This is a genomic window from Mycobacterium sp. NGS24 (genome assembly GCF_059813065.1).
Window position 1 is genome coordinate 1 of record NZ_JCALDW010000020.1, and the last position, 56,932, is coordinate 56,932.

54 protein-coding genes are annotated in these 56,932 nt (G+C 65.3%); 34 read left to right on the plus strand and 20 right to left on the minus strand.

Annotation, left to right across the window (positions count from 1 at the left end):
- Positions 1-205: 205 nt before the first annotated feature.
- From AC5Y6Y_RS21160 to AC5Y6Y_RS21175, 4 genes are all read left to right on the plus strand, one after another.
- On the plus strand, positions 206-442 hold the full coding sequence (locus AC5Y6Y_RS21160) for a helix-turn-helix domain-containing protein (RefSeq protein ID WP_499930207.1): 237 nt from the start codon (positions 206-208) through the stop codon (positions 440-442).
- A gap of 107 nt (positions 443-549) precedes the next feature.
- The gene (locus tag AC5Y6Y_RS21165) at positions 550-786 is read left to right on the plus strand and encodes an antitoxin VbhA family protein (protein ID WP_499930208.1); all 237 of its coding nucleotides are present in this window, start codon (positions 550-552) and stop codon (positions 784-786) included.
- Positions 761-1,429, plus strand: coding sequence for a Fic/DOC family protein (locus AC5Y6Y_RS21170; protein WP_499930209.1), 669 nt, complete (start codon positions 761-763; stop codon positions 1,427-1,429). The genes AC5Y6Y_RS21165 and AC5Y6Y_RS21170 overlap by 26 nt, the downstream gene beginning before the upstream one ends.
- 383 nt (positions 1,430-1,812) lie before the next feature.
- A complete protein-coding gene (locus AC5Y6Y_RS21175) occupies positions 1,813-2,508 on the plus strand; it encodes a hypothetical protein (RefSeq protein WP_499930210.1) in 696 nt (231 codons plus the stop codon).
- A gap of 514 nt (positions 2,509-3,022) precedes the next feature.
- Here AC5Y6Y_RS21175 and AC5Y6Y_RS21180 read toward each other — a convergent pair.
- On the minus strand, positions 3,023-4,198 hold the full coding sequence (locus tag AC5Y6Y_RS21180) for a hypothetical protein (RefSeq protein ID WP_499930211.1): 1,176 nt from the start codon (positions 4,196-4,198) through the stop codon (positions 3,023-3,025).
- Positions 4,199-4,480: 282 nt separating this feature from the next.
- Here AC5Y6Y_RS21180 and AC5Y6Y_RS21185 point away from each other — a divergent pair, with 282 nt between their 5' ends.
- A complete protein-coding gene (locus AC5Y6Y_RS21185) occupies positions 4,481-5,065 on the plus strand; it encodes a nucleotidyltransferase domain-containing protein (RefSeq protein ID WP_499930212.1) in 585 nt (194 codons plus the stop codon).
- Positions 5,062-5,523, plus strand: coding sequence for a hypothetical protein (locus AC5Y6Y_RS21190; RefSeq protein WP_499930213.1), 462 nt, complete (start codon positions 5,062-5,064; stop codon positions 5,521-5,523). The genes AC5Y6Y_RS21185 and AC5Y6Y_RS21190 overlap by 4 nt, the downstream gene beginning before the upstream one ends.
- 142 nt (positions 5,524-5,665) lie before the next feature.
- Here the strand turns inward: AC5Y6Y_RS21190 and AC5Y6Y_RS21195 are convergent, their stop codons facing one another.
- Positions 5,666-6,835: a hypothetical protein gene (locus AC5Y6Y_RS21195; RefSeq protein WP_499930214.1), complete on the minus strand. Its 1,170-nt coding sequence runs from the start codon at positions 6,833-6,835 to the stop codon at positions 5,666-5,668.
- A gap of 1,300 nt (positions 6,836-8,135) precedes the next feature.
- Here AC5Y6Y_RS21195 and AC5Y6Y_RS21200 point away from each other — a divergent pair.
- The gene (locus tag AC5Y6Y_RS21200; RefSeq protein ID WP_463820495.1) at positions 8,136-9,680 is read left to right on the plus strand and encodes an Eco57I restriction-modification methylase domain-containing protein; all 1,545 of its coding nucleotides are present in this window, start codon (positions 8,136-8,138) and stop codon (positions 9,678-9,680) included.
- On the plus strand, positions 9,677-10,789 hold the full coding sequence (locus tag AC5Y6Y_RS21205) for a BsuBI/PstI family type II restriction endonuclease (protein ID WP_122447305.1): 1,113 nt from the start codon (positions 9,677-9,679) through the stop codon (positions 10,787-10,789). The genes AC5Y6Y_RS21200 and AC5Y6Y_RS21205 overlap by 4 nt, the downstream gene beginning before the upstream one ends.
- Before the next feature lie 238 nt (positions 10,790-11,027).
- Here the strand turns inward: AC5Y6Y_RS21205 and AC5Y6Y_RS21210 are convergent, their stop codons facing one another.
- Together AC5Y6Y_RS21210 and AC5Y6Y_RS21215 are read right to left on the minus strand one after the other, a co-directional pair.
- Complete coding sequence (locus AC5Y6Y_RS21210) at positions 11,028-11,867, minus strand: pentapeptide repeat-containing protein (protein ID WP_168991013.1); 840 nt, start codon at positions 11,865-11,867, stop codon at positions 11,028-11,030.
- Positions 11,868-12,301: 434 nt separating this feature from the next.
- Positions 12,302-12,733, minus strand: a complete 432-nt coding sequence (locus tag AC5Y6Y_RS21215) for a hypothetical protein (RefSeq protein ID WP_463820593.1) — start codon at positions 12,731-12,733, stop codon at positions 12,302-12,304.
- A gap of 246 nt (positions 12,734-12,979) precedes the next feature.
- Between AC5Y6Y_RS21215 and AC5Y6Y_RS21220 the strand changes: the two genes are divergently transcribed.
- Positions 12,980-13,951 carry an alpha/beta hydrolase gene (locus tag AC5Y6Y_RS21220; RefSeq protein ID WP_499930215.1) on the plus strand — a complete coding sequence of 324 codons (972 nt, stop codon included), beginning with the start codon at positions 12,980-12,982 and terminating at the stop codon, positions 13,949-13,951.
- A gap of 65 nt (positions 13,952-14,016) precedes the next feature.
- Positions 14,017-14,292, plus strand: coding sequence for a hypothetical protein (locus AC5Y6Y_RS21225; RefSeq protein ID WP_122447309.1), 276 nt, complete (start codon positions 14,017-14,019; stop codon positions 14,290-14,292).
- Here the strand turns inward: AC5Y6Y_RS21225 and AC5Y6Y_RS21230 are convergent.
- Entirely contained in the window at positions 14,289-14,756 is a 468-nt protein-coding gene (locus AC5Y6Y_RS21230) for a helix-turn-helix domain-containing protein (RefSeq protein WP_499930216.1), read from the minus strand. The two genes, AC5Y6Y_RS21225 and AC5Y6Y_RS21230, sit on opposite strands and share 4 nt — an antisense overlap.
- Positions 14,757-14,870: 114 nt before the next feature.
- The gene (locus AC5Y6Y_RS21235; RefSeq protein ID WP_499930217.1) at positions 14,871-15,380 is read right to left on the minus strand and encodes a DUF4226 domain-containing protein; all 510 of its coding nucleotides are present in this window, start codon (positions 15,378-15,380) and stop codon (positions 14,871-14,873) included.
- A 219-nt stretch (positions 15,381-15,599) separates the two neighbouring features.
- Between AC5Y6Y_RS21235 and AC5Y6Y_RS21240 the strand changes: the two genes are divergently transcribed.
- Positions 15,600-16,388, plus strand: coding sequence for a DUF4226 domain-containing protein (locus AC5Y6Y_RS21240; protein ID WP_499930218.1), 789 nt, complete (start codon positions 15,600-15,602; stop codon positions 16,386-16,388).
- 6 nt (positions 16,389-16,394) lie between these two features.
- Here AC5Y6Y_RS21240 and AC5Y6Y_RS21245 read toward each other — a convergent pair whose 3' ends face one another.
- The 8 genes from AC5Y6Y_RS21245 to AC5Y6Y_RS21280 all read right to left on the minus strand — a co-directional run bounded on the left by AC5Y6Y_RS21245 (position 16,395) and on the right by AC5Y6Y_RS21280 (position 28,279).
- The gene (locus AC5Y6Y_RS21245) at positions 16,395-21,644 is read right to left on the minus strand and encodes a helicase-like domain-containing protein (protein ID WP_499930219.1); all 5,250 of its coding nucleotides are present in this window, start codon (positions 21,642-21,644) and stop codon (positions 16,395-16,397) included.
- Between the two features lie 203 nt (positions 21,645-21,847).
- Positions 21,848-22,639, minus strand: coding sequence for a hypothetical protein (locus AC5Y6Y_RS21250; RefSeq protein WP_499930220.1), 792 nt, complete (start codon positions 22,637-22,639; stop codon positions 21,848-21,850).
- Between the two features lie 1,419 nt (positions 22,640-24,058).
- Positions 24,059-24,325 (minus strand): hypothetical protein, encoded by a 267-nt coding sequence (locus AC5Y6Y_RS21255; RefSeq protein WP_499930221.1) that lies wholly within the window; start codon positions 24,323-24,325, stop codon positions 24,059-24,061.
- A gap of 902 nt (positions 24,326-25,227) precedes the next feature.
- A complete protein-coding gene (locus tag AC5Y6Y_RS21260; RefSeq protein WP_499930222.1) occupies positions 25,228-25,776 on the minus strand; it encodes a hypothetical protein in 549 nt (182 codons plus the stop codon).
- A 35-nt stretch (positions 25,777-25,811) separates the two neighbouring features.
- The gene (locus tag AC5Y6Y_RS21265; protein WP_499930223.1) at positions 25,812-26,885 is read right to left on the minus strand and encodes an alpha/beta fold hydrolase; all 1,074 of its coding nucleotides are present in this window, start codon (positions 26,883-26,885) and stop codon (positions 25,812-25,814) included.
- Positions 26,882-27,370 (minus strand): transcription elongation factor NusA, encoded by a 489-nt coding sequence (locus AC5Y6Y_RS21270; protein WP_136623047.1) that lies wholly within the window; start codon positions 27,368-27,370, stop codon positions 26,882-26,884. The genes AC5Y6Y_RS21265 and AC5Y6Y_RS21270 overlap by 4 nt, the downstream gene beginning before the upstream one ends.
- A 2-nt stretch (positions 27,371-27,372) precedes the next feature.
- Positions 27,373-27,753 carry a hypothetical protein gene (locus AC5Y6Y_RS21275; RefSeq protein ID WP_122447322.1) on the minus strand — a complete coding sequence of 127 codons (381 nt, stop codon included), beginning with the start codon at positions 27,751-27,753 and terminating at the stop codon, positions 27,373-27,375.
- Positions 27,746-28,279 (minus strand): WhiB family transcriptional regulator, encoded by a 534-nt coding sequence (locus tag AC5Y6Y_RS21280; RefSeq protein WP_499930224.1) that lies wholly within the window; start codon positions 28,277-28,279, stop codon positions 27,746-27,748. The genes AC5Y6Y_RS21275 and AC5Y6Y_RS21280 overlap by 8 nt, the downstream gene beginning before the upstream one ends.
- Before the next feature lie 387 nt (positions 28,280-28,666).
- On the opposite strand from AC5Y6Y_RS21280, the gene AC5Y6Y_RS21285 reads away from it, so the two are divergent.
- Positions 28,667-29,251 (plus strand): helix-turn-helix transcriptional regulator, encoded by a 585-nt coding sequence (locus AC5Y6Y_RS21285; RefSeq protein ID WP_499930225.1) that lies wholly within the window; start codon positions 28,667-28,669, stop codon positions 29,249-29,251.
- Here AC5Y6Y_RS21285 and AC5Y6Y_RS21290 read toward each other — a convergent pair.
- Positions 29,248-30,228: a C40 family peptidase gene (locus tag AC5Y6Y_RS21290; protein ID WP_499930226.1), complete on the minus strand. Its 981-nt coding sequence runs from the start codon at positions 30,226-30,228 to the stop codon at positions 29,248-29,250. The genes AC5Y6Y_RS21285 and AC5Y6Y_RS21290 overlap by 4 nt on opposite strands.
- Before the next feature lie 145 nt (positions 30,229-30,373).
- Positions 30,374-31,432: a transglycosylase SLT domain-containing protein gene (locus tag AC5Y6Y_RS21295; protein WP_499930227.1), complete on the minus strand. Its 1,059-nt coding sequence runs from the start codon at positions 31,430-31,432 to the stop codon at positions 30,374-30,376.
- 1,290 nt (positions 31,433-32,722) lie between these two features.
- Between AC5Y6Y_RS21295 and AC5Y6Y_RS21300 the strand changes: the two genes are divergently transcribed.
- The gene (locus AC5Y6Y_RS21300) at positions 32,723-33,712 is read left to right on the plus strand and encodes a ParA family protein (protein ID WP_499930228.1); all 990 of its coding nucleotides are present in this window, start codon (positions 32,723-32,725) and stop codon (positions 33,710-33,712) included.
- A 2-nt stretch (positions 33,713-33,714) separates the two neighbouring features.
- Positions 33,715-34,428, plus strand: a complete 714-nt coding sequence (locus AC5Y6Y_RS21305; RefSeq protein ID WP_499930229.1) for a hypothetical protein — start codon at positions 33,715-33,717, stop codon at positions 34,426-34,428.
- 129 nt (positions 34,429-34,557) lie between these two features.
- On the opposite strand, the gene AC5Y6Y_RS21310 is transcribed toward AC5Y6Y_RS21305, so the two are convergent.
- From AC5Y6Y_RS21310 to AC5Y6Y_RS21320, 3 genes are all read right to left on the minus strand, one after another.
- Positions 34,558-35,106, minus strand: coding sequence for an HAD family hydrolase (locus tag AC5Y6Y_RS21310; RefSeq protein WP_499930230.1), 549 nt, complete (start codon positions 35,104-35,106; stop codon positions 34,558-34,560).
- Positions 35,107-35,175: 69 nt separating this feature from the next.
- On the minus strand, positions 35,176-35,622 hold the full coding sequence (locus AC5Y6Y_RS21315; protein WP_499930231.1) for a hypothetical protein: 447 nt from the start codon (positions 35,620-35,622) through the stop codon (positions 35,176-35,178).
- Between the two features lie 1,573 nt (positions 35,623-37,195).
- Positions 37,196-37,618, minus strand: a complete 423-nt coding sequence (locus AC5Y6Y_RS21320) for a hypothetical protein (RefSeq protein WP_301149867.1) — start codon at positions 37,616-37,618, stop codon at positions 37,196-37,198.
- A gap of 134 nt (positions 37,619-37,752) precedes the next feature.
- On the opposite strand from AC5Y6Y_RS21320, the gene AC5Y6Y_RS21325 reads away from it, so the two are divergent.
- The 9 genes from AC5Y6Y_RS21325 to AC5Y6Y_RS21365 all read left to right on the plus strand — a co-directional run bounded on the left by AC5Y6Y_RS21325 (position 37,753) and on the right by AC5Y6Y_RS21365 (position 43,992).
- Entirely contained in the window at positions 37,753-37,902 is a 150-nt protein-coding gene (locus AC5Y6Y_RS21325; protein WP_183155450.1) for a hypothetical protein, read from the plus strand.
- Between the two features lie 50 nt (positions 37,903-37,952).
- Positions 37,953-39,548, plus strand: coding sequence for a DUF4226 domain-containing protein (locus AC5Y6Y_RS21330; protein ID WP_499930232.1), 1,596 nt, complete (start codon positions 37,953-37,955; stop codon positions 39,546-39,548).
- A gap of 46 nt (positions 39,549-39,594) precedes the next feature.
- Positions 39,595-39,912, plus strand: coding sequence for a type VII secretion target (locus tag AC5Y6Y_RS21335; RefSeq protein ID WP_122447378.1), 318 nt, complete (start codon positions 39,595-39,597; stop codon positions 39,910-39,912).
- A gap of 20 nt (positions 39,913-39,932) precedes the next feature.
- A complete protein-coding gene (locus AC5Y6Y_RS21340; RefSeq protein ID WP_122447379.1) occupies positions 39,933-40,226 on the plus strand; it encodes a DUF2694 domain-containing protein in 294 nt (97 codons plus the stop codon).
- A gap of 24 nt (positions 40,227-40,250) precedes the next feature.
- Positions 40,251-41,981, plus strand: coding sequence for a hypothetical protein (locus AC5Y6Y_RS21345; protein WP_499930233.1), 1,731 nt, complete (start codon positions 40,251-40,253; stop codon positions 41,979-41,981).
- Positions 41,978-42,370, plus strand: a complete 393-nt coding sequence (locus AC5Y6Y_RS21350) for a YbaB/EbfC family nucleoid-associated protein (protein ID WP_499930234.1) — start codon at positions 41,978-41,980, stop codon at positions 42,368-42,370. The genes AC5Y6Y_RS21345 and AC5Y6Y_RS21350 overlap by 4 nt, the downstream gene beginning before the upstream one ends.
- Positions 42,371-42,554: 184 nt before the next feature.
- On the plus strand, positions 42,555-43,082 hold the full coding sequence (locus tag AC5Y6Y_RS21355; protein WP_499930235.1) for a hypothetical protein: 528 nt from the start codon (positions 42,555-42,557) through the stop codon (positions 43,080-43,082).
- Entirely contained in the window at positions 43,082-43,414 is a 333-nt protein-coding gene (locus AC5Y6Y_RS21360; RefSeq protein WP_122447382.1) for a hypothetical protein, read from the plus strand. Before AC5Y6Y_RS21355 ends, AC5Y6Y_RS21360 begins: the two co-directional genes overlap by 1 nt.
- A gap of 188 nt (positions 43,415-43,602) precedes the next feature.
- Positions 43,603-43,992 (plus strand): hypothetical protein, encoded by a 390-nt coding sequence (locus tag AC5Y6Y_RS21365; protein WP_136623059.1) that lies wholly within the window; start codon positions 43,603-43,605, stop codon positions 43,990-43,992.
- Between the two features lie 169 nt (positions 43,993-44,161).
- Here the strand turns inward: AC5Y6Y_RS21365 and AC5Y6Y_RS21370 are convergent, their stop codons facing one another.
- Positions 44,162-44,509: a hypothetical protein gene (locus AC5Y6Y_RS21370; protein WP_122447384.1), complete on the minus strand. Its 348-nt coding sequence runs from the start codon at positions 44,507-44,509 to the stop codon at positions 44,162-44,164.
- A 1,011-nt stretch (positions 44,510-45,520) separates the two neighbouring features.
- On the opposite strand from AC5Y6Y_RS21370, the gene AC5Y6Y_RS21375 reads away from it, so the two are divergent.
- The 11 genes from AC5Y6Y_RS21375 (at position 45,521) to AC5Y6Y_RS21425 (ending at position 56,506) form a co-directional block, all read left to right on the plus strand.
- On the plus strand, positions 45,521-46,444 hold the full coding sequence (locus tag AC5Y6Y_RS21375) for an EspK C-terminal domain-containing protein (protein WP_499930236.1): 924 nt from the start codon (positions 45,521-45,523) through the stop codon (positions 46,442-46,444).
- 65 nt (positions 46,445-46,509) lie between these two features.
- On the plus strand, positions 46,510-46,773 hold the full coding sequence (locus AC5Y6Y_RS21380; RefSeq protein WP_499930237.1) for a type II toxin-antitoxin system VapB family antitoxin: 264 nt from the start codon (positions 46,510-46,512) through the stop codon (positions 46,771-46,773).
- Positions 46,770-47,195, plus strand: coding sequence for a type II toxin-antitoxin system VapC family toxin (locus AC5Y6Y_RS21385; RefSeq protein ID WP_499930238.1), 426 nt, complete (start codon positions 46,770-46,772; stop codon positions 47,193-47,195). Before AC5Y6Y_RS21380 ends, AC5Y6Y_RS21385 begins: the two co-directional genes overlap by 4 nt.
- 51 nt (positions 47,196-47,246) lie before the next feature.
- Entirely contained in the window at positions 47,247-48,731 is a 1,485-nt protein-coding gene (gene eccB / locus AC5Y6Y_RS21390; protein WP_499930239.1) for a type VII secretion protein EccB, read from the plus strand.
- A 14-nt stretch (positions 48,732-48,745) separates the two neighbouring features.
- The gene (locus AC5Y6Y_RS21395; protein ID WP_499930240.1) at positions 48,746-49,861 is read left to right on the plus strand and encodes a hypothetical protein; all 1,116 of its coding nucleotides are present in this window, start codon (positions 48,746-48,748) and stop codon (positions 49,859-49,861) included.
- A complete protein-coding gene (gene eccCb / locus AC5Y6Y_RS21400; RefSeq protein WP_499930241.1) occupies positions 49,854-52,952 on the plus strand; it encodes a type VII secretion protein EccCb in 3,099 nt (1,032 codons plus the stop codon). Before AC5Y6Y_RS21395 ends, eccCb begins: the two co-directional genes overlap by 8 nt.
- Before the next feature lie 121 nt (positions 52,953-53,073).
- Positions 53,074-53,370 carry a PE domain-containing protein gene (locus AC5Y6Y_RS21405; RefSeq protein ID WP_122447363.1) on the plus strand — a complete coding sequence of 99 codons (297 nt, stop codon included), beginning with the start codon at positions 53,074-53,076 and terminating at the stop codon, positions 53,368-53,370.
- A 12-nt stretch (positions 53,371-53,382) separates the two neighbouring features.
- Positions 53,383-54,849, plus strand: coding sequence for a PPE domain-containing protein (locus AC5Y6Y_RS21410; protein ID WP_499930242.1), 1,467 nt, complete (start codon positions 53,383-53,385; stop codon positions 54,847-54,849).
- A gap of 75 nt (positions 54,850-54,924) precedes the next feature.
- Positions 54,925-55,233 carry a hypothetical protein gene (locus AC5Y6Y_RS21415; protein WP_133437557.1) on the plus strand — a complete coding sequence of 103 codons (309 nt, stop codon included), beginning with the start codon at positions 54,925-54,927 and terminating at the stop codon, positions 55,231-55,233.
- A 50-nt stretch (positions 55,234-55,283) separates the two neighbouring features.
- Entirely contained in the window at positions 55,284-55,577 is a 294-nt protein-coding gene (locus AC5Y6Y_RS21420; RefSeq protein WP_122447360.1) for a hypothetical protein, read from the plus strand.
- A gap of 50 nt (positions 55,578-55,627) precedes the next feature.
- Complete coding sequence (locus tag AC5Y6Y_RS21425) at positions 55,628-56,506, plus strand: ESX secretion-associated protein EspG (RefSeq protein WP_499930243.1); 879 nt, start codon at positions 55,628-55,630, stop codon at positions 56,504-56,506.
- Positions 56,507-56,932: the final 426 nt, after the last annotated feature.

A 56,932-nucleotide genomic window follows, 5' to 3' on the forward strand; every position in this document is an offset into this window, starting at 1 on the left:
AATGGATCCTCTCCGGTCATGGTGACTACTATAGTAGTCAGTCTAACGGAGGGTGCGACTGTCGTCTTCCTGCTAGGCGGATCGGGCCGACACTTGTGGACAGTCGAAAGAGCCTGTGGATAACCATGATTCAGGTGGTCTCGAAGAGGGGTTGACAGGCGCTGACCGGTGGAGGCCATACGCGCCGTGGCTTATAGTAGGCGACATGGATGCCCCGGATGAAAGAAGCCAGCAGCGCCTCGTTGCGCTGGGAGCAGCCATCACCGAGCTGCGCGAAGCGGCCGGGGAGACCAAAAGCGCGACGGCGCTGGCCACTGGGCTCAACCGCTGGTTTCTCACCGGAGTCGAAGCCGGACAACGCAACATCTCGATTGCCCGGCTCTTCGACATCGCTGACCATTTCGGTGTCACGCCCGCTGCACTACTTAAAGACGTGACTTGAGATGGCTTTCCGCACGCCCCAACCGGGTATGGGCGCTGCCCGGACACGAGCCCACCGGGGACGGTTTCTTGCTGCAACGTGTCAGGACGCCCCGGTAGAATGAAAGTGTGAGTAACGTCAGTCGAGTAAGCGGAGCGGCAGGGCGCTGGCCGGAGTTGTTCGTGGGCCTGAGCGCTGAGAAGCGCCGCGTTGTCAACAACGCGATCGCCAGTAACGTGCTCGAAGGGTGGGAGCCGAGCCGCGCCGACGTCGAGGCCGTTATCGAGGTCGCAACGGGCCGAGCCTGCGCCGAGGACTTCGTGGCGAACCTGCCTCACGGTGAAGAAGTCCGTGGACTGGGCTGACTACTTCTGGCCCGGCACGACGGTTTTGCGCAACAAGCGCGGCATCACCGATGCAGAGGTGCTACGCGAGGTCGAATATAAGGCAGTCGCCGTACGCACCGCCACACTTAACACAGCTCCCATCACCAAAACCTGTGACGCCGAACACCTTCGAGCGTTACACGGTTGGCTATTCCAAGACCTCTACGTCTGGGCGGGCCACTACCGTGAGGTACCGCTGTCGAAATTCACCGAATTCGCTGCCCCGGAACGGATTAGCGAGTGCCTCCAACACGCCGCCGACCTGATCGCCGCCACCAGCTGGCAAGACATTACCGCAGCACATTTAGCAGCAACGATGGCCGAGGTGTACGGCTGGATCAACTACGCCCACCCGTTCCGCGAAGGCAATGGGCGTTCTGGACGTGCGTTTCTGGACGCGGTGGCAGGCCGGGCGGGCCGGTGGTTGGACTATGGTGCTGTCGACCCTCAGGTGTGGAACCAGCGCTCAGCGTTCTCGATGCCTGATTTGGATCAAGATCGGCCTCAACACCATTGGCTGACACCAGTGTTCACGGCGATCACCCGCAGTCTTGATGTCCGCCGGCTTGCACCTCCGGAGAGGATGCCCCAGCGTGACACGGGCTATGACGCGGGGCTTTAATGCAAGCCGGTCCGCGCCTCTGAATCACCAGGGATGCATCGACGCGTGGCGGCTTGGCTCGGCGTTGCTCCGGTCTAGGCTGCTCTCATGTCTGAGACGCACCGCGCGGCCAGGCGAACGGCCCAGTCTCGGCGTCCCGCTAATGATGCTGCCGAGCCGTTTCGCACCTGCACGCGACCTACCGCACATGGCGCACGATGAGCTGGATGACACGCGTCCCGCGTCGAAATCGAGAAGTGAGCGCGAAGGCGCATCGATCATCTTCGTCGACCGGATCGAGCGTCGCGCACCCTCCGTGCCGACCAAGCTCAACGCCGGGTGCCGATCGATAGACCAGGAAAGAGAAGGGTGGACAGCAGACCATGGGAGCCGCCATTACCGACTTGACCACGTTCATCCGGCAACGCCGCGCTGACGTTACGATCGAAGCTGCCCCCGGGGCAGCGCTCGTCGAGTTCGGCGCTGCACGAATGCACTTCGAGACCACCGACAGCTGGCCGTCGCTATCGGGCTGTCGAGAATGGCGCGGAAGCGTACGGATGTCAGCCCTCGGCCACCGCGGCGCCGCCGATGTTGAAGCCGCAGTAGTGCAATTCCTGATTCTGCGCGCCGGATACGAAAGCCCCGCCAAGGTCTTGCCCCAGTTCGGCGATCGCGCCGCCGCATTCGTTGAATTGTTCGACGATCAGTGGCTTGATCCAGCGTTGGACGAAAGCGAGGATTTCGCCGCAGGCATGCCACTTAGCACTGTGCTGATCGTGCTCGGGGCGACCGTAGATAGCGGCCTTCCGCCGGAGTCACGGCTGCGCGCATGGGCCGTGGCCGAAACCGTCCACACCATGTTGCCGACCACCGCCGGTCTTGTCCTGATGCCGGCGCTGCCCTCGGCCACCGCCCCTCGACACATGCTTGTCTCTACCGATCAGATCGACCCTGACTGGGTCCGCATCGGGTGCGCGTCGGTGCCCGGACATGCGCGGTTCTACGGTCGAGCCACCGCGTTCGTTTACCTGGAGGAGGCCCGCGATGCCTTGGCTGGCGTGCGCGACGAACCGATCCGAATCTCCCTGCCCGGCTGAGGGTTTTGATTCCGCACACAAGGGCATCAGTCGTGCTGCGGCACCATAAAAGCTGCGCTACAACGTGGTATTGGCAAGAACCTGTGTCGTGCGTGGAGCCGTGACTGAACTCCCTCTTGCGCCCGGTTATGCGGGGCCGCAACAACAATCAGGCCGGAAAGTTTCGGGCCAATTCCATTCGCGGCCAGCGCCGGTTCCTTCGAAACGTTTGAGTAGGCGGCAGAGCGCTATTCGTCAGGGAGGGGAAAGTAGCGGGTTCTGCGTCGAGAGTCGCGTCCGCCAGCCCCGGGAGTCGGGAGTGTTCCTAGGGTCGACGGACACGACCTGTGGATTTTACACCCGTCCAGGGCAAGCACGGGGCTTAAGCCTGCTGCCTTCTGGTTGTCTCACCTCACCGCTGTCAACATTTATGATGCCGCTACCTACGTGGTGAGCTGAGCAAGGTGTTCGCGACCCATGCGGTTACCGGGCTAGCGCGACGCAGCGCAGCTCGGCTGGAATTGAAAGTCGCGCATCAGGTTTCGCTATCCGGCCGGGATTTGCGGGGGGCGCGGACTCTCGGAGCTTGTTGGCGTTGCAGCGCTTGCAGGGCCTGGGTCAGCGCGTCGGCGCGCTGATCGGCACTGCGCTGAATTTGGTCGATCTGCGCCTCGTGCGCGGCCCGCAGGGCTTCGCGCTCAGCGCCCATGTCGGCCCTTGTCTGCTCAAGCTCGCGGCGGACGGTCTCAGCGGTCTCGTGGGCGAACTGCGCGGCTTGCTCCGCAGCGCTCGTTGCTGCCCGCGCTGCGACAAGCTCCAGCCGGATCGATGCAAGCTGTTCTTGGGCCTGCTGACGTGCGCTCTCGACGGCGTCGAGTTTGGCCTGCAGTTGCGCACGGTCGTCTTCGGCCTGACGACGACTGCTGTCCACATCGGTGCGCAACTGCCCGCTGACCTGAATCTCCCTATTCAGCGCGTCCTCAGCCGCGGCCTTGGCCGCAACCGCCGCGGCGGTGTCGAGCTTGGCGGCCTCGGCCTCGGCGCGGGCCGCTTCGACGGCGCGATCGCGATCGGCCAGCTCCTCGGCATGCTGACCTCGGGCGGTGTCGAGTTGTGTGCGCACCGCGGCGACGGTAGCCTCGGCGTCCTCACGCACGCCCGCCAGTTCGGCAGCCAACTCCTGTGCGACCCGCTCGGTCTCTGCTACCGAATCCTCGGCCACCGCCTCGGCCTCCTGGCGCTCCCGCCGGGCCACCTCAGCGCGCTCCTCAGCCACGCGCGCTGAGCGTTCGGCCGCCGACGCGCGCCGTTCCGCCTCGGCCACCTTGGTCAACGCGTCGCGGTGGGCGTCCTCCACTTCGACGCCCGCGGCCTCGATGTCACTGGCCTCGCGGATAGTGGCGATCGCGGTGTCGAGGAAGTCACGGAACTCGGTGAGCTTGCCAGGGAAATCAGACAGCCGCTGCTCCAACGTCGCCCGTGCCATCGACACCGGCGCCGCTACCGACTGCTCGGTAGCGACCGCGGTCGCCGACTGTCCCGCATGCCGGGCCCGCCACGCATTGACCCGATTGTGCACCGGTGCGCCCTTGGCATCCGCCTGCTCGCAGTACAACGACGGCCGCCCGGTCGCCGAATCGGGCCGCGACGGCCGCGAACACCCCGGGTACCGGCACGGCTGCTGCGCGACTGCGCCAACGTCTTCGCTCATAGCCCCGAGGATACCTTACGTTTCCGCGTAACGCAACGAAACGAAACGCAACGTAACGCAACGGAAAGCCGGAGGCTGGCAATCGGCGGGTGACCGACCCGGGCCGAGGGCCGGGTCCCCACCACCACTACTGACAAGCGAGTTGACCGAACCACTGGACAACGAGCTGCGGCCTCTTCACGGGGGGCCATTAGGTTGCCTGGGGGCGGTCGGGGTGATGGCATGTATCAGAACGCATACTGACCTGTGATTTTGTGTAACTTGTAAGGTACATTGCAAGTTATGAGAACTTCTGCCTTGTTGCCGATCCTGCGGTCACAGCTGCAGGGTGGGCTTCTGGCGCAGTTGTATCTGCACCCGGAAAGCGAATACAGCCTGAGCGAGGTGGCCAAGTACGTTGGGGCGAGCGTCACCGCGGTGCACCACGAGGTTGAACGCTTGGTTGCCGCAGGGCTCGTTGACGAGCGGCGGTACGGCAATATGCGACTGATTAGGGCCGCCCAGAGTCGGCTGACGCGGCCGTTGACCGAACTGCTGGCCTTGACTTACGGGCCGATCGCGGTGCTACCCGACGAACTCGCCGCGGTCCCAGGGATCCGGCAGGCGTACCTCTTTGGTTCGTGGGCGCGCCGCTACGGCGGTGAGCCTGGACCACCGCCCGGCGACGTCGACGTCCTCGTCGTGGGAAACACAGACCTCGATGACCTGGATGAGGCGGCCCGCCGGGTGGAGAAGATCCTGCAGCTTCCCGTGCACATCGTCCGGATCCTGCCTGAGCGGTGGGACAGCCCGGCCTGGGATGACACATTCGTCGCCGATGTGCGCAGCAAACCGAAAGTGCTTATCGCAGTGCGGGATACCGAATGAGGTGGGATCAGGGACGCGAGGTGGTCGAGGCGTTGATCGCCGAGAAGCGCATCGACCAGGTGCACCCGGGTCGAAACGCTGCCGATCGGCTAGTCGATGAAGCTCGCGCGCACCTGAGGTCGGCGGCGCAGATCGCAGACTCCGACGCCGTCGGTGCGTATGCGTTGGTGTATGACGCGGCGCGCAAGGCGTTGGCGGCGGTACTGGAAAACGAGGGGTTGCGGGCCACCAGCCGCGGTGGCCATATCGCGGTGTTTGAGGCAGTCCGCGCCCAGCTGGATCCGCCACTAGGCGGCACTTTGGTGCCTTTTGATCGAATGCGGCGCCGCCGCAACGCGATCGAGTACAGCCCCGAAGGATCGGTTGTCGCCGATGATGTTCGCGAGGATGCCGTCAAGGCGCAGGCGATCGTGGACACCGCGGCACAGGTCCTCGATCAGATGAGCCCGTACCGATAAGGACACGTTGAAATTCTGAACACTACGTCCGCATGCCCACTGTGACAGACCGGCTACGCCGGGTGCGCCGCTGCGCCCTCGCAGGCCGAACAACCGCGTGTACTGCGGGCTGGCCGCTGGCCAGCCCGTGGGTGGGCATCGGTCAGGGTGGCGGGCTGCACGGGTGCTGCTCGGCGGGCCGCAGGTGGTAGCGCGGGTCCAAGGCGCCGGTGTCGTAGTAGGTGTCGAAGACGCCGATGGCTTCCTCGGCAGCGAATAATTCGCTCTCCCAGACCATTTCGGTGCTGTAGGGCAGCTGGATCGTGTTCCGGGCGGTGCCACCCGGGGCGTCGTGTCCGATAACGTAGCGTGTTGATCCTTCCCCGGGCGGGTCGTTGGGGGTGCAGATCTCCAGTGTCATCGCGTCTGCGCGCCCGGCCGCCTGCAGATAGCGCAACGGCCCGGAATCGGGCAGCGGCGTCAAGATCAGGCCCCACAGGCTGGTACCGGTGAAATCGCGCAACCGTGCGAACACGCGGCGGTCGCGGGCAAAGCCGCGGGCGAGTTCGAAGTCGCGGCGGTACCCGTCACTCTCGGCCAGTATCTGCAGGCGGTGAGTCGGGGTGCGGCAGGCCAGATAGTGTCTCGCGGCGTGGGTGGGTTTGCACGACAGCGCTAGGTGCTGAAAGACCCCGTCGGAGTAACCGCTACCGAGGATGGGACCAGAAAAGGGCCCGGTCTCACCTGCAGCGATTAATGCATCAGCAAGCGCGGCCGCCTCGCCGGGGCGGCCGGCGGCGATCAAAGCAAGGATCTGACGCAACTGGTGGCGGGGGCGTGGGTGTACAGATTCCGCGATGAGATCGCCGAGTGCGATCAGGTAATCCGACACCCTCGGATAGCGATCAATGAACTGCGCTGTGACGGAGTCGAACTGATCGATGGTTGCGCGCAGTCCTCCATCAGGGTCGCCCGTATGGCCAGCAGCGATGACGCCCTCGCCGATCGACAACGGATCTGCGGTGAACCCGCCTCGGACTTTGAGGTTAAGTCTGGCGCGCTCACCCCCCAGGTCAGCGCGGGGCAAAAACGCCGCCCACAAGATGTCGTCAAGCACCACGGGTTTGATCCCGGCGCGCCAGCGCAGCTCAGACTGCGCGTCCTCGCTGCTGCGTTCGCGCCAGACGCTGAGCTGGGCCAGATAGATACCCTGGACTCGGTAGGCAATGTCGGCGACGAACCGCAACCCGGAATCTCGGCTAACCCGCTTGAACTGCGCGGCCCACGACTCGGTGACTGTGCTCGACCGATCGGGCCGCGATCTGGCGCTCACTGCGCTAGGTACACATCAACAGGGCCGTTCGCCGACCCCCCGCCACAGATGCCGGCGCCCGCGCCCCCGATCGCGCCTCTCTGCTCGCCCACGCAACCCGCCTGTTCGTCACCGCGCCACCGCGGACCTCCCTACGACATCCTAGTGCCGCACCGGGGCCCGAGGCGCAGACCAACCGCGGGCACTGGTAGCACAACCCCGCAGGCGCACGGAACGGCGCCGAAATGCCAGGAGCGTTGCGGCCGGACGTTAGTTGTCCGGTCTCAGTCTTGTTGTCATCCGCCACGAGGGAAATGCCAAATTCACTGAGACGATTGTGGTCCCGTCCGTCTCACTGAAGCTGTCATTTCCGTAATGGCGAGGTGTGTGCCGGATGGTCGTCACCATCCGGCGAAGCCGAATTGCCGATGACTATCCCGCGGCTGGAGTATGCCTGTAGCCACATCGACCGTGCCGCCGGCAGTCCGTCAGTTATTTTGCGAAAACCGTCAGATACCGAGACAAAACATTAGTTGTTATCGGTCATTAAAAATCCTGTGGGAGAGCGTGTTTGGTCCTTTACTTGACATAAGATAGCTTATCGGCGAAATGCTCTGTGCCACAATATTATTCGCATATACCGTCTCTTAATCCGTTGCCAGAGTTAGATTTGCATGGTCAACGTGGGACCATGCCCAAAGGGGGCGAGACGCTTACGTTGCCGAATGCTATCCTGGTGGGTCGACCTGGACCGGAGTGCTACGTCCGCTCGCTACCCCGGGCGCGCAGTAGGACTGGGTACGGGCAGGTTGGGGCGACAAACGCTCGTGCGCCACAAGGTCTCGGGATAATTGCTCGGCGCGAATTCCGTCACGGTGACGTTATGCTGGCGCACTGCGTTTGCTGGGTGTGGCACGAGCCATGGCGGCGAAAATCGGGACTTATGATGACTTATCCAGTCGCGGACATCCTAGGAACTACTACCGGAAAGGCTTTTGCCGGACCACGGCTACGTCGTCAACGCCCGATGCGATGGCAACAGTTGCGTCCCTCAGCAGCATCGCCCCTTTCGAGGCAGGCTGCCGGCTCCGTGGGTCGACCGGGCTTTGTGGGTGGGGCCTGTCAGAATGAACCAACCTTGTTCTCGTATGCAGGAGGGTCCGTGTCGAGTGTTCTGGTCCCGGCGCGTGACCCAGGGCCGCGTGGCTCCCGCGGCGGGCTGGGTATCCGCAGGGCAGAGGGGTCTGTGGCGGAGGTTCTGGCCGGGGTGCCAGGCTGGTGGGCTGAGCGGGCCGCTGCGGCTGGGCTCGGCGGTAAGTGGTTGGACGTCACGCAGGTCATTGACGGTGTGGTACCGCCAGAACAGTTCATCGCGGCGTCCGGTGCCTTGAAGGGTTCGGCTGAACAGTTGGGCTCGCGTTATGTCTCGGCTCTTCCGAGTCGAGAGCGCTCAGATCACGGACGCCATTACACACCAATGCCTCTGGCGGCTGAGTTGTGGGAGAAGGCGAAGCGGGCGCTGGGATGGAAGCGTGCCCAGCCGCTGCCCGGACTGGTACGAGATCCGGCCTGTGGTGCAGGTGCGTTACTGCTGCCTGTGCTGCGCGAGCATCTGGGCGCGGCGGCGCGCACCGATCCGCAGCTCGTGCTCGCGGCGCTGCCGAACCTGATCGAGGGCATCGACAACGATCCCCATGCTGTATGGCTGGCCAACGTCCTATTAGCTGCCGAAATGCTGCCGATCTTGGCTCTGACTCCCCGAGCACGCCGTCGTCCGCTGCCTGGTTTGGTCCGGGTCGGCGATGGCCTGGCCGAGCAGCGGGACCCGGCGCTGGTGGCGCTGATGAATCCGCCCTACGGTCGAGTGAAGCTCGCCCACACCGAGCGTCAACGCTTCGCGAACTATCTATACGGTCACGCGAACTTGTACGGCCTATTCATGGCTGCGGCGCTGCAATACCTCGAGCCGAAGGGGGTGCTCGCTGCCCTGGTGCCAACCTCATTCTTGTCCGGCCGCTACTTCGAGGCGCAACGAATCGGCTTTGCGGCCAAAGCACCACTGCGGGAGGTGGGGTTCGTCACTGACCGCGCCGGTATCTTCGACGGCGTCCTGCAAGAAACGTGCCTGGCAACCTTCAGTCCGCGCCGAACACGCAAAGTGTCGATCAACACGGTCAACCGCGCGGTCATCGAGATCGCCAAGGTAGCCACTCCGAAGTCCTCTGGTCCGTGGATACTCCCGAGACGCGCCGACGACGCTCCCGCAGCAGCGGCTGCCATCGGCATGCCGATGACGCTGGCCAAAGCGGGATGGAAGGCATCGACGGGCCCGCTGGTGTGGAACCGGCGCAAAGACGACATCACGGAACATCCCAGGACCGGCGCTGTGCCGATACTGTGGGCCGCCGACATCGATGGAGGTGTCATCCATCGTGACCCCGGGCGCGACAAGCAGCGGTACCTAACACTACGCAAAAACGATTGCGCGGTAATGATTCTCGACAAACCCGCCGTCCTCGTGCAGCGCACGACAGCCCCCGAACAAAGCCGTCGACTCGTCCCTGCCGAGCTGTCGAAGCCAATCCTTGACGCATGGGGAGGCGCGGTCGTCGTTGAGAACCATGTCAACGTCCTGCGCCCCACGACAGATTCTCCAGCCCTCTCCTATGCGACGCTGACGCGCGTGCTCGCAACGACAACCCTGGACCGAGTAATGCGCAGCCTGTCGGGCTCGGTGGCGGTGAGCGCCTATGAGCTGGCCGCGATTCCGCTACCCGCAACGACAATCATGGCCAGCTGGGACCAGTTAGCCGGCGACGCCCTGGAGGAGGCCGTCAAACAGGCCTATCGCCCGGTGAGCTCGTGAGCAACCTGCCGCCGATCATAGATCGCGACGAAGCCGAACGGCGCCTGTTAACGATCTTCCCGCGCGCGGCATTCGATACCGCGCTCTCGAGTCGCATAGCCGCGGCAGGTATCACCGCCATGCTGTACACCGGCGCAGTCATCCCAGATGAACAAGAACCCGGGGACGACCACCGGTGGGTATCGCCGGTGATGTGTCTGTGGCTCTCCGATGAGGCTCTTGCCCACCGCTCCGATGACGAACGCGAGCTCTGGTACGCCGCCGCGGCCGGACAGAAGGGTAGGGAGCGGGTAGCCGCGCTGCTTTCGCAGTGGGGGCATGAGCATCACCCCTGGTACGCCAACAACAGCCGAGAGCCACTGCGCGATGAATCCTTGCGGTTGTTGCGCCAGCGCGGCGCGGTCATCTGGCTGCCAGGCAAGCCGCAAAATTACAGCGGACCGCGGTGGGCACTTGCAGGGGCCTTCGCCGCCCTATTCAATCCGGACCTTGGTGGTGCCGCGCTTATCAGCGCAATCGATCAGTGGCGCGAAGATCACCTCGACCCCCTGGAGATGGTGAAGATCAACGTCAACACCAGCATGCAAGCCGCCGCCTCGGCGGTCACCGTAGTCCTCCCACATGACCAATCGGTACGACAACTCGAACCCGGAGTTGCCTCAGCGATCCTCAAGGGCGTCATCGAGCAATGGGCACCCAGCCGGCTCACCGTTCCCGTGGTGGTATCCATCAGCGAGCCGGGCAACAAGCTCTATGTTGTCGACGCTCAACTGCTCGCCGCTGCCGGTATCAGCATCAATGTCAGCACCCTGCTGCCCGACGCGCTCATCGTCGACATCGGCACCAAGCCCGCGCGATTCTGGATCATTGAAGCGGTCGCCACAGACGGCGAGATTAACGAGGCCCGCAAGGATGCGTTGCTGCGGTGGGCCACTGACCAGAAGATCCCAGCGGTCAGGTGCCGCTTTCTGTCGGCGTTCACCTCTCGCAACTCTCCCCCTGCGCGGCGGCGCCTAAAGGATCTGGCAACCGACTCCTTCGCGTGGTTTCTCGACGAACCCTCCCACGAATTAGCCTGGTACGAACTCGAAAAGCACCCGGATTGGTAGTCCAGGCGCTCGGATTCAACCTAGGTGCTCAGGACGCACACGTGCAGCACGCGAGAACGGGTAATTGATGTCAGGACTTCCTCGCAAGCCGGCGTTAGCCTCCCCGGCCCTTTTCCGCGCAGCCTGACCCTCCCCCGCCAATTGCACTGTCGCTCAATGCCAGTCGCTACATGGCGGACGTTACGAAGAAGGACGGCGGTGGCCGTGTCGTCGTCCAACAGGTGCAGAACCGTCCCTTTCACCGAAATGTGGATAGCAGCGGTGCGTACTCGGGGTCGATACGGGTGTCAGCCAGGATGGCCCCCTCGATATGGATGTCCTCAAGCGTGCCGCCCAAAGTCGCGCCGGTGAGATTGGCTCCCCGTAGATCCACGCGCGACAGCCAAGCATTATCAAGTGTCGCTCCGGTTAGGTTCGCACCCCGTAGGTCCGTTACTCCCCGACCCACCATTTCGCAGCCGGTAAGAACGGCCCCGGTAAGATTGGCCCCAGTCAAGACGGCGTCACCGAGTTTGGCGCCGGAAAACTTAGCACCGACAAGCATTGCGCCTTGCCAGTTTGACCCCCGGGCGTCGGCTTCTTGCAGATTGACTGAGATAGCCTGCGCGCCTCTGGCATTGGCCACAGACAGGTTGGCCCGGGGCGCTTCTAGGCGGTTCATTCGCGCTCCGACAAGTTCCGCACCTGCCAGATTGAGTTTTTCGAAGGCGTGAGCATCAGTGAGCAGCGCGTCGGTCAGGTCTGAATTCTCGAAACTGGTACCGCCGAGGTTTGCACCGCTGAGGTTGGCCCCGACTAACCAACAGTGATCCAATACCGACCTGTAGAGGTGTGCACCTCGGAGGTCGGGGCTGAGATAGGCATCACTGCTCGACTTCTGAAGCAGATCCCCGAGGGCACCCGCGATGTGCTCCTGCGCGTCACCTACGTCGACGGTGGAGGGTTGGCGAAGAACTGAGCAGAGGAATTCCAGCGCGTCGTTGCGGATTAAGTGGCGCTGATCTGACCTGGCGAGTGAGCAAAAGGACTCTGCGGCTTGATGTTTGCGGCCGAGGTCGTCGGACTGAAGGTCGCTCAAAACTCTGCGTAGTTGGCTACGGATGTGCATAGGAGCCAATTTTGCCCTGTGGTGGGGACATGGCGGGAAATCCATTGAATTGCGAGGGTAGGCGATCAATGTTTGGGCTTACTCGCGGTAGCCAGGCGGGCCACGTTAGGAGGTGCTGGCCGTGTCGGTGCGCACGACCAGCACCCGGCATTGTCGGCAGCGCCTCGGGTAGTGATAGAGCGGCCTGACGATCTTTCCCGGTTCCGTATGCGCGCCCTAACATCCCCGGCGTAGCCGGCGGCCATGTCAGCCTACGCGGCCTGAGGTCCTCATCGGCCGACTCCTGGCGCGGGTTGATCGCCGCTCACAGCGTCGGTTTCGAGCGGGCCGCGTCCCTCGACCCGGTGGGTCGGGCACGTGAGTGTCGTTTGGGCGCGACAGGAATTACCACTTTCCCGGTGGTTCTAGCCGTTGAGCCAGGGGCACAGGTACGACTCGGGTGTCTGCACACTTCCGTGGTCGGGATCGGCGGTGACCAGAACCACCACGAGGACGATCAACAGGCAGAACAACAAATCGGCCGCGAGAAGCGCCGCGGCGGCGGCTTTAGTCCACCATCGGTGTCGACCGATCAGTACTGCAGCGAGTCCGACGAGCACGGTGATCAATGCCGCGCCGATCAGGGCGGCCAGGGGCCATCCGAGCACCTCGGTAGCGGGCAGGGGCGGCAGCGGTGTACGACAATTGTGTCGGATGACTTCGGCTTCCCACGCGCGATGTTGCCACTGGTAGAAACCGAAGAGCACCGTCGCGATCCCGCACAGGACCGCCGTCGCGACGAACCACGGGCGGGCACGTCGCGGCGGGTCGATTGGTTGTGAGACGGCTTTCTCCATGCGTCCAGGCAAGCCGATCCGCGGGCCGGTGTCACGCGCCGCGTCGCTCCGACGCGCACCGAACCGGTCAACACTTGTCCTGCAAGCACATATGAAGATGGTCAAAAACCCAGCCTTGGCTGGGTGGCAGCCGATACGATTCGGCCTTAGCGGGCACCGCGAAAAGCGAGCGAGTTGCCGATCGAGCACGGGAGATCAGGGGATGCTGGGTGTGTCTTCCCGCCGGCACCCCCACGAGCACACGACATGAGCGGTGTCGACGAGAATCCCCAAGCGACCGAAGAGCTTTGCGTGCAACGTATTTCGGACCAGTGGGCGTTGATCTTCGAGAACAGTGGCGATGCGGCCCAGCTGCGTCACCACCTGAGCGGCAACTGCGCACCGCGGAGGCACATTGAGGTGGCGCGCGTGCGCTCGCGGCGGGCACCCGGCCCCGAGGGCCGCGGCGATGTCCCGGTCCGTATCTACGAACCCCTGAGGGCACACACCAGACCGAGAGGTCACACCGCTCCGCTGGTTGTGTACTTTCACGGCGGGGGCTTTGTGTTGCGCGATCCTGAAGCCCAAGATGCAGCGTGTCGCCGACTTGCCAACGGGGTCGGCGGCGTCGTGGTTGCCGTCGACTACCGGCTGGCACCGCAGAATCGATTCCCCGCCGCAGTCGAGGACGCCTGGTCGGCCACCCGGTGGGCGAGCACGTTCGCGCACCAGCTTGGCTGCGATCCGGATCGCCTGGTGGTGGCCGGTGAAGGTGCCGGCGGCAATCTGGCCGCCGGTGTGAGCCTGCTGGCCCGCGATCGCGCTGGACCGCCGATCGCCTTGCAACTGCTGATCTATCCCATCCTCGACCAGCGCCGCAGACCTACCGCCGCCCCCACCGGCACGCGCCGCCCGGTCGTCACTGCCGAACAGCTGCACTGGTTCAGCGACCAATACCTGCGCAGCGAGGACGACCGGCTCAATCCGCTTGCCTCCCCGATCCTGGCTGACCTGACCGCGTTACCTCCTGCGCACCTGGTCGCCGCCGAGGCCGACCCGCTGCGCGGCGATGGTGACCGATTCGCGCTTCGACTGCGAGAAGCCGGTGTGGCGGTGACGGCGCGAACCTACCCGGGAATGTTTCGCGGGTTCGTCAACCTGCCCGACCGCCTGCCCCGCGTCGAGCGGTACAACGCCGAGATTTACGCCACCGTGCGTCACACCATCGATGACCAGTAGGACGGCTTCGCGTTGCTCACGCCGAGCCGCTGCAGTGAGCGCTTGGATGGGTCACCATTGACCGTATGGACGATTCAGCCGAAGCCGACCTCGCGTGGGACCTCGCTGATCTCGCGTGCACGCTGATCCCTGAGGCAGATCGCGTGCAGCTCTACATCACCATCGGCGCTGGCTACAACTACTCCGCGATCAACACGCTCCTTGGCGCGGTCGGCGGTTCCGACCTGGCCCTCACCGATGCGCTCGCCGCTAGGCTCGACGACTGGCTCAGCAGCTACGCCCACGACAGCGACACACCGCGCCTTCAGGCCCTCATCGACTCCCTGCGCTCAGTCAGCTAATCCGAATTATTTACCGGCCCGCCGATAGGTGGCTCTCCCGCAGGCGGCAACCCTTCAAGGTCGCGCAGGTGATCCAGGAGGGCGGCCACGGCGTGCACCGTTGCGGGACTGAGCCCTGACACTCGTGCCATCACACCGCGCACACCGCTTTCACGCAGCGCTTGCAGCAGAACCAATTCGCTATCCAAGTCCGCGTCGTGGTCGTGATCGATCAGGTACATCGGGGGAACGCCGAAGAACTGCGCGATCGCCTTCAGATGGGTGAGAGTCGGATTGGTTTTGATGCCCTTCCTCAACTGCCACAAATAGACCGGGCTGATCGGAACACCGGTGTGCGTGGTAATCGCTGCGGCGGCCGCGGCGTGGGACAGCACTGGTGCGTTCGGCGCGCGCATCACCTCGAAGCACTCATTGATGCGCGCCGCGAGGCTACCCCTCACCTCGCGCGACTCATTGCCAGGCAAGCCGTTAGATTCCGCGTGGCAGGGAAGGACCGCCGAAGAGCGGGCTGCTTTCGAAGCACTCAGACGCGTCGGCGAGAAGTTCCGCGTCGTTGATCTGGACGGACCCTTGGCTTATCACGAGTTGTCGCGTGGCTCGTTCGCGCCGTGGTAGGCGGCGGTGTGTGCGCCGAGAATTTCGCTGTGAGTCGCCGCGTGCTCGTTAGCTTGGCGTATGACGGCGAGCAGTGCGCCGGCTTTGCCGTTGAGAAAGTGTGCCATCTCGATTTGTCCGCCGGGCGCGTCGAGGCTGTGCGCGCGTGCATGGACTCCGTCGAGAATTTCAGCGCGCAGCCCGCGCAACCGGGTTTGAAGGTGCTGGGATGCTTCGTGGCCGCCGCGAAGGACGTGTTCGAGGTGCTGGTCAGCGGCGGCCCGGGAGGCGTTGAGGTGCGTGATCTCGTCGCTGAGTTGGGTTGCGGCCTGGGCGCCCGGGCCGCTCCACCCGCCCAGCTCGACGGGCACGACGGTGTCGCGGCTGGGCCAGGGTTGAGCCGACAGCGACGCAGGTGAGGGCGCCGCGGTTTCCTGCAGGAGGGCATCAATACTGCGGGTCAACTCCAGGACTTGGTGTTCCCAAAATCCCATGACCGCAAGATTACCGTCGATTGACCGGTGGTGGCCGGGGCGTGGCTGTCGGTGCTAACTTTTGTCCAACGCAGCCCGCATTGGTGGTGGCGCGGCGAGCGGCAGGTGAGCCGGCAGGTGATGTAGGGGATGGCGCTTCCCGAGTTGATCAATGAGGTTCGCTCGGCGTTGCGTCGGGCCGCCGACCTGATCCCTGCCGAGGCTGAAGGTTCTGTGCCGTTGAACACGCTGGCGCTCGCCGAGGCGGCGCGCCAGGCGCGAGGGCAGCAACGCGGCGCCGCCGCTGCCTCGGCCGCTGGTGAGGCGACGGTGACCTACACCGCGGCGTTGGGGGCGTCGAACCAGGTGATGGCGCGCCACGTCGGCGCCGATGCAGCGCTGCACGACAGCTTCGCGCGGGTCGCCCCGACGGTGCCGGCGGCCCGGGCGAAACTGGATGCGCTCATTACCCAGACTGAGGCGGGGATTGCGGCGTTACTCCCGACGTCGAATACGCCGGCCGGGCGCGCGCAGTTGGTCGCTTTTCTGCAGAATCGGCTCGGCGCGGCGCATGGCGTGCTGAGCGGATTGGTGAGCGAAAGTCGTGCCGCGGCAGGCGCTGTGAATGCCGGTGCGGTGGGTTACCACGTTCCGGGCCGCCATGTTGATCCTCAGCCGCCGCCGGAACATAGCTCGGGGCCGCCTTGTTGGGTGCCCTCCCCCGATGATGCGGGCCGCTACTGCGGTCCGGACAGCGAAAGCTATTTGTATGTGGACAAGGACGGAAACTGGGTGGAGCGGTCCTCGACGGGTGACATCATCCGGCAGTGGGGTCCGGGCAATAGCCGCGATGATGGCCCCACGGTGTGTTGGCTGGCCGGTCCGAATGCGGATCGCTCCGTTTGCGGTCCGGCGACGACGACGTGGATTTACCCGGATCAGCACGGCAACTTGGTGACCGAGCGGATTGGTCCCGGTGGTTCGCGGGAGTTCCCCTTCCATACTCCGTATGGGCCGCTGGTGCCCTAGAGGGGCTCACAGCTCCGGTTCGGGGCCGCGTGTGTCGCTCAGGGCGCGGGTGGTTCCGGTGAGGGCGAGGCGTTCGCGGGCGGCGATGGTGCGCCGCAAGGCCTGCGCAGTGGGCATTCCCAGTTCCTCGAGCAGCGCCGGGGTCGCGTTGAGGAGCAGGCTCCATCCGGGTTTGCGTCCGCGCGCCTTCATCCGCTCGGCGGCCTGGGCGGCTTTTGCTTTGGCTTCTGGGCTTTCGGCGGCCATGCGTAGCTCCAGGGTCAGGGCCTTGAGTTCGGCGTCGGCGGCGGCGAGTTCGTCAGCGTGTTCAAAAGGTGCGGGCGGGTTGGCCAGAAAGTCGTCGAGTTCGCGCTGATCGCGGAGCAGGTCTGCGTGCAGGCGGCGGTGGTGGTCGGGTAGCCCGGTGTAGATGTTTTCGATACGGCGTAGCAGCCCTAGCTGTTTGGGCCCGTTGGGTTGTCCGCTCTGGCCGGTTCCGGTGGACAGCAGTTCGAGTGCGTCGATGTCAGTGGTGCGTGAGGGGACGGCCAGGCGCAGGAGCAGTTGGTCGTGGGTGAGATCACGCGCGGCCAAAACGGCGATGCCGTTGATGGCAGCTCCGATGGGTTCGAATCTGCTTGCGCCGCGGTCTTTGCCGGCGATGTAGGCGCGCCGGCATGCGGCGGCGACGGCGTGGGCGGCGGTGACGCGGTCGGGGTAGGTGGTGTCGGCGACGGTGATGCGGTGCGGTCGTTCGGTGGCGCTATGGGCGGCCGCGTCTTCGGCGACGGGCTCCAGGGCGTCGATGTCGCGTTGTTTGTTGGGGATGGCGCGTTCGAGGACGCGGACTTGCAGGTCGCGGTGGCGCACGGATTGTTGGTGGGCGCGGTCTAGGGCGCTCAATCGTTTGACGGTGTCGTCGAGTTCGACTTGGCGAAGGTAGCGGGGATCACCGGTTGCCATGGCTTTGGTTTCGGCGGCCGCGGTGCCGATGTCTCCGCCGGAGAGGTCTTCGATTTCGGAGTCAACGACTTCGTTGCGGCGCATCTGTTCGATGAACAGATCCTTGGCCTGAACTTTTTGCCACATCACGGTGTCGTAGGAGCCTTCGGTGACGTAGTTGAAAATGTCGATGCCGTCGAGGTTTTGGTTTCCTTGCCGACGGATGCGGCCTTCACGCTGTTCGAGGTCACACGGTCGCCAGGGCACGTCGATGTGGTGCAGGGCGGCTGCGCGGGCCTGGATGTTGACTCCGGTGCCCATTTTCTCGGTGCTGCCGATGATCACGGACACTTCGCCGTTAACGCATTGGGAGAACAGGGTTTTGAGTTCTTCGGGGTTTTTGGCTTCGTGGACGAAGCGGATGGCGTGTGCGGGCATGCCGCGGGCGATGAGTTCGTCTTTGAGCGCTTGGTAGACGGTGAATTGGCTGGGGTCTTTCGACGGTGTGCCGCGGTCGCAGAACATGATTTGCAGTGCTCCGGTGCCGGCGGGTTCGCCGGTGTCGGGATGGGTGTAGGTGCGCTCGGCGCAGCGTTGGTACACGCTGATGGCGTGTTCGGCCGCGGCCGCGGCGCGCGATCGGTGGGGAGCGCTCAGGTGAGCCAGGCGTGGATCCAGTGAGACGTTGCGTCCGTCGGTGCTGATTTTCAGTGTGTTGTCGCGGCGGGGGTTTCGCGCGTCGAGGTGGTCCAGGCGCCAGCCGAGGTCGCTGATGAAGTCGACGACCTCGATGTCGGGTTTGAGGCTGATGATCTGGCGTTGCCCGGTACGCAGCGGCGGCAGGGCGACGGGCACTTGGTCGCGGTTGACCACGTCGGTGTAGGCGGCGGAGATCGCGAGCAGTTCGGGCAGGTTGGTGAACTTGCCGACGCGGGTGACGGGGCGAAGCTGGGTGCCGGTGGCGTTGACCTCGATGGTGGTGGTGGTGGAGGTGAAAGCCGCTCCCCAGTCGCCTAATTCAGTGACGCCGGCATGTTCGAGGAGGTCGGGGCGCAGATAGGTTTGCATGACCCATAGCTCGCCGAGGCTGTTGGCGATCGGGGTCCCGGTGGCGAAGGTTGCGACGCGTTCGATGACCTGGTGGGACGGGAGGCCGTGGGCGGCGGCCTCGTCGCGTCTGCGTTGACGCAGGGCTCGAAGTTTCAGCGCGAGGTCTTCGGCCCGCTGCGAGGCGCTGGTGCAAGACAGTTCTTCGATGTTGCAGGTACGGCCGAGGTTTTTGTAGGTGTGGGCCTCGTCGATCATCAGGTAGTCACATCCGGAGTCTTCAAAGCGCAGACCGGTGTCTTTGGTGTGCGCGGACAGAAGCTTCTCCAAGCGGGTCTTGGCTGACCGGATGGCCAGCTCGACGCGTTTTTTGCTGCGATCCGATTCGGCGGATTCCGCTTGTGCGCGCAGAGAATCCAGGTGTTCTTCGATGTAGGTGATCCGTGTGTCCATCGAGACGTTGATGGCGGTGAACGCGGACTGGGGAATGACGACAAGATCCCAGTCGCTGGCCGAGGATTGGGCGATGAAGCGGCGCCGCCCGTCGAGGGTGGTGGCCGCCGAACCGAGCAGGACCTTGGCGGCGGGATACCACTGCTTGGCCTCGCGGCCTACCTGTTCGATGATCGAGTTGGGAACCACTAGCCAGGGTTGGCGTACCAGACCTAGACGCCGCAGTTCCATGGCGCCGGCGATCATGCTGCCCGTCTTGCCCGCGCCGACGACGTGGTCGAGCAAGGTGGTGGGTTCGGCGATAATCCGTGCGACGGCGTCCCGTTGGTAGGGGTGTGGTGTGAAGTGATCCGACATGCCGGGAAACCGCAGATGTGACCCGTCGTAGGTGGGGGCGCGCAGCGAGTTGAATCGGCGGTTGTATTCGGCGACCAAGGTGTCGCGACGCTGTTCGTCGGTCCACAGCCAGCGCGCGAATTCCTCACTGATTTTCGTCATCTTGGCCTGGACCGCGAACGTGGCCTGCGGATCGAGGACGCCGTCGTTGTCGTTGACCAGGACAGCTTTGGAGTTGCACGCCGCTTCGAGCAGGCTGACGGCGTCGCAGCCGCGCCGATCAAGGCCCCATTCGTCGGTCATCAGCCGTCCGTGCCGCTTGTAGGCGGGCATGTCGATGATCCAGCGTCCGGCGATGTGTTCGGCGGTGACGTCGCTGGCGCCGAAGGTGTGTTGGGCGAAGGCGGCGATCACTGACTCCGGGATCCAGGGGGCGCCCGGGCGGACTTTGATGTCGTGGGCTTCGCGTTGGGGCGGCAGAACGCGCTGCAGTGCGCGCACGTAGTCGGCGTAGAGGGGGTTGGTTGCGGCGGCGGCCATCGCCTGGGTGAGTTTGGTGCGCACGTTGCCTGACAGCGCGGTGACGGCGGGCACGAGCTCTTCGGGGTCATCCAGGCTCGGGTAGACCAGTCCGGTCAGTAAGTCACGGGCATCGGCGACGCTGGTCTCGAGCAGGGCGGCGATGAGGTCGAGGTCGACGCGGCGGGTGCGCTCCAGCGCCAGCGCCAGCGCCTCTTCGGCAGTGTTGGCGGTGGTGGGCTCGATGGGCGGGGTGAGCAGGTCGGTGGAAAAGATCGGGGCTTTACGCGCAATGCCGGCTTCTTCGTCGAAAATTTCCAGCGCGGCCACCAGCGCCCATCCGGGGTCATGGCGCATGCCGCCGTCGAGATGTCGACGTTTCTTGTACGGGGCGGGCGGCTCGCTGGCCTCGGCGTGCCACGCGGCGCTGATGTCGTCGGGCACGGGCCCGGAGTAGGGGTGGCGCGGGTTGCCTTCGGCTGCGCGCCAGGCCGCTTCGGCGGCTGCGAGGCGTTGGTCGCGGCGTTTGTCGCTGACGGCGGGATAGACCAAGGTGAAGCGGTTCAGTGGGCCGTGGCGGCGCACGTAGTTGTCATACAGGGTGTTCAGATGCCCGCGCAGTTGGTCGCGTTCGGCGGCGGGTCGACGGTCGCGCTGGGAGGTGATCAGGCTGGTAGCGACATCGCGCAGGTTGATCAGTTCGCGTGTTTCGGCGAGCAGGGTCGTGGGCGTGTTGTGCTTGACCCACTGGTGGCCGTCCCAGTGTTGGATGCCTCGCTGGTCAGGGCTGATGCGCAAGGTGTAGAGCGCGGTGTCCTCGCCGCGGTCGGCGCCGGTGATCAGGCCGGGATCGAAATCTGCGGCGCTGATGGTGGTGAGGTTCGCTGCGGTGGCGGTCAGGCCCAGACCCACGGCGCGGGCGGCGGCGATCATGGGTTGCAGGCGCGCGCGCAGCTGTTCGGCGAGCTCGGGGCCGGCGGCGCCGACGACGACGAGCTGGGGTGAGCCGTGCAGGCCGTGGCCGAGTTGCATGTCGCCGAGTACGTTGTGCGGGTTGTCGACGAAATAGGTGTTGATCGAGAGGCTTTCGGTGGTGTCGCTGTCGGCGGCGTCGCCGAGTTCCGGTGTGGTGACCGACAGCCAGTCCGGGTCGGCCGGGGCGGGAAGTGTCGGGTCGCGGCGGCGCAGGATCAGCAAGTCGGTGACGACATCGGTTCCGGCCACCCGGGAGAACGCGGCCGAGGGCAAGCGCAGGGCTCCCACGAGGTCGGCGGTGGCGGCGATGTCGCGGCGCGCCGCTGATTTGGTGGCGTCCATGGTGTAGCGGCTGGTCAGCACGGCCACGTAGCCGCCGGGGGCGGTCAGGGCGAGCGCTTTGAGGATGAAGTGGTTGTGGATGGAGTGCCGCGCGGGGTTGTGGGCGGGGTCGGTCAACGCGTAGCGGCCGAAGGGCACATTCCCGATCGCGGCGGTGAAGCTGTTTTCCGGGACCCTAGTGGTTTCGAAACCCTCGTGGCGGATATGGGCTGACGGGTAAAGGGCGGCGGCGATCGCGGCGGTGGTCGCGTCGGCCTCAATGCCGACCATGACGGCATCGTGCGGGGCGTGAGCAATGAATGTTCCTGAACCGCAGCCGGGTTCGAGGACACGGCCACCGGCGAAGCCGGCCTGACCTAGTGCCTCCCAGATGACGGCGGCGATCGCGGGGTCGGTGTAGTGGGCATTGAGGATGGAGGCCTCGGCTTGCCGATATTGGTCGCGGTCGAGCAGGTCGGCCAGTACCTCGCGTTCGGGGGCCAGCGCGGTATTGCGGGGGTCGAACACTTGGGGCACCGCGCCCCATCCGGACCACGCTGCCAGGACCGCTTGTTCGGCGGGCTGGGCCGCGCGCTGGGCGGCCGCGAGGCTGCCCAGCATCCGCAGGGCGGCGATGTTGGCCCGCACCCGTGCCTTGGCGCCGCCGGGTACGAGGGGGTGCAAGCTGGCGGGGAAGTCGCTGGGGGTGACCCACTGGTCTGGGGCGCTCGGGGCGGCACTGGCCTGGTCGAGGTCGTCGGTGCCGGTGGGGGCGGCGGTGTCCTGTGGTGGCGGTGCGGCGGGTGGCAGCGGGGTTCCGCCGGGGTCGATGGTGCGCGGATCGGTGGGTTGGTCGGGTGCATCGAACAGCGAGGGCTGCGCAACGATTACCGGTCGGGTAGCCCGTCCTCGCGTAGGTCGTGCGAGATCATCAGCGCCAGCTGCGCGGTCAGGGGATCGTGGGGGCCGCTGGGCAGTTCCAGCTGGTCTTCGGCCCGGGCCGCCAGAAGATATCCGGCCTTGATTCGGAAGTAGGCCGAATGTGTTGGCTCCGGCCACAGTTGGGCGATCAGGGCCTCGATGTCCGGGCTGGGTTCGGTGCGCAGTGCCGGTCGGGTCCAGCGCTGATCCCACGGGGTCTGCTGGCGGTCCGGTTCGGGTTGATCCTCGCCCCACAGTGTGCTGGGTGGATCCGGCTCGGGGGGAATCTGTTCGTAGAGTTGCTCGCTGAGCACTATTTCCTTGGCCTGGTTGTGTGCGCTGTTGAGCAGACCCACCTTGGTCAGGTAGTCCGGGTGCGCTCCGTGGTGGGCGCGGGTCCACTCCCCTACCGCTTGGGCGCCCATCTCGGCTGCCAGTTCGGCTATCTGGTGACTCAGTCTGCTCGCCTCGCTGTCCAGGAATTCCTCGCACTGCGGTGGGGTCCAGTGCGCCGGTAGGCGCAGTGGACCCGAGTACACCTGGCGCACGATCTGTTGTATCTCTGGACTGCTCATCGTCACCATCCCCACCGAAGATGTCGAACAGACCCTGTTGGTGGGGATCTGGCCGCTTGCTGCGTGCCATATTGTGCGCTCCTGTCGGATGGTGTCGGGGTCGGGGTAGCCGGCAGCGGCCATCAGTGCGTGCAGTCGCCGGTGGTGGGCGAGCCGGGAGTTCGGTTCAGCTGCCGGGCTCACCGCGAGCACACCTCGGCGGCCTGCGCGTGCGCGACCACCTCGAAGAAGCTTGAGACGGTGATTGCCCGGTTGGACCACGCGACCTTGAGGCGGGGGACGTTCGGGCCGCTTTGGGTTGTGGCAGAACGAATTAGGACACGATTCCAGCCGCTGAGGGCACGGCGCTGTAACGCGTTGGGGCACCCGCTGAGGATCGCCCGCGCCGGGCGACCGAGTAGGCGATCCCGTAGCTCGGTGTGATCGGCTTCGCTGGCCAACCAAGGAAATCGTCGCGAGTCATTCATCCGGTGTTCCTTGCGACGGGAATCGACAATGGCACGTGACGCGCCGATAAGTCCGCGGTTGGCCTGGGATCCGCCGCAACCACGGTGATTTGGCGTGTGAGCATGGCGCCGTAGTGCGGTCGAACGTCTCTCCGATCAGTTCCGGTGTGAGGCCGCCGGTCTTCGACGGTCCGCCGATTAGTGCCGCGCTGTGTACGTCGTGCACACTGATAGCGCCTTGTGAGCCCTCGCAGTGTCCCGGGCTGCAGTGACACTCCGCTTCGCCCCGATGCGGCGGGTAGCTCTGCCGGTATCGCACCATGGCCGCCAGCAGCGACGGGTGTGCCGGCGCGGCAAGGGCAACCGCAGCGGTGACCCTCGGGTTGTCTTGCCACGTCGCGGCGGCGGGTTCGCCGCAGTCGCTCATCACGAACAGCAGATCGTCGAGCTCACAGGGAGACACCACGTTAGGAGAACGACTCCGTCTGAAATCCCAGTCGGCGTCGGTGATCTCGATCAATACCGCGGGGTGGCCACCGAGCCCTTGCGGGCGAAATCGCAGTCTGCGGTTGCCGACTGACGGCAACGATTGGTCATGAGGGCAGATCACCGCTCCATGAGGTTGTTCGGTGTCCAGCAGCCACCGCAGGCCGATCAGCAGCAGCGGCAGGTGTGCGGTGACGTCGACGGGTGCGGGTTGGCGACCGATTGCCATCTCAGCTACACCTGTCGGCTGTCGCCATTGCGCAGACGCGCGGCGGCCAAACGGAGACGGGCAGGCAATGACGGCGCGTGCCAAGCCCTTCCACTCGCCGGGGTGGTCTCGGCCTGAAGCTCTATGTGATTATGCATGACAACTCCCTTGTGATGATGAGTGAAAGACTCCGGGCAGCGCCCACACCACCGCTGTGGGGCCGGTGCGAAGAATGTCGCTGAATCGTGGTGTTGCACAGAAGGACTCGGTTCTGATAGGCGGGCGATTCGCCAGTCCACGGCATGGGGCACGTCGTCTGTCGATTCTCGCGCGCGCTGATGAAGCTGAACATCAGCGCACACGCGGTGATGAGCACCAGTTCGACGCTGACAACCGACAGTGATTCCCGCACCACGAGCCCTGGTGTGAGCGCGTCGTGCCGGTGGCTGCAGGGTGGTGTGTTCATCGCCGATGTGCCTGCTCTGAGTGTGGCCGGGGACTGTGCGTTAGTTGCCAGTGCGCGAGCGGGCCCGGCTGGTCGTGGACGCGCCGCACCGCGCCTTGGCGTTGCAGGATCAGCAGTGCGCGGTAGACCTCCTCGGCCACCAGCGGGCGCGCGCTGCCGCGAAACCGTTCGCTGAGCGCCATACGCGCCGCGCTGGTGGTCATTGGTTCGTGGGTGCCGGCGAGGACCTCGATCAGTGCTGCTCGCAGCTGTGCCGCGTTCACCGCTGGCCCGTCTTTTTGCCGCGCCGATGACGCGCTACCAGGCCAGACGCCATCGCTGTTCCCAGTCGCGGGGAGCCGGGTAGGCGTAATGCTGCCGGTCATCGTGGCTTGAAAACAATTGGCAGTGAGGCTGATCGGGCGGCGGCAAGCTCTGGGCCACCCAGCTTGCAACGGCCGCCGGGGATGCGTAGGAGGGCACTCCGGTGGTGGCGCCGCCCCATCCGACCTCACTGGGTAACACCAGGCGGTCGGGTCGGCCGTGGGGGTCGATGAGAAGTTGCGCTGGTCTGTCCACGAATTCCCAGTGGCCGTCAGGGTAGCGCCATCCCTCGATGTTTACTGCATGGATCTCGATGGCCGTCACGCTGTGGATGCCTTGGCTGGTGGGGCGGGCGTCGTAGCCCAGGGCGCAGAGCTGGCCGGCGAGCGCACGCAGGGGCGCAGCGACAGAAGATGCTTTTGTGCGCTCAGCCGCGGGGGTGAGTCGGTCTCGCCTCCACTGACCGGGGGATGCGCCTGGAGATGGCGGTTCGATGGTCATCGGGGTTGATTTCTTCCGGTCGGTGTGGCTGGGTACAGCGCTAGACCCGCCGCGACGTCGAACGCGGGGGCGGAGGTGATGATTCGGTCGACGTGCTCAGTGGCGGTGTCAAGGAGGGTCCATTCTTCTTCGATGCAGGATCGTGAGCCGCCGACCTGTCTGCGGGTGACGCGCAGACTACGGAACTGGTCGCCGCCGGTGGCAATCCATACGGCGGGGACCATGTGCACGTGTTCAGCGACGTACCAATCGAATTCGGTCTGTCGGCGCAAGATGTCCACGAGAGCGTCACGGTCAGCGAGGTATCCGGTCCCCGCGCCGCAAGCAACGAAAAACTGTGGGCTGCAGGTGTGGGCGGCGCTCATCGCATCTTCATCCTGCGCTGCCGTAGCCGCTTCAGCGTGTCCACCCGTTGTGCGCGACGCCGAGCGCCGGCAACGGGTGGAGCTTGGCGGTACAGCGCCGTCTCGGCGGCCGCCGGACCGCCGTACTCGCGCCAGGGGACGAAGTGGCCGTCTCCTGGTTCGCAGCCCGGTGCTGCGCGCCAAAAGCCCCATTGCCGGCAGTGGTTTCCCGTGACAACGATGGTGCGGCAGGGTTTTTCGGATCCATCGTCGGCTTGCAGGAGGGCGATCCGATGTCTGTCGCTGGCGTTGCGTAGGGCCATGGAGCCGCGGCGGCGCAACCAGGAACCTGCTGGGGTCGTTTCAACATAGCTGCCGGACAACATGATTGAAAGGAATCCCCAGGGATGGTCGTGAAAGTCGTGGGGGTCATCGGAGGCCAAGAATTGATGCAGGTAAAGGTTCACGAGGCGGTTGTGCGGCAGCAGATACCAGCGGCGCAGATAGAGCCGTCCGTGGGCATCGGTGATGATCTGGTGCGGTGCGCCGCTGAGCAGGATGGTCAACCACCGGCCGGGCGCGGGGCGACTTATCGTGGCGCTCATTGTGTGCCCTCGGTGACGTATTTGAGGAGCGCGGGTTTAGCCGCGCTGGCCGGCTCTGGTTCGGGTGGCAAATGTGGTGGCGAAGCCGGCGCGTGGGTGACATTTCGGGCAGTGCAGAGCCGGGGAGGTCGAGTTGTCGGCGCCCCGAGTGCGGCGGCGTGTTTGATGGCGGCGGTGATGACGTCGGGGGCTTGGCCGGGCAACATGTGGCCTGCGCGGGGGACGTGCCAGTGCACAGCGTCGGGTATCGCTGCGGCCATGTCGCGGGCGTGTTGGGGTGGCGTGATGGGGTCGGCCCCCCCGCTGACGATGACGGTTCGTGCGGTGATGGTGGACAGTGTCGCGTAGTGGTCGTAGGAACGCAGGCTGGGCAGGTACCCGACGGCGGTGCAGGCCGCCGTGGTGGTCAATGCCGCCAACGCCATGGGCGCAAAGTCATTGGTGGGCAGACGATGTGCTAGGTGGGCCAGGGCCGCGCACACGGGTTTGGTCAGGCCCCGCACGAGGGTGTCGGGGCTGTGAGTGACGGTGTAGGCCACCGCGTCAGTGGCCGGGGTCGACAGCAGCCTGCCGATGCCGCGTCGGCTGAGTTTGCCCGCAGCGGTCGCTGCCAGAACCAGGCCATGGGGGATCACGCTGCGACGGCACGCCGACGCGGTGAGATAGGCCAACACGGCCATGCCGCCCATTGAGTGAGCGACCATCGTCACCGGCGGTGTCACCTCGAGCTCGCCGAGCAGGTAGCGAAGGTCTTCGCCGAGCTGGGCGATGGTGTAGGTCGCTGGATCGGCCGTTCCTGATTCGCCGTGGCCGCGGTGGTCGTAGCTGATCAGTCTGAGCTGCGCGCCGTACTCGGCCTGTAACCGATTGATCTGCGGTGTCCAAGTCTGGTGGTTGAGGCACAGGCCGTGCAGAAAGATCACGGTGTGCCCCGCGCTGGCCGGTCCGCTGTCGTGGACCGCCAGCATGGTGCCATCGGTGGTGGTGATCTGCCGGCGCTGCGCGCGGACGCCGCAGGTGCGATGGCAGGCAGTGCGGGGCGGCGGCGCGAGAACTGCAGCGGCAGTCATGATGCCAGCCGGTGTGGGCGGCGAGGATGGTCGTGGCGGCTACTCCCGCAGCCAGTGGTGCAGACCTGGATGTTCCACCCGGTCAATTCTCGGCTAAGCCGCACGTTGTGCCCTTCCTTGCCTAGGGTGCGGGAGTAGTCGGCGGGGTCGACGACCACGCGGATGATGCGGGCCTTCGCGTCGGTGACCTCGGCTTGTGCGCAACGCAGCTGTAGGGCGTCGAGGACATACCGGACCGGGTCGGGATGGAAGCGGATGATGCTGATGCGTTCGCCACCCAGGCGGCGTTGCACGTCGGCAACGCGCAATCCTGCCCAGCCGATGCACACCCCGGCGGGGTTGAGGGTGCGCAGATGGGTGTCGACGGCGACTTTGGCCCACCGTCCGGGTTCGCGTGCCGCACTGACGATTTGGACTGAACCGTCAGCTACTTCGGGAACACGTTCGGCCAGAGCGGCGCGCATCAACTCGCGAGGAAGTACCACGGTCACAACCTCTTTCGGGCTGGGTCTGCGGGCACGGGTGCCGGTTGCGGGGCCTGTGACCCACGAGCGTCCGCAGGCTCGACGACGGCGAAAGCGGCCTCCAGATCCGCGATTTCAGTACGCAAGGCTGCGGTGATAGTCGGCGCCCAGGTGATCGTGCGACCTGAGGATCCCGCTCGGTTGATGATGTCTTCGCGCTCCAGCGCGCACAGGGTGCGATAGATCTGTTCGCTGATCGGCGCGGCGAGCCGGCCGCGCGGACCGTGCGGCACACGGGGGGCGTTGTCCCGTAGTTCAGCGGTCGTCAGCGGTCGGTCGGCGCGGCGTAGCTGCGCGGTGAGGTCATCACGCAAGATGCGGGTGGCGCGGCTGTAGCTAGGCACTGACCCGCTCCTGATCGGCCGCGTAGCGCACGGCTTCGCGAATCATCAAGTCAGCGGTGCGCACTCGTGGTGCACCGCGGCGGTTGTCGTCGACGGCCTTGCGCAGGCCACGTAGCGCTTGTTCCTGGTTGGGAGTCGCGTAGCGGATCGCCTCGGACATGACTCGTCGTGCCTGCTCGCGTGTCGCGGCGTGGCGCAACGCTTTGCGAAGCACGAGCGCGCGAATCTGTTGATCGGGCGGTCGCTGCCGATAGTGCTCGACCGCGGCCTGCAAGCGTTCACGCGCTCGGGCCAGCGGGGCAAGGGTGCGGTTACCGGGCAGCACCACACCGGCCCACACCCCGTCGCTGGCCCCCAAATCAAGGGCTGCTTGACCGCAGGCCGCCGCGACCGGGCAATTGGCGCAGATGGCGATCGCGCGGGTGCGGGCGGCGGTGCTGAACCACAGGTCAGGATCGTCGTATCGGCAGAGCCCATCGCGCGCCGACTGCGTCGCTGCAATGCGGGTGATATCGGTAAGTGACATGAGTGCCCCTAGGTGTGCGTGAATCTTAAACGCTCCAAAAACATCTAGTCACGTACTATTACACCTATAGGCACTCATGTCCAGACTATTGGTGACTTATGGGGACACTTTCTATAAATAGCCTGCTCAGACGCATTTTACTGTTTGTGAAGGGAGTGGGGTTCCGGGGCGCAGACGCGGTGGTTGATGATTGACACGCGCACCCTAGACGTGTTTTCACGCCTATTGCCGTACATGCTCAATGCTTCTGCCCGGAACGGGGCGTGATCGACAATCCTCGTGTCTGTATGTACGTGGCTATGGTTGCCTTCTATAGTGATGCGACAAGCTGAATGCTCGTTTCTCGGGCGTTCGGGCCCAAGCGACTACCTGACATAAGGGACCGGGGTGAGCGAGGAGACCGAGCCACTCAAGCGTGTTGGTCAGGCTGTCTTCACGCGTCGACTCGAGGTGGGGTTTGAAACCCAGCAGGAGCTGGCCGATGCGGCGGGTGTCGCGCTGAGCACTGCGGCGCTACTCGAACGGGGCAAGACCTTTCCGCGGCCCTCCAAACGGGTGCTCATTGAAGATGCGTTGCAGTGGCCGCGCGGCGCCCTGGATGCGCTGCGGCGCAATGTGCCGCTGCCGCAGGCTGACACCACGCCGAAAGCTTCCATCGCAGCCACCGCTGCCCCACCGCGGCAATCGGCTGCGGTATCGCCGCGCACCTACTTGGTGATCGCCAAAGGACTGACCGATGTCGCGGCGACCTGCGCGCTCGTTCTGCTGCAGTCTGCCCAGCGTCCCGAGTCGCGGATGGCGTTGCAGGAACTCGACACGCAATTGTTCAATCTCGAAACGCTCATCTCGGCTACGCTCCCCCATGCCGGTGACGCCTTCGACGAGACCATGTCGGCGATCACCGCGCTGCATGAGCAGCGCGTCGCCATCCGCCAAGCTACCGCGAACGACCAACGACTGGCGACGCTTTAAGCCACTCGTCGAGCGACAAACGCCCCCGGCATCGGCGAGACCTTGACCGGCACGCCGGACTGTTGTGCCTCGACGCATTCGGTCGGGCTGATCGCCAGCAAGATGTGGCCGGGGCCCCGGCTGTCGAACGAGCTGCGCGGAAAGACCAGATCGCCGGCTTGTACGTCGCCAGGTGCTACCGCAGTTCCCTGCCCGATCATGGTGTACGTATCGGCGCCGAGGGTGACGCCGGCCTGGGCGTAGGCCCAGTGCACGAGGCCCGAACAATCAAACGCCTCAGGACCTTTCGCTCCCCACACGTAGGGCCTACCCAGCTTCGTCAGTGCCGCTTTCACCGCCATTTGCGCCGACGGTCCCCCACCCCGCATCGCGTAATGCTGGCCCGCGGCGCCGGGGTGACCCACGTGCCCGCGATGCCCGCTAAACAAGCCGGACAGCCCCGGCAGCGACGGCACGCCGCCCCCTCCCCCACCCGTGCCGAATCCCCCGCCCCCACCCATCGGAGAGACACTCATCGGGGCGCGGTAGCCCCCCGATGCCGAGCGGACCATCATCGCCAGCCGAAGGTTGCGTTCCTCAGCGGCCGTCAGGACCGCCTTGACCCGGGAGAGCTGGCCCTGCAAGAGACTGATCAATGCGGCACGGCCTGCCGGTGTCGCGGTGCTCGGCGCGATCGCTCCCACACCGGCGCGGGTTTGCTCAATCACACCATCAACTCCCGCGCCGCCGAGCGAAGCTGTCCGAACCGCTCCCTGCAATCCCGGCGTCGTGTGGTAATCAGCGCCGACGACTGAGTCCAGGCCGGCCACATGTCCGCGGCCCGCGGTGACATACGTTTGCCCTCCGGCTCCGCGCCAATGCCCTCCGGCCGCCTGGACCGCACCCGAGACAGCGCCACGCCCCGCCTCCAGTGTCGGTGTCGTCGTCCATTCGCCACCGGCCGGTGCCTGACCGAACAGGCCGCGTGCTGCTCTCATGCTGCGGCCAGCCTCGGCAACCAACGCGTCAAGGGACACAAGCGGCAGTATTGCCGATTCCCTCGCTATTGAGCCACCAATACGGGCAACTTTGCTCCGATCCGGCCTTCAACTCAGAAGAGGACCCCGCCCCGAACACCCCTGATCAGTAGCCGCGCGGCGACCGGGTGGGGTCGGCTTGCTGGATATTGGCGGCTAGGTTGGATCCGTCGAGACTGACGTGGTAGTGGCGCTGGGCATAGTTTATGAAGGCGCATGCTCCGGCCACATCATCGGTGCGGCTCATCGCTGTACCCGGTTCGTGGTAGGCGCGAAAGGTTGAGTCGATGAATTGCCAGGTCCCCACACTGGGATCGCCGCGCACAGCGTTGTCATCGCTGAGGTTCTTCGCCGTGGAGGAAAAGTTGGATTCCCGCTGAGCCACCAGCATCATGCCGCTTTCCCAGCGAGCACGCGCCGCGGGATCCCTGATCCCTTTCAGATCCAGGGCTTGGCGGATCGCCGCACGTACCCGCTCTGGTCCTGGTCCGTGCGCGCTCAAATGCAACGGTGACCCCGCTTCGCGGCCGCGCCGCTGACGCCGCCCTCGCGTGCCCGCAAAAGAACCCGTCGCCGCCCCGAACGGTGCCGCGCTGAGGCCAGCACCACCTCCGCCGCCCATGCCCGACGGCGAGAAGCTCATGGGCGCCGCAGGCGGCGCCTGTCCCCCATAACCCGCGGCCGCGGCGCGCACCAGCCCAGCCAACTGCCGGTCTTGTTGCTGGGACAGCTGCAGAAGTGCCTTCGCCCGGCCGAGTTGGCCTTGAAGGTGAGTGATCAGAGCCCGCTGACCGGCTGGGGTACTCGCAGTCGGCGCGAGCGCACCGACCCCACTCTGGGTGGTGGCGATGACACCATCCATACCGCCACGACCTTGGCGGCCCACGGTCGCTCCTCCCGCCAGACCGGGCTGTGCTCCCTCGTCGGCGCCGGTCACGACATCGAGCGCCCGCCACCCTCTGCCCGCAGAACTGCGATAGGTTCCTCCCCCTACCCCCTGCCACGACTCCTGGGCCTGGCGGTGCGTGCGGGCCACGGCGCCACCCGCTCTGACAAGACCGCCCGTCGACTGCCACTCCCCCGACACCGGCGTGGCCCCATACATGCCTCGAGCATCACCGAGCGCACGACCCGCCTCGACGATCGCGGCGCCCAAAGTCGTCATGGACGGGGAGTATGGCCTAGCCAGGCCACCCAGGTCCAGCAACTGGCCCGGCCAATGTTGCGCTGTTCTGGCAAGAGACATTACCTACTGCCTCCAAATCCCCCGTTCATGACGGGCTCCGGGTTGCGCGACGCGGGTGCGACTCGGCCCTTGGCCTTGTCGGTATCTTCAGCGCCCGGGCTCTGAAGAGGTCGGGCGCCGGGAACACCCCGCGCCCCCGGCCGCCAAGTACCCACGTGCATCACGTCGCTCCCCGAGACTCTCGGGTTGCTGCGGATAGCAGGGCGCCAGCCCCTCGGGCTTAAGCGGTCGCAGGACCCCGCGCTCGCAGCCCCTGTGGCGGGTCAGCGGGGGATGAGTCGCCGAAGTACTGAGCAACTGCTCACCCCCGCGGGCGAGATATCTCACCAGACTGGTGTTCAGGCGCTGGGGGGAACTCGTCGCTGCTGGTCGTTAACTTCAGGCTTAGGCCCCCGATCGCGCCGGGTGTCGATCTGGAAGCCCCACGGCCGGGCGCTCTGCCGCTTCGCAGCACCCCCTGGGGCACCAAAAGTGCGATCCTCCACGGCAAGCGGGCGCGCTCGTCACCCGCGAGTCACCCGCATCCGGCGCAGGCGGTGATAAGTGCCAAGGGCCGATATTAGCAGTTCACTGCGTTGCACCGCGCTCATAGAGGCGCTGATAACCGCGCCGTATGTCGCGCGTGAAGCACGCAACTAACCTCGCGTATAACAGCGTGCACCACGACGCGTTCAAGCTCGCCTGCCTAGACGCTTGATACACCGCGTGACCAGGCGCGGCGCGGTACGTCCTACGCAGCGCGCGCTAGCGTGCATTAACCACGCTAAGTATCACGCACGATGCAGCGCGGTAGAGAACGCGTTGATTAGCGCGTTGTGAAGCGCGTGACACAACGCGCTTGTCTGCGCGGTGTGTGCGCTGATGCAGTGCGATACTAAGCGCGCGGCAAACGCGACTAATAGAGCGATAAACAAGCGGCGACAGTTGCGATGGCATCGCTGTTTTTCACGCGACAGTTAGCGCGATTGGTGCGCGTTCAGTGTCGCGACTATTGCGCGTTTGAAACGCGATGCAAAGTGCGCGATGGGTCGCGCGAAAGTTAGCGATTTACCCCGCTCGGCGCGTCGCGCTGGACGCGCGTGCAACCAGCGGATAACGTCGCGCCTCAACAGCGCTGCCGCGGCGGGGGACCCAACGCCGCCCCCCGCCGCGGTGCCCATGACCCCCACCTTCACATCAATGCCTGAACCGAAAAGGTAGGTCTTCACTATGCCGATCCTTACCGCCGATCTAGCCGAAGCGATGACCGCCGTGGTGCCATCGCCGTATCACGCCATTGCGTTCGCCAATGGCAAAGGGGGAGTAGGCAAAACAAGTCTTGCCTCCAACGAAGCCGCGTTGTTCGGCGGCGCGGGATATCGAGTGCTTCTCGTCGAGCTCGATATGCAGGGAAACTGCGCGCGAGACTTCGGCTTGCCCGTGGGGGAATGGGAGACAGTTGAAGACCTGATTGCGGGAAATGGCGAAGCGCACGCGGCTGCTCTGATGCTCCCCGGTGCCCCGAGCGCGCCACCTCCGTTTTATGAGAATGTGCGGCCTGGCGTCGACCTCATCGCCGGCGGTTACGCCCTGGAACGCATCTACAAATACTTCGCATCGAACGCGGCTAGTCAGAGCCTGCACGCGGCTCTGGTAGCAGAAATCTCTAGCCTGGATCGGCGCTACGACTTGATCTTGATAGACGCACCACCTGTGGATATGACAGCGATGGACGCTGTCCTGCGCGTGGCGGGCACCGTCATCATTCCCATCCGTGCCGACGACGCCAGCATCGACGGACTCTCGGTTGTGGCCCGCCGATTTGAGCTGGCTCGTCAAGATAATCCAGCGTTGATGCTTGGCGGTGTGGTTCGATTCGGACTCGGCAGCTCATCCACTCGGATCGCGCAGCGGGTCCAACACACAGTCACCGAAATATTGGGGGATAGCGCACCTGTCTTCCGTAACATCATCCGTCACTCAGACGCTGCCAGTTTTGATGGACGTCGTCACGGACTCATGGCCTACGAGCTGGAGTCGGCCAGCAAAATTGCCCAACGCAAGCGACTAGAGGCGCTCAAGACGGGCATCACACCAGAATCGGCCGGGGTGTCCACCGGCGCCGCGAGCAGCGCGGGTCTGGCGGAAGACTACGAAGGTCTGGCCATGGAGATCCTCCAGCGGGTCAACGAACTGTCAGCCCTTGACCAGGAGGTATGACAATGTCTCAACCTACGCATAAGAATCTGCAAAGCACCTTCGCTGCGCCACCACCACGCGGGAGAAAACTGCAAGGTCTCCTGAAATCCCCGGATCGCCGGCAGCCTGCGGCAGCCAACTCTGAGCCTGACCAACAGGATCCGGCGTCCCCGACCTCGAGCATCACGCAATCGCCGGCCCGCCAAGCCGACGCTCCATCGCCGGACCCGACTGTTGCCGCGACGCCGCAGCAGCAGCCAGCGGCGGCTCCCATACCCGAGGCCACCAACAAAGTCGCCGGCCAGAGCACACCGGCACGGCCTGCGGTTCCCAGAGCATTGAAGCCACCGTCCGGAGAAATCGGTCCCACGTCCGTTTATCTGCGCACCAAGGCATATCGTGAACTCGTCGACAGGCGCCAAAAGAAATTTCGGAGCTACGCCCAAACCGTCTACGACGCCTTCGCCTTCATCCGCGATAAGGCCAACGACGAGAACCAAGACCCCGCCGACGCTTTGGCGAAGCTCTTCGACGTCAACGACGCCGCCGACCCGTGGCTCATGCCGGAACCGCGCTCGGCTCGAAACAGTTCAGAGCCCACTGTGGAGGCAAAGATCGCCCTCAAACCTCAAGAGCGGCAGTGGGTCAAAGATAAAATGGCCGACATCGGCGCCACACACCTCTCACCATTTTTGGCGACTGTTCTTGAGCATTTTCTTCTCCATGCCAAGACCTGATCCCAAAGGCGGCGAACGGGGCCGCTCTTGCGGCCAGCGCGGAGAAGTGGCCCGGCTAGGTGGAGGTTCGATGCTGGCACCACGATTCTGCGCGGCCGCACGTCTTGGCTATGTCAGCGCGGACATGAGCTAGCCCGTTTTATTTCGGCGCCGTTGTTCGTCTTCGTAGAGCAACTTTCGGCTGTATTTCAGGCAGGCCAGTAGATCCCGTTCGTTATGGACCGCGATGTCGCCGATGTGGATTGCGGGAATATCAATATCGGCCAGGCCCTCAACGACGGAGAGTTCATCGTCGATGAATAGGGTGCAGACTGCGGGTGAATAGCGCGATGAGCGACGGGTGCGCCAGTAGTGCTCTGCCTTGCAGGCTAGGGGACGTTGGGCGGGGGTGCGGCGCGCGTAGGCGGCAACGGGAGGTACCGGCAGCTGGGTGTCGATCCAGCGTCGCACAGTGCCCAGTGTCCACGCCGGCCTGGTCGTGGACACCGCGTAGGACCATCCGAGGGCGCTGAGTCGCTCGATGAGCTCCAGCCCGGTCATTAGCGGGGTGGCCTCGTCGGTGTGGGCAAAGAATCGGTGCCAGCGGCGCGGCTGTTCTTCGTCGAGTTCGTAGGCAAAGGGGGCCATGTCGATAAGAACTCCGTCGAAGTCGATCATGACACCGTATTTGCGCGGCATAAAAATAACTATACCCGACGAAATACATAAACAATGAGCGATTTTCATTTGCAAACGCGCCGTTTCAAATCAACGGTAGTCGATAGTTCCAGGAATTGCATCGCGGGCACGTATGCTTTCTATTTTCTTGGCCAATTCCGCGGCGGCGGCGGCGGCCTCGTCGATGCGCCGTCGTTGTGCGCGCTGAGCGGCCGCGGCCGCGACTGCACGCGCGGCTTGGCGGGCCGGATGCTGCTCAGCAGGCAGAACAATGCTTTGGCGTTGACGTCGATCGTCGGCCTCGGCGCGGCGCTGAGCGGCTCTACTCGCTCGTTCGTGCGCTTCGCGTGCTTGGTCTTGCGCGCTGGGTCGGTCGTCGAGGTTGTCGCGGCCGTGCCAGACCAGCACGGCGCCGAGCAGGCCAATCGGTTTGGCCGGGCGGTCGGGGATACGGTGACCGGTGATGCCGAGCCAATCGGTGATCAGTTGGTTCAGGTCGCGCGCCGTCCACTGGTGATGCGCCGGGCCGGCCAGCACAGCTGCCCAGGCCGCCGCGGAGTGCCGACGCGCCCACGGGGGACTGTTCGGGTGGCTGCGCCACGTCTGTGCGAGGGCCAACCCCCGCTCGTCGGGGCGTGCTCGGCGCGTAGCGCCGTGTTTCCGGCGGCCGTGAGGCCGTCGGCTGTGGGTAGTGAGTTGTTGGTAAGGGGAATGTTTCTTACGTAAGGGACCACTTCGTGGGTGGGGTGACAGCGTGTTAATGGCCCGGACGAGCTGGGCGTCCTCGTGCAATGCCCACACTGATGCCCAGCCCCGGGCACGGTCGCCCAGGCGCCAGGACGCGAACCGTTCGGTTCGGGTGCGCTGGCGGCCACGCAGCACTTCAGTAGCCACTCCGAGCAGCCGCAAGCATTGTCGGCCTCGCTGAACGTGGCGGATCGACAATCCAGTGTCGGCGGCTAAGCGGGCGTTGGTGGGGCGGGCGTTGCGGCCGGTGCGGAAGTCGGCATAGCGGGCTAGTGCTGCGGCGACCAGGATCAGTTTCGAGCGGGATATGCCGCCGTCGTGCATGTGCGCCCGTATGACGCTGTAGCGCTGGTCGTAGGCGAAGGCCACAGTGAGGTGGGCCCAGGCTGACCAGCCGTGGTTCCAGCATGCGATCCCGGTGTGGATGTCCTCGGCGAGTTCGAGGACGACGTTTTCCGTTATCGCCCATGTCGCGGCCGGCGCCAGCGGGGAGAGAACGCGGCGAGTGCGCGCGAGGCGTCGCCGGCGTGCGAGGGCGGCGTGGGTGCGGTCGCGGCGCTTGGCCGCTGGCCTGGTGCGCAAGGTACCGCGTTGGGGCCGCGAGGCAGTGCAGCCCCGGTAGCCCCGGGGGAGCGCGCGGCCCGGCCACGCGGTGTCCACGCCGGGTGAGGACAAAAGTTGATCACGACACGCTGCGCCATCTAGACCGGCAGAAGGGTATGCGTTACCGTGAGACTTGCCGTTCAAGCAAATCCCTTCGGGGAAGGTGCGCGAGCACCACATCCGAGCTGCTAACTCGGGTTCAACTTCATAAGGCGTGTGATGGACCCCCGGCCGCTAACCGGGGGTTCGCGCTTTTAATCGGTTGATGATTCCCACGCACGGTGGGTGTTGAGTTGTTGCGGACTTCGCCGACGACACAGAGAACGCCCGGCGCAGGCCCCTATTGGTGCTCAGGTGATTGCCGTGGCCGCACCTCCGATCGTCGGTGGGCTCAGCCGGGCTGGGCCGCTGGGGCCCTGCGCGTGCGGCTGTGGCTCGGCGAGGCGAGGATGCTCAGAGATCGGTCGCGGCGGAGGCGACCAGATGTCCACATGATGTGTGGAATTTTGGGGAACACGCAGCGAGACCGATGGACGGGACCGGGGCAATGCGCTACTGTGAAACCCGTTGGCGTGATGCAACAACAGCGTTCCCTTCGGGGACATGTGCGGAGCACAGAGAGTCGAGTTCGCCGCTCACTCTCACTAAGCCCTCGGAATCCACCTCGGAAGCCGAGGGTTTCCGCGTCTAGGGGTCCTAGTTGTGCCGCGCCCTATGTAGTTGGCTGGGTCGGCCCCCGTGGCGGGAGCCGTGGCGTGGCTTACATCGCCAGCGGCATAACCTCCCTGTGGATGGCGCGGGTCAGATCGGGGCGCCCCATGTGCGCACAGATCAGGTCCGAGAGGTAGGTGCATCGATCCGTGCCCTGTTCGGCCGCGGCACGTTCGACGACGTGGCGCACCGCAGGCGGTATGCGCACGGTGATGCGGCGAAGTTGGTTGCCGTCGCCCTCGGCGCTTTCGTGGTGAGCGATCGGCGGCGCCAACAGAGTGTCTTGATGCAGGTGTCGCATCAGGTCTGCCCGCCCGGCGTGATAGCAGATCACGTCGGCCAAAAACGCTCCGCGGTCGATGCCACGCGCGGCCGCGGCGTGTTCGACCAGGGCATGCACGGCGAGGGGTAACCGGGCTGGGGTGGTGTCACGCGGCCCTAGGGAGCGGCGTCCAGGTTTTCCGTTGGCCATGAGTCGCATCATGCCGCCGATTCCAGAAACCGGGGCGGGGGACACGCCGCAGAGCGTTCAGAAAATTGTTTCACCGCCCGATGTAGGTAGCAGTGGTGGCGCGATTTGCCGCTGAAGTTCTATCGTCCGGGGCTATGACGACGTCATGGGCGCAATCTGCGGTGCAAGAACTGGTAGGTGGTATCGCGCAGCTTCTCGGCGAACCGGCCCCTCACGTGCCTGCTGTGCCGCCACTGGCCGGCACCGGTCTTGCGGAATTGACGGACACCGATGGCGACATCTAGCGCCGCCGCGGCGGTCAGCGCTGCGGCGGTAGGAACGCCGGAGGTGCGCGATGGCCACTGAAGGTCAGGTGGTCGACGCAATCAACCACATCCTCAAGTATCACCCTCAGTGGCGCGGCCACCTCAACGACGACGATTACCGCCGCCTCAACGAGATCCTGCACACCCAACAGACCGATCCGACGCACTGGGCCAATCGGGTGAACTCCTATGTCCCGGATACCTTGATCGGTGCGCTGCGCAATCAGTGGCCGACCCTGTTTAAGGGACCTGAGTTCGCCGACCCGCCGCCACCCGCAGCGCCTGCTGGGCCGCCGCCGGGCACCGGGCCTGCCGGTGTGCCGGGGAGTCAACCGGCGCCGGGTCCGGGTGCTCCTGCACCTGCGGCACCAGACATTTCCGGTGCGGCCGCAGACGCAGCGACTCGTCTTGATTCCGCGTTAGCGAAAAACCGTACGGCGCTCAATGCCGCCGACGACGAACTGGCCGACGCGGTGTTGCGGGCTCACGCTACCAGCGAGGCGGGCAAGGCCAAGTTGCAGGAACTGCAGCAGTCGATCATCGACGAAGTCAAGAAGCTCGGGGACACCTTGGACACTCCGGCCGGTCAACAGCAGCTTGCGGATTTCCTCAAGAACAAGACCGCCCAGATTCTTCTGGTCGTCAAAAACGCCAACCTGGACGCGCAATCTCAGGCGGCGATTCTGGACGGTTTGACTCACCGCTACGACGCGGTGGCCGGCGAGGGTAAGACTCCGCCGACACCCGCACCGGACGGTACCGGTCCGGGTGCGCCGCCGAGCGCAGCGCCGGCAGCCGCGGCCGGCGCGACACCCTCGTTGGGCGGTGAAGGCGCCGCGGGCGGCGATCCCGCGCTCTCAGCGATGGGGTCTGACCCGCTGCTGTCCGGACTCGGCGCGCTTGCCCCGGCGATGGGCGCCCTGGGTGGTCTGCCCGGATCGCTGGGTTCCATGATGCCGATGGGCGGTGGTGGCGGCGGACTTCCCTTGGGTGAGTTGGGGTCTGGACTGGGCGCAGCACTGCATGACGCCGGCCTCGGCGGCCGCGACCGCGACCGCGATAAGCTCGACGATCGCGAAGGCGCCGACCCTCTCAAAGATCCGGCTACGGGCAAGCCGGGTGAGGCCACGTCGGCCAGACCCGCCGGTGCGCACGGCGATCAGCCCGAGCCCGCCGCTGCGGGCGCCGGCGGCGGGACGACCGCGCCGGCAGCAGCCCCCGGCCAGGCCCCAGTAGCTCCCGCCGCCACGACATCGGTGACACTGCCGGACGGCACACAGCGCGTTGTCAGCAGCGCCGCACTGGCCAAGGCCGGAGGCGATGTCCTCAAAGGCACCGCCATCGACGAAGCGTTTCCGGCCTCCGGAATTAAACTGGCCCCGCTCGGATCACCGGTGACCACTCCGGTCGCACCCGGACGCCTGGAATTCGGAGACATCGGTGAATACAACGACCACCGCGTCATGGCACTGGGTGCCAACAAAGTCTGGGCCAACGGCCAGGTGGTCCCCCTCGAGCAGCTGCAGACCGGACCCAACTTCCTAGGGTGGCGGCACCTGACACTGCCCGCCGCCGCTAGCCCAACCCAGCCCACACTGACCGCAACAACCGCCCCACCCCCGTGATCAGCAGTTATAACCGGAACCGAATCAACAGCAAAGGAGTAGCGTTATGGCCGTGAATGACCAGGCATTACAGGCCGATCCAGCCCAGCTTCTGCAATGGGCGATCTCTCACGAACAGGCCGCCGAGGCATGCGCAGCCGCCCGCGCCGAACACCCCAACACCGTGGCCGCCGCCCACTCCTGGGGACCGATGATGTATGAGTTGCGCCGCGCGACGATCGATGCGGTCAACGCGCGCGAAGCAGCACTGCAAGCCCAAGAGCAGCGCCACCGCGCCATGGCCGCGCAGTTACGCACCGGCGCAACCAAATTCGGCGCAATGAACGCCGCGAATACCGCCAATCTGACGATCGCCACCGATTAACGGAAGACGTGCAACGGGCGATGTTCGAGGCGACAGAGTGCGACACCGACGTCTTTGAGGCGTGCAGCCGCGATGGCTCCATCCGCGTCAGGGTCGGGCGCCGCGGCAACAGCCTGGGCCTCCAACTTGAGCCCGCAGCAATGCTGCTCGACGAAACCGACCTCGCGAATCGCATCATGCAGCTCAACACCCTGGCCCACCTTCGTTCCCAGCTGGCGCTGCGATTGGAGATGGAAAACAACAACGCCGAAGTCACCACGCCGCTGGCCACCGAAGACCAGGTCGAAAACTACGAAGCCTGGATCGACTTCTAACCACCCGCCGGGAAAAGGACAACGATGGCCGCCACAGCGCCGCTGCACGCCGATACCGGCGGCATCCAAGGCGCCGCCGCCCAGCTCGCCGCGGCTGCCCACGCGCTGAGCGCTGTGGCCGCCGATCCAGCGATCCACCCCCCGCTCGCCGCCGACGAAACCTCGGGAAGCGTCGCGGCGCGCCTCAGTGGACACGGCGCCATCGTGGCCTCACGCGCACGCGACGCGGTCGCCGTCTTGCACAGCGCCGCGGGCGCCATCGCACAAGCCGCCGCAGCCTACGCCAGCATGGACAGCGCCAACCAGGCAGTGGTGAGCTTGCGCGGCAATCCGTCGGCACCCACACCCACCCCCACGCCGGCCATCACCGCGGATATCCCCGTGCCCGAGATCCCGATGCTCCCGCCGGCACCACGTCCAGGTGCGGTCACCGCCGCGATCGTCGAAGCAGGCCAGCCCGATGCCGGCGCCAGCTTCCTGGCCGCCTGCCACGCCGCCTCGGCAGAATTTCGCAGCTGCGGAACGACCGCACGCGCCGCCGCGGCCACGATCGACACCCATCTCCAAGGACAAGCAGGACCGCACATCGCTGCCGCCCTGCTGCGCTTCGCAGACTGGACACACACCATGGCCGGACACACCGACGCCATCGGCCAATGGGCCAACGACCACAAGAACCGCTTCGCCCGCACTCAGCACGCGACCCCGAAAACCGTCGAGTTCAGCAACACCCAGCGCGAATTGCGGGCCGCCACAGCACAATTCGCCAGCCATCCCGGACCACACACCGCCGCAGCGGTAACACGCGCGCAGGCCGCACTGTCCTCCCTCAACCAGCGCACCACAGCAGTCGCCGCCGGATACCACTTCGGAGAACTTCCCACCGCCCCACCCGGGCCCCCGCCGGTCGTGCCGGTCGTCGGGCCCTCCGGACCCCAAGCAGGCTCACCCAACTCCCCAGCGCGACCCGCACCCGGCCAACCGGGCCCCACCGCTCCCGGCGACGGCGGCGCGGAGGATCTCGCGGGCGTTGGCGGCGACATCCTCGACGGCGACGACAGTCTCCTGATGGATCCACTCGGTGGCACCGGCGGCCAAGGCGGCCTGGCAGGCATGGGCTCGATGATGCCCACCATGCTCACCGGGGTGCTCGGAGGGATGCTCGGCGCGGTCGCCAGCATCCCGCAAAGCCTGGGCCAGCAAGCTCAAGGGCTAGCCTCTCAGGCCCTGCAGGGCATCACCGGACTCACCACTGGCCTCAACGATTCCGGCGACGACCTCGAAGACATTCCAGGCACCGGTCTTGGCGGCATCGGCTCCGGCGGCGGCGGAGCAGGCGGAGGCGGCGGCGAAACAGCGCCCGCAGCCGCGGGTCTGCCCAAGCTACCTGCCGCCACGGACAGCATGCTCGCGATGAGCGCCCCACCCCCCGTGCCACCCATGGCAGGCCTGACCGGATCACCCACCCAAGCAGCGGCCTCCGCCGCGGGCATGGGCGGCGCACCACCGATGATGATGCCCATGGGCGCCGGCGCGGGCGCCGGCGGGGCAGGCACCCGCGCGGTCAAAGACCCCGACAAGACCATTGCGGCGCCACCGCAACCAAATTCTGCACCCGTCAAAGGCGAAGCACTGCGCGCTCACACAGCTCGCGCCGACACCGCACCCAAACCCCCTCCGCCCACGCCCCGCGCGCCCGCTAAAGCAGCCCCGCGCCGCATCGAAGCACCCAAGGAAAGAGACCAGCCGTCGTGACCGTCTATGAATACGCGAGCTATCAGGCCGACGCCGAGCTGACCAATAGCGTCATCGCCCGTATCGAACGGGTCCAATCGTTGCTGACGAAGTTGACCGACGAACTCTCCGAGATCGCAGTCGACTTCGAGGGCGGCGACGGCGACATCGTTCTCACGGTCAACTATGAGGGCCAGTTGACCTCGCTCACCCTGGCCGAGGGCAGCACCAGCCGCTACACCCACGAGGGATTCCAGGACCTCTACAACAACACCCTGCACGCCGCGGTCGCCGCGGCCACCGCCGAAGCCGCAGCCCTCACCGGCGCCGAAGACGAGGAAGCCCTCAACGCCGCCCTGGCAGCGCTGGCCGACCCCGACAGTGATATCTGGACCTCTGATGTGCTTTAACTGGTGGCCTGATGTCGGCTCGCCGCTTTAAAGTGGACAGATGATGCCCAAGGGCCCTGAGCAGCCGGGCGACCCTGCTGGGGTCGACCCGCAACAGGTGTGGGCCCGACCCGGCACGGCGACACTGCCGCCGCCGACCCTGCAAGCACCGCCTGCCCCCCTGCACGCTGCACCGGCGCTGCTCGTGGATGGTCCGATCGCGCCGAGTCGCCGCCGCGTGAAGCTCACCGCGGTTCTCGTCGCGATCGCGCTACTGCTGGGGATAGCGGCGACGGTCATGAGTGCCATCAAACTGACCGCGGCCACACCGACAGCGACCACCACCACCATGACCGCGCCGCCGCCGACCTACAGCCCGCAAGAAATGGCCGCAGCACGCAAGGAAGCGTGTGAGGCCAGCTTGGTCGCGGATGGGCCGATCACCGCGGCGCAACAGCAGTTCGCGGCGACTGCGGGTGAACGGGGCTCGGACAGGTACCGGCAGATGTTGGCGAATCTGCAAACTGTGGTCATGGTGGAGACGAACTACATGCGGACCCACCTCAAGCCAGCAACACCGAAGGATGTCGCGGACGCAACCGAAGAGAACATCAACGCGTTAATCGCGATGGTGGACGCCAACACCCGCGAGGTCCCCGACGCAGAAGCAAACAAAGTGATCGAACGGGTCAACGCAGCCGGTGCGCAGCTAAACAAGATATGTGGTGACTGATGGCAACGGGCAAAGTTATTCAACTGTTTCCCGCTCAAGCAGCCGCGGCCAATCTTCAGGCGTCGGCGGCCGCGGCGGAACTTTCAGTCGGGGGAGCGACCTCGGCAGGGAGGGCGCTGTCCGGTGCGGCAAGCATGGTTGCGGCGTCTACCTGGGCGCCGGTGGGCCTGCTGTGTGGGGCCGTCAATCAGGAGACCACTCATGTCGCGGCCGCGGTGGCCTCGCGCGGGCATAAGATTTCCGGCGCCAACGAGCAGGCACTGACCGACATGTTGGACGCCGACGAACAGAACCGCCAGACGCTGACCGAAGAGCCGGGGGTCTGGACGTGACAACCTACGCAGCACCACCGCTATACGCGCCACCTGCAGGCCCACCCCCGCCGTACACACCACCAAAGCATGCGGCCTCGCGGCGCCGCGGGCGGCTCACGCTGGCTGGGGCTTGGCTGGCGGTGATCGTGTGCGGCACCGCGGCAGCGTTGAGCGGGTTTACTTTGTCGCGGCCGACTGCGCGGCCGGTGAATACCGTGATTGTCTCACCCAGCTTCAGCGCCGAGGAGATCGCGGCCGCCAAGCAGCGGGCGTGCCAGGCATGGGATTTGGCTGCAACGCGGATAGTCGCAGCGGGCGCCGATGTGGCGCACGCCCCCCGCGGATGGAACGACCCCGTCAAACGCGAAGCAATCATCACTGATGCCCGCGTAACGCTGGTCGAGACGGCCTACCTCAACTCACAAATCGGTCCTGCGACACCGCAAGAAGTAACGCAACCGATCCACGACTACCTCGTGGCGACCTACGACATTCAACACGAGACGCTGCTGCTACATGGCCGCGCGGTAGACGCTGCTATTGATCGCGCCAATGATCACACGCATCAGGTAGACGCAGTCTGCGGCCTTCCGTAATTGACCGTGACGCGCTTTTAGGACAGAGGGGGCAGGGGTGGTCAGCACGCAGGCGGCGGGAGGTTCAATCGGGCATTTGGTCGTGACCCCAGACATGGTTCCCCCGTCGCCAGAGCCGTTGGAGGCCCAAGCGACGCAATATCGTGCCGAGGCCGCTCATCTGGGCGAGCTACATCGGAGGGTGCGCACGGCCAACACGCTGCGTGAGCAATCGGCACAATCCGGCGGGTTTGACGAAGGGCATCAAGTCAATCGCCAGTGGGCGGCCGACCTGAGCCGCGCCCAGGACTTCTATGCCGGTGCTGCGACTATGTTTTCGGCCATTGCCGGTGTGTATCGCGATGTTGCTAGTCGGCAGCGCTCGATCGTGCACGCTGCCGAGCAAGAAGCGGCCGCTGCCAAGAATCCGATGCAGCAGCAGATAATTGTTAGCACGCACCACGCCCACGCCCGCGGAGTGACCGCGGCGGGAGTCGAAGCAGCCATCGCCGAGCACGGCCACTTCCAGCGACAACACGGTTCGGACTACACCGCACTAGTCGGACACGACCGCGGCATCCCCCAGCATCCCTCCCCGCCGCCACCTGGGCCGGGACACAGAGGCATCGTCAAACCCGTCGACCATGACCAACTAAAGAGGGGCGACGACGACGAGCAACCGGCTCCAAATGGACCACAGACCGCTGGAGCGAGCGGCGGACCGCACCGGCCCGAGCGGTCAATCAAATCACCCGTGGACGGTGACAACCCCTCGCCCCCAGGGCTCCAACCTTCTGGTACCTATCCCGGAGCGCCGTTGTCGCCAGCCGCGCCCTCGTCGCCGCCGGTGCGCTCAACTGGTTTGGGTGGGGGCGGCGGAATGCCTGTCGGGGGATTGGGTGGCATGCCCGCATCCGGAGGGGTGGGGGGCCTTGGATCGGGGAATCCGCTGTCGTCGTTGGCATCTGGCCTGGGGCAGGCACCCGGCGCCGGGGCGGGTGGCGGGTTGTCGTCGGGAATGCCTGCGGCGTCCGGGCTTTCAGCGCCGGCGCCTGGAATCGGACAGCCTTCAGCGGCGTTCACACAAGGTTTGGCCGCGGGATCGTCGGGCGGTGCGAGTTTCGGCGGAGTACCGCCGGCTGCCACGTCGGCGGGTGGGGGACCGGCGGCAAGCTCGGCGAATGGTGTGCCCGCTGCGGGTTTGTCCGCTGGACAGGCCGCACCGGCCTCGGCGAGTGGTGTCGGGATGTCTGGTGCTCACGTGCCGATGTCGGCCGCGGGCGCATCCGGCGGGGTGGGGGCTGCTCCACCGATGATGTTGCCGTCTCCTGGTATGGGTGCCCCGCCGGCGGCGCCGGTGTCGGCTGGGCCGCCGGCGGGTTCAGCGTCGGTAACCGCCCCCGCGGGTACTGCCAGCGGGTCGAGTGGCGGGGCGGCGCCCGCGCCGACATCGGCCGGAGTTGGTGGCGCCGGCGCGGCGCTGGTCCCGGCGCCGGTCGTCAGCGCCGGCAGTGCCCGGCCTACGCGAGTACCTAAGCAGTCCCCAGAGTTGTTGGCTGCGAAGGCTTTAGCCAGCCAACTTCGCCGCGATAGCGATGCGGCGCTCTACCCGGTGATCGATTGGGCGGTAGGAGTGTTTCGCTCTGAGTCCGGCTCAACGACCGAGACCGTGTTCGTGTCCAATGAGGGATTCGGCTACATCCCGCATGGTGTCTTCGTTCCACGGTCAGCACGGCTGTTGACGGTGGACCCGTTGGTGGATAACGCGTTTCGCGAGCGATGGTTCGGTTGGCTTGATCCGGCTCGCGTGTTGGTGGAGTACGCGCGGCTTCGCGCACCAGGTGGTGCGCGTTTGGTGGCGGCGGCGACCACCGGCAGCATTGTTGACGCTTTGCGCGAATTCGATGTCGAGCATGCATCGTGCCCGCGGGACTATAGCGAGGTGCTTCCGGCGCCGCCGGTGCTCGACGACATGCACGCGCATCGTCTCGCGGTTCAGTGCCCGCAGTTGTACCCGCGCGTCACCCGCCTCGCCGGCTGGAACGACCGCACTGTGCTGAACCAGGTGATCGTTCCCCTGGTGATGCAAATGATGGACGGTGTGCAACACGGCGGGGGCGGTGTCGACTGTCCTTTGGAGTTGCGGGCAATGTGGGATGCACTGGGCACCGGTGATGAGATCCCGCAAAAGGCGTGGGATGAGTTCACCTTGGAAGCCCGCCTCTACTACACGACGACGAGCTCGAATCCGGGGCGCGACGGCGACGCGGACACCGGTGGTCGCGCCGTGTATCAGGCTCAGTGGTTGGTCGCGCGCACGATGGAAGTTGTGGGGGGCTGGGCACATCGGCCACCTCCGCTGGCCGACATGGTTTACGCCGCGGCGGCAGCCTATCTCGGCGACTTCGCGGCCGAGCTTGAGCCCATGCTGCGGCCCCTGGAGGACGAAGCAGCCAAAGAAGCAGTCCACTGAAGGGGCACCACCCGACCTTTCGCCGATTTGGTGTAATGCACCAACAATAGGTGTAATATACCTTTATGGCTATGAACATCAAGGATGCCGAGACCGAGCAACTGGCTGCCGAACTCGCGACTCGTCTCAAGATCAATAAAACTGCGGCGATCCGCCACGCACTGCGCGCGCAACTCGCGCTCCTGGAGTCACGACATCAGGATCGACTCGGCGAGGTCATGGAGGTGCTGCGGACCGAAATCTGGCCTCTGACAGCAGGTTCCGCGCCGATCACGAAGGCGGATCGGGAAGCAATTCTGGGGTACGACGACAACGGTGTGAGCGCATGATTGTTGATTCCTCGGCCGTCGTGGCGCTAGTTCAGCGCGAGGGCGATGCTGACCGCGTCGCGGCGGCGCTGATCAGTGATCGCCAGCCGGTGATTGCGGCGCCGACGGCTACTGAGTGCCTCATCGTCTTGGTGAGTCGGTTTGGCCCGGCGGGCCGCACTTTGTATGAGCGGATCCGCGCGGAGTTCGGCATCGTGGTCGGTCAGTACGGCCCCGACCACGTTGTTGTTGCGCTGCAAGCGTTTGCGCGGTACGGAAAGGGGCGACATCCGGCGGGTCTGAACTTCGGCGATTGCATGTCATATGCGGCCGCGCGACTTAGCGGTGAACCGTTGTTGGCGGTCGGCAACGACTTCGCGCAGACAGACCTCCGTTTCGATGACGGCGTGGTTGGCTACTGGCCGCCGGTCTCGGAAGGCTGACGTGCCGAGCTTTGGTGGCGGGGTGGCGACGTTGGACGGTACGGTGCCGGTGTGCCGTTGAAGTTGGCGTCGAAGACGCAGGTGAGTGGCCATTTCTTCGTCCGGCGACGGTTGAGTTTCGCGTTGCTGCGCCGGTCGGTGTCGATGGATGTCGACCCGGTGAGTACCCAGCGGACGTGCCTGATGTTGTCTGCGGTGTTGGGCGTGGTGTTGGTGATCGGCGCTGTGGTGTACGGGTGGTTTCGGCCGGCGGGGGTGGTTGGAACGTCGGCCATTGTGGCTGACCGCAAGTTGGGCACGCTGTATGTGTCGGTAAACGGGCGGCTGCATCCGGCCTTGAATTTGGTGTCGGCACAGTTGATTGCCGGGAATCCGGATGTACCGACGTTCGTATCCTCTGAGGAGATTCAGCGCCAGCCCCTTGGTCCGACGGTCGGCATTATCGGCGCCCCGGTCGACAAGCCCCGGATCCAGTCTCCCGATATTGCGCGGTGGGCGGTGTGTGATAGCGCGTCGAGCACGCTGGGTGGTTCGCCGGTGGTAACCGGGATCGATGGCGCGTTGAGTCTGGGCCAGGAGGCGACCGAGCTCGCGCAAGATCAGGCGGTGCTGCTGTCGTATCGTCAGCGGTCCTATCTGGTTGCTGGTGGGCTGCGTATGCCGCTCGACTTGGCGGATTCTGCGGTGACGTCGGCGTTGGGGATTCACGGTGTGTCGGGCTCAGGGATGTCGCGGGCATTATTCGACGCGTTGCCGGCCAGTGGTCCGTTGGTGGTGCCGGTGGTGCCTGAGGCCGGGTCCCCGGCCCGCGTCGACGTCGGTGCCGCAGTGGTGGTCGGTGCGGTGGTGGCCAGCCAGGATGTGGCCAGCTCGACGGATCAGTTTTTTGTGGTGCTCAGCGATGGTGTGCAGCCGATCTCGCCGGTGGTCGCCGCGATGTTGCGTCAAAAGAATTCTTTTGGTCTGGCCTCGCCGCCGCGGGTGCCTCCTGATCGGTTGGCGCGGATCCCGGTCCGGCACGTTCTGGATGTGGATTATTATCCGAAATCGCCTGTGCGGATAGTTGATTCGGCAGCTCATCCGGTGACGTGTGTGGCGTGGCAGTGGGGTGTGCGGGAACGCCAAGCGCGGTTGTCGGTGGTGTCGGGACGTGGCTTACCGATCACATCGGCCCAGCATGGGCGGCTGGTCAACCTGGTGGGTGCGGGCCACGGCGGGGTTCAAGCTGATCAGGTGCTGGTCGGCGAGGACGCCTCGACGTTGGTGACGACGACGGGCAGTGCCCTGGATTCCCCGGCGCGCGAGACGATGTGGCTCATTAGCGGAACCGGGTCAAGGTACGGGATTCCTTTCGATCCAGAATGCTTCAAAGCACTGGGGTTAAGCGCTGATCAGGTGCGGCCGGCGCCGTGGTCGATGCTGCAGGTGTGGGCGGCGGGCCCGGAGCTTTCGCGTGCTGCGGCGCTGACGGTTCATGACTCGTTAGACGGGGTGGCTCCGATCGCGGTGTCGACGCCGCCGCGGTCGGGCCGGTAGGAGAGGGGCGGGCTGTGTCGACGAAACGGTTCGAGGCGGCGGCGCGGGCCAGCGCACCGGAGGTCCACGGCGGCAAAGAGCCGCTACCGGAGTGCCCGACGGCGCCACGCCGGCTGCCGTTGACGAAGGCGCAGAAGATTCTTCCGGCGGTCATGGGGCTGGCGTTTTTGGGCATGATGGCCATGATCGTTACTCAGCCCGGCTTGCGTTCGGGGCCGATGGGATTATTTTCGCTGTTCGTGCCGGTGATGATGATCGTCTCGTTTGCGGGCATTTTCATGCAAGGCCGTATGGGGGCAGGCGGGGCGGACAACAAGGTGTTGTCGGGCAGCGCCCTGTATGAGGCGCGGCGAAGCTACATGGATGAACTGGACGAAGCGCGCGAGGTGATCCAGCAGGACGCGCAGCGCCAGTTTGAGAATTTCCGGTTCTTTCATCCCGAACCGGCGCTGTTGCGGGGATTGGTTGGATCGGCGCGGATGTGGGAGCGTGAGCCCGGCGACTCGAAGTTGGGCCTCCATTTTGGTTTCGTCCGGATCGGCACGGGCAAAACGGATTTGGCGAAAAAGTTGTCGACTCACGCGTTAGGCCGATCTGCTGACTATGAGCCGGTGGCCTATCAGGCGTTGGCCAAGTTCGTCTTGGAGCAGTCGAAGGTTGATGGTATCGCAAAACCGTTGTCGCTCAATGCGCTTCCGCTGATGAACCTGGTGGGGGAGGACGACGATGAGGCGCTGTATGCGTTGGTGCGGTCGATGATTTGTCAGGTCGCGTGTTTTCACTCTCCGCAGCATATGAAGATCATGGTGGTCACCCATGATCCGAGTCGGTGGGAGTGGGTGAAGTGGCTGCCCCATTGCCAGCACGATGATCTGCTCGATACCGGTGGGTCGGCGCGCATGGTGTGGACCTCGCCGGCAGAAATGGACGCCGCAGTGGGTCTGAAATTGCACAACGAACGCAAGAATTTCGGGGTCAGTGGCGGGGTGACGGTGCCGCACTGGTTGGTATTCAACGATCAGCGCAGGGTGGATAGCGAGTGGGATGCGTTGACCCGTAAGGGTTCTGGCGGTGTTGCCGGTGTGACTTTTGTGCGGATTCTTACCCGAGAGGAGCGTCCCGGTGGCTAAAGATCTGACGCTGTATGTGTCGCAGGCTGCGGTGCGCGATGCTGAGGGTTTTTTCGCTGTCCCAGATCAGTTGGATGTGCAGTCGGCGGAAGCCTTTGCCCGCAAGATAGCGCGCTATCACGCTGCGCAGCAGCAGCATTACGCGTCGCAGAGCCAGGGTGGCTCGAAGCTGGTCGATCTGTGCGAGCTAATCGGCCATGCCGATGCGGGAAATATTGATAGCGAGCGCGCCTGGGCCGCGACCCTGGCGGGGCCGCCTTTTGCCGATGAGGAGGGCGTGTATCACTGGGGCTCGGAGTGGATGCGGTTTGTGATAGGCCGTGATCCGCTCAGCGGGCGCGCGGTGGCGTTGGATTTCAAGGAGGCCCACGAGTTCGAGGGGATGGGTCACCACATGGTGTTGGTGGGCACGACCGGCAGCGGGAAGTCGCAGTTCTTGACGACGCTGATCACCTCGGCGTGTCTGACGCATTCGCCGGATTCGCTGAACATCGCGTTTTTCGACTTTAAAGGTAGTGCGACGGCGCATCTGGTGGCGCAGTTCCCGCACATGGTCGCGAATATGCGCAATTTGCGTAATGACTCGCTGTGGATCCCTCGGATGGGTGATGTGCTGCTCGGCGAGCTGGATCGCCGCCAGGAGCTACTGGATCGGGCCGACGTCAGTGATGTCGCCGAGTATGAGTATCTACGAATCCACAAGGGCGAGAAGCGCCGTCCGATCCCACACCTGCTGGTGATCGTCGACGAGTTCACCGAGATGTTCATCGCGCATCCCGATGCCAAGCGGATCATGGACAAGGTGGGTCGCCAGGGCCGCTCGTTGGGGGTTCGGCTGCTGATGGCGTCGCAACGGTTGGGCCACGAGATGGCGCAGGGGATCATGTCCAACGTTCCAATCCGGACGGCGCTGCGCACAGTGGGAGATCAAGACTCGCGTGAACTGTTGGGCAGTGACGAAGCGAATTTCCTACCGGTCAAGCCGGCCGGTTCGGGTCTGCTGAAGGTGTCGGGATCGAAGAGACTGACGCGCTTTCAGACGGCGTTTGTCGCCAAACCTTATATTCCGCCGCGCGCGGCGGTTCCAGCCGCGGTGCGCGCGACCGCGGATTATTCCGAGCCGCAGGAATTTTCGGTTACCGGAATGGCGCCATGGGAGGAAACGGCGTCGGCGCCCGGGCCCGCTGAGCCGGCACCTCGGGCCGTCGTCGGCGCCGACGGCCGGGCTCTCAAGCAGGTTCAAGCTATCGCCGCATCCCTTGCGCGCCAGCACAATCGGCCGGTGCGCCCGATGTGGTTGCCGCCGCTGACCCCGATCGCGGTCGATGAACTGGTACGGCGGCTTCGTGGCCGCCCGTGGCATGAGGGATACGGTGTTACCGAGGATGTGTCGGCGCTGCGGTTGCCGGTGGGAATCGAAGATCAACCGTCTTATCACCGCCAATTCGTCTACGCCCCGAATTTGTCAGAGTCCAATTGCGCGGTGATCGGTGAGTCCGGATCGGGCAAAACGGTAGCCATCGCGACCATGATCGCCGGGGCCGCGTTGATGTACAGCCCGGCGCGAGTGCAGTTCTTTGTGCTGAATTTCAGCGGGCCGGATCTGAATTTGGTGCAGCATTTGCCGCACATCGGAGGGTTTGCGCGCGAGACGGACGCCGAGCGGGTCCGGCGCATCCTGGCCGAAGTGGTGGCGTTGATTGATGAGCGCGAGCAAGCCTTTGGGGCGTTGGGGTTGCGCTTGGATCGATTCCGGGCGCGCAAGTTCGGGTCGGAAAGTGGAGAGGTGCCGGCGGATTCGTTTGGTGATGTCTTCCTGGTGATCGACGGGTGGGCGATGTTCAGGGAGTCATTCGAGGCGCTGGTGCCGTCGGTGATGCGGATCTTGGCGCGTGGCCCCCGGTTTGGCGTGCATGGGATTATCTCCGCGCAGGGGTGGATTGCCAGCGGGTTTGTGTCAGGTATGAAGAATTTGTTGACCAGCAACGTCGAGCTCAAGCTCGCGTCCAATGATGAGACCAGCGAGAATAGTTCGGCCGTGGCCAAGCAGGTTCCCAAGGGCGAGAAGAGTGTTTTCGTGGAGCGCGACGACGCGGAGCCGGACTCGGTCGAGCGGGCGGAGGAAAGCCAGCAGACGGTGCGCGTGGTGGGCCGCGGCACCTCGATGGACGGGTTTCACTTCCAGACCGGGCAGCCGCAGCTAAGCATGCAGGGCCGCATCGTGGACATCGACGCCGCGACTGACTGGATTGTCGAGCAGGCCGGCGCGGACGCCTCGGCTACTCAGGTGCGTGTGCTGCCGCGCTCGATCACACTCGATGAAGTATTCCGTCAGTGGCAGGCCCGGCCGCATCGGGTGCCGGGCGAGGTTCCGTTCGGAATCTCTGAAGTGGCGCTGCTGCCGGCGGTCGCCAACTTTCGGACCTCTCCGCACTTACTGTTTACGGGTCGTCCCGAGTGCGGCTTATCCTCGGCGCTGAGCACGATCGCGCAATCGCTGATGCGGCTGTACACACCCGAACAGGCCCGCATCTACGTCATCGACCCGTATAACGACTTGCTGCAGGTCGTGGACGGGCCGCACTTGGGCGAATACGCCTTTCAGGAGGACGCCGTGCGTGCGTTGGCCAAGACTTTGGCCGCCGAGCTGGAGGTCCGCAAGCCCGCCGGCAACCTCAGTCAAGCAGAGCTTGCCGAACTGGTAGCAGGCGGTAAGAAGCGGTGGTCGGGTCCGGAGATCTTTGTGCTGGTCGACCGCGAAGAAGAGCTTCACCGCTGGGACCGCGGTGGATTCGGCGCCGATACGGGACACCCGCTGCTTCCGTTGGTGCCGCTGGTCAACCATGGCCGCGAAATCGGTTTTCACCTGGTGGTGGCGCGCCGTATCGCGCAGTGGATGCGTGCGGTGAATTCCCCGCTGGTGGGCCAGTTGTATCGCGGGAGCACACCCGGGGTGGTGATGGATGGAGATCGCGCCGACGGGGTGATTCTCGGCAACACCAAGGCGGAGGCGTTCGATCCGGGGCGCGGAGTCTATGTGACCGACACGGTGGCGGCTCCGGTGCAGATCGCGCTGCCAGCCCGCCCGTGAATTCCGCAGCGGGTGTTGATCTATGGGGAATGTTGCTGTTATTGGTGGCAGGCGTTTGCTGGCGCGACTACCCTTCCAAATCAGATCGTCAAGTGTCCAATACGTGTGGGAGGCCGTTCTCATGATGTTTGTTGAAGCGCCGGTGGTGGCGGGCCAGGGGGCCAGCGAGGCGATGGGTGCCTCGGTGACCGGCGGCACGTTGACCGGGCTGGCGCCAGTGATGGTGGCGCCGGTCCCGATGGGCGGCGAAGAGGTGTCGTTGATGCTGGCTCAGGCTGCAGCTGCCCACGCCGCCCAGTTTCTCGCGGTAACCGGCGCGGGGGTTTTGCAGCGTGAGCTGTTCGCGGCCACGGTGTCCACCTCTGCGGTGGCCTGCACGGCGATGAACGCCCTCAACGAGGCCACATTCGTCCTCTAAGGACGGGGCTGTATGTATTGGGGGATCCCGCCGGAGATCAATGCCTTCCGCCTCACGCGGATGGGCGCCGGACCGGCAGCGCACGCCGGTCAAGTCGCAGCCTACGGCACCGCGTCGGCGACATACTTTGAACAGGGCAGCCAAGCCGCGGTAACCGCGATGGCGACCAGCACCGTGTTTGAAGGTGCCGGGGGCACCGGCATGATGGGGTCGGCGATGCCGGCCTCGGCGTGGATGAATGTTGCGGGCACTCACGCCAGCACGGCAGTGACCACACTGACCGCCGGGGTTGAGGCGTACTCCGCGGCTTTGGCCGCCACCATTCCCCACGAGGTCGTGGTCGCCAACCGAGTGCGGGAGGCGGTGTTGCAAGCCACCAACATTCTGGGTCAAAACACCCCGGCCATCGGTGAAGCCAACGCCGAGTACGCGGAGTATTGGGGACAGAACGCATCGGCGATGATGGGGTACCTAGCTGCCGTGCTGGGTGTGGTGAGCGGGCTCAGTGTGCCGCTAGCACCGTTGCCTCAACTCAGCGATCCGGTCTCGGTGCTGCCTGCGGCCCTGGGTGCGTTGAGCTCACAGGCGATCGGTGCGGGCGTGGGGATCCTCAGCGCCGGATTCAGCGCTGGAATGGGCCTTGCCGGCGCGGCCGCTGGCGCCAGCACCGGCATTGCTGTGCCCACCGCGCTGGGTAATGGAAGTGGTCTGCCGGTGCCGCTGGCCCCGATGCCGTCCCCTTCCTCGCAGGGTGGGACAAGCCCGGCACCGGCCACGGCGTCCCCGCCCGTCGTGCCCGTCCAACACGGCACCGCGGGGGCGGTGGCGCCGCCGGGCACGGTGAGCGCGCCGCCGGCCGAGGGTGGCGTGGCCTCGCCGCCGTTGAGCACCCAGGGCGACTTCATGCAGCTCGCGCAACCGATGATGGGGGCCATGACTTCAGCGCCCTCAATGTTGTCGGGAGCGCTGAGTTCGCCGATGTCCTCGATGGGGCAGATCAGCGGCTTAATGGGCCCGTTGTCGTCGTTGGCGGGCGGGATGAGCGGCGGCCTGGGACAGGGATTGACGACACCGGGCTTATCGGCGGCCGGCTCGCCCTGGTCGGGGCTCAGTGGCGCCAATGGGGGATTTGCCGGCGGCGGCTCGGCGGTGACGGCCTCGCTGACCAAGCCGTCCGCCGGGGCAGGCATGGGCGGTCCCATCGAACTGCCCGAGGGCTGGTGGGCGCGTCAGCCAAGTGGTGTCGGTGGCCAAGACCCAGTGGCGGGCCTGCGCACCTCGGGCGCCCCAGCGGGTGGTGCCGCGATGGGGTCAGGCCTGTATGGGGCACCGATGGGTGCGGCATCGGCGCGCCGCGGTGCCGAGCACGCCGACCTCGCCGACGCGGACAAGTCAATTGACGTCGCGCCCACGGCGCACCGTATCCCGATATTCACTACCGCAGAGGGTGTGGTCTACACCGGCGGTCAGGGAGGGTAGGCCACGGCAGGAGCCCGTGGCGCGCTGAAACCCTACATTCAACGAACACCATTCACTACCAAGGAGATTCACAGCATGTCGCAACCTTTAAACGCTGACTCGGCGGCCATGGCGTCGGCCGCCGCCGCCCTGGAAAACATCGCCGGGGACGTCTTGACGGCACTGGGACGCTACTCCACCATGAACGGCAACCTCACCGGCGCGGGATTTGTGGGGGATGCCGCCATGGCGTCGATGGCCACGACCGAAGACATCAGCAACACCGGGCGCCAGGTGCACGACCGTTTCCAGACGGTCATCAACATGGTCAAGAAATCCGGCCATGAGTACGCCGCCATGAACGACGCCAACCGCGCCGCGCTGGGCGGCGTCGTCTCGACCTAACCCCCGGCTTCGTCTACCCAACCCATCTTTATTTCAAGGAGAATTCTGTTATGGACTCAATGCGCTATGACCACGCCATGATGGCCGATCACGTCTCGGCTCAGGCCAACCTGGTGGCCTACCTACACGACCAGCGCACGCGCGCTCTGCAAGTTGTCGGCCACGTGGCCTCTGTGTGGACCGCGCACGGCTCGGATGCGGGCCAGCAGGCTTTCAACGAGATCAACCAGGCGTTTACCAACGTGTTCGCCACCATCGAGCGCCACGGCCACGCGATCGCGCAAGCGTCGTCCAACGCCGGCATCACCGACAGCGGCATTGCCGCTGGCTTCCGGGGTCTGTGACCGTCACAGCGGTATCGGCGCGGCTGTCAACCACCTCTGAAGGGCTCTGGTTGACAGCCGCGCTCGCCGGGGTCAGCCAGCTACCACCGGTGCTGAAAGTGCGACCGGTCGGGGCGGTGGCGGCCACGGTCGCCGATCACCCAGGTATGGCGGTCCTCGAGCAGGCCGGCCTGTGCAGCGGCGGCACGCTCGATGCTGACGTCGCCGACTGGATTCTGACGCTGGGCAGGCCTGACATCGAGGTCGACGTGGTGGTGACCCGCCCGCAGGCCGATCCCGCCACACCGGCGGGGCCGGTGACACCCTTCCAGCCGCCGCCCGAGCCCATCGAGGCTGCCGAGGCGCTGGCCCGTTGGAACGCGACCCGGGCGCCCCAACGGGCGCTCGCACTGTGCCGACGGGCCAACAGCTGGATCGCGGCGGCCCGACTCTGGCACACCGCGGCCGACGGCCTGGACGAGGTGGTGGTCAGCGCCCTGGGGCCAGTCTCGCCACCTGAGGTGGTCTGCGCCGTCCTGGGCAACATGGCACCCGCGCAATTCCACGGCATCAACGTCGAGGCCGCCGTCATCGAGCCCGTCATTAACGACTGGCTAGCTGGGCGCGGTAGCGACATCGTGGCGATGTTGACCGCCATCGGCCTGTCGGTTCCCCAGGCACTCATCGTCGAAGCGATCGGCGATGCCACAACGACCCGCGCGGTGCTGACCGCAGCACAGTTTTCCCTCGATGGCCCTCAGTGGGCGGCGTTAGGGATCAGCGTGGCAGACACGAGGCTGGGGCGCGTGGTGATCACCAACGCGCTCGGCCCCGATGGCCGCCAGTGGACCACCATGTTGCCCGGCAGCGACGCAGCCGTGGCCGCCGCGGTCACAGAACTCTTGGACAGCCTGCCGACGACAACGGGTTGGATGACACATCAGCGCTGAACCTCCCTCGGCGCTCCCCCGATGTGACATTTTGGTGGACGCAGAAAATTGTTCGTTGTTACGCTCGCGCCTGTGATGAATAACCATGGCGTCAACGGCAATTCGTGTGTGGGAAGCCGCCCATGAGCACACCGCGTGAGCGCGACTTCTTCGACCAGTTCGCTTCATCGGGCACCGATGAGCCGGCGCCCAATTCAGCGCCGCCGCAACCGAATACCGCTGCGGAACTTAACGCTCCGCCCAACGATCCACCGCCGCCGCGACCACGTCATAGCGGGGTGCCGATGTTTGCGCCCGGCGCCCCACCGGTGCAAAACCCTGCCGAGGATGCCCAGCATCGTCAGTCATCCGGCCAGCACAGCACCCCCTCGTGGAAACTTCCGCCGGCCGGTGCGCCCGCCCCCCAACCCAGCCCAGAGTCAGCGC

What these genes read in the sequence shown, in the direction of transcription:
- AC5Y6Y_RS21160 (WP_499930207.1), top strand. Translation starts at nt 206, where the DNA reads ATGGATGCCCCGGATGAAAGAAGCCAGCAGCGCCTCGTTGCGCTGGGA.
- AC5Y6Y_RS21180 (WP_499930211.1), bottom strand. Translation starts at nt 4,198, where the DNA reads ATGAGCGAAGACGTTGGCGCAGTCGCGCAGCAGCCGTGCCGGTACCCG.
- AC5Y6Y_RS21185 (WP_499930212.1), top strand. Translation starts at nt 4,481, where the DNA reads ATGAGAACTTCTGCCTTGTTGCCGATCCTGCGGTCACAGCTGCAGGGT.
- AC5Y6Y_RS21190 (WP_499930213.1), top strand. Translation starts at nt 5,062, where the DNA reads ATGAGGTGGGATCAGGGACGCGAGGTGGTCGAGGCGTTGATCGCCGAG.
- AC5Y6Y_RS21215 (WP_463820593.1), bottom strand. Translation starts at nt 12,733, where the DNA reads ATGGAGAAAGCCGTCTCACAACCAATCGACCCGCCGCGACGTGCCCGC.
- AC5Y6Y_RS21220 (WP_499930215.1), top strand. Translation starts at nt 12,980, where the DNA reads ATGAGCGGTGTCGACGAGAATCCCCAAGCGACCGAAGAGCTTTGCGTG.
- AC5Y6Y_RS21225 (WP_122447309.1), top strand. Translation starts at nt 14,017, where the DNA reads ATGGACGATTCAGCCGAAGCCGACCTCGCGTGGGACCTCGCTGATCTC.
- AC5Y6Y_RS21235 (WP_499930217.1), bottom strand. Translation starts at nt 15,380, where the DNA reads ATGGGATTTTGGGAACACCAAGTCCTGGAGTTGACCCGCAGTATTGAT.
- AC5Y6Y_RS21265 (WP_499930223.1), bottom strand. Translation starts at nt 26,885, where the DNA reads ATGACTGCCGCTGCAGTTCTCGCGCCGCCGCCCCGCACTGCCTGCCAT.
- AC5Y6Y_RS21280 (WP_499930224.1), bottom strand. Translation starts at nt 28,279, where the DNA reads ATGTCACTTACCGATATCACCCGCATTGCAGCGACGCAGTCGGCGCGC.
- AC5Y6Y_RS21290 (WP_499930226.1), bottom strand. Translation starts at nt 30,228, where the DNA reads ATGAGAGCAGCACGCGGCCTGTTCGGTCAGGCACCGGCCGGTGGCGAA.
- AC5Y6Y_RS21295 (WP_499930227.1), bottom strand. Translation starts at nt 31,432, where the DNA reads ATGACGACTTTGGGCGCCGCGATCGTCGAGGCGGGTCGTGCGCTCGGT.
- AC5Y6Y_RS21300 (WP_499930228.1), top strand. Translation starts at nt 32,723, where the DNA reads ATGCCGATCCTTACCGCCGATCTAGCCGAAGCGATGACCGCCGTGGTG.
- AC5Y6Y_RS21305 (WP_499930229.1), top strand. Translation starts at nt 33,715, where the DNA reads ATGTCTCAACCTACGCATAAGAATCTGCAAAGCACCTTCGCTGCGCCA.
- AC5Y6Y_RS21310 (WP_499930230.1), bottom strand. Translation starts at nt 35,106, where the DNA reads ATGCCGCGCAAATACGGTGTCATGATCGACTTCGACGGAGTTCTTATC.
- AC5Y6Y_RS21320 (WP_301149867.1), bottom strand. Translation starts at nt 37,618, where the DNA reads ATGGCCAACGGAAAACCTGGACGCCGCTCCCTAGGGCCGCGTGACACC.
- AC5Y6Y_RS21325 (WP_183155450.1), top strand. Translation starts at nt 37,753, where the DNA reads ATGACGACGTCATGGGCGCAATCTGCGGTGCAAGAACTGGTAGGTGGT.
- AC5Y6Y_RS21330 (WP_499930232.1), top strand. Translation starts at nt 37,953, where the DNA reads ATGGCCACTGAAGGTCAGGTGGTCGACGCAATCAACCACATCCTCAAG.
- AC5Y6Y_RS21335 (WP_122447378.1), top strand. Translation starts at nt 39,595, where the DNA reads ATGGCCGTGAATGACCAGGCATTACAGGCCGATCCAGCCCAGCTTCTG.
- AC5Y6Y_RS21340 (WP_122447379.1), top strand. Translation starts at nt 39,933, where the DNA reads ATGTTCGAGGCGACAGAGTGCGACACCGACGTCTTTGAGGCGTGCAGC.
- AC5Y6Y_RS21345 (WP_499930233.1), top strand. Translation starts at nt 40,251, where the DNA reads ATGGCCGCCACAGCGCCGCTGCACGCCGATACCGGCGGCATCCAAGGC.
- AC5Y6Y_RS21360 (WP_122447382.1), top strand. Translation starts at nt 43,082, where the DNA reads ATGGCAACGGGCAAAGTTATTCAACTGTTTCCCGCTCAAGCAGCCGCG.
- AC5Y6Y_RS21380 (WP_499930237.1), top strand. Translation starts at nt 46,510, where the DNA reads ATGGCTATGAACATCAAGGATGCCGAGACCGAGCAACTGGCTGCCGAA.
- AC5Y6Y_RS21385 (WP_499930238.1), top strand. Translation starts at nt 46,770, where the DNA reads ATGATTGTTGATTCCTCGGCCGTCGTGGCGCTAGTTCAGCGCGAGGGC.
- AC5Y6Y_RS21405 (WP_122447363.1), top strand. Translation starts at nt 53,074, where the DNA reads ATGATGTTTGTTGAAGCGCCGGTGGTGGCGGGCCAGGGGGCCAGCGAG.
- AC5Y6Y_RS21410 (WP_499930242.1), top strand. Translation starts at nt 53,383, where the DNA reads ATGTATTGGGGGATCCCGCCGGAGATCAATGCCTTCCGCCTCACGCGG.
- AC5Y6Y_RS21415 (WP_133437557.1), top strand. Translation starts at nt 54,925, where the DNA reads ATGTCGCAACCTTTAAACGCTGACTCGGCGGCCATGGCGTCGGCCGCC.
- AC5Y6Y_RS21420 (WP_122447360.1), top strand. Translation starts at nt 55,284, where the DNA reads ATGGACTCAATGCGCTATGACCACGCCATGATGGCCGATCACGTCTCG.